Source organism: Stutzerimonas chloritidismutans, from assembly GCF_051486945.1.
Classification (GTDB): Bacteria; Pseudomonadota; Gammaproteobacteria; order Pseudomonadales; family Pseudomonadaceae; genus Stutzerimonas; species Stutzerimonas chloritidismutans_B.
On sequence record NZ_JAHVDX010000008.1, the window covers coordinates 1 to 56,552 of the forward strand.

At 61.3% G+C, this 56,552-nt stretch carries 54 protein-coding genes and 1 other RNA gene (1 of these 55 running past the window's edge); 32 read left to right on the forward strand and 23 right to left on the reverse strand.

Going from position 1 to position 56,552, the window contains the following annotated elements:
* Positions 1 to 180: hypothetical protein (locus KXR72_RS20390; RefSeq protein WP_437422933.1), on the reverse strand; the 180-nt coding region annotated here is incomplete at its 3' end.
* A 972-nt stretch (positions 181 to 1,152) separates the two neighbouring features.
* Positions 1,153 to 1,590: a pilin gene (locus KXR72_RS20395; protein WP_437422934.1), complete on the reverse strand. Its 438-nt coding sequence runs from the start codon at positions 1,588 to 1,590 to the stop codon at positions 1,153 to 1,155.
* Positions 1,591 to 1,816: 226 nt separating this feature from the next.
* On the opposite strand from KXR72_RS20395, the gene pilB reads away from it, so the two are divergent.
* From pilB to yacG, 5 genes are all read left to right on the forward strand, one after another.
* Positions 1,817 to 3,520 (forward strand): type IV-A pilus assembly ATPase PilB, encoded by a 1,704-nt coding sequence (gene pilB, locus KXR72_RS20400; RefSeq protein WP_437422935.1) that lies wholly within the window; start codon positions 1,817 to 1,819, stop codon positions 3,518 to 3,520.
* Position 3,521: 1 nt separating this feature from the next.
* Positions 3,522 to 4,739, forward strand: a complete 1,218-nt coding sequence (locus tag KXR72_RS20405; RefSeq protein WP_437422936.1) for a type II secretion system F family protein — start codon at positions 3,522 to 3,524, stop codon at positions 4,737 to 4,739.
* A complete protein-coding gene (locus KXR72_RS20410; protein WP_437422937.1) occupies positions 4,740 to 5,609 on the forward strand; it encodes a prepilin peptidase in 870 nt (289 codons plus the stop codon).
* A gap of 123 nt (positions 5,610 to 5,732) precedes the next feature.
* On the forward strand, positions 5,733 to 6,341 hold the full coding sequence (gene coaE, locus KXR72_RS20415; RefSeq protein WP_437422938.1) for a dephospho-CoA kinase: 609 nt from the start codon (positions 5,733 to 5,735) through the stop codon (positions 6,339 to 6,341).
* Positions 6,338 to 6,532, forward strand: a complete 195-nt coding sequence (gene yacG, locus KXR72_RS20420; protein ID WP_437422939.1) for a DNA gyrase inhibitor YacG — start codon at positions 6,338 to 6,340, stop codon at positions 6,530 to 6,532. The genes coaE and yacG overlap by 4 nt, the downstream gene beginning before the upstream one ends.
* Positions 6,533 to 6,557: 25 nt before the next feature.
* Here the strand turns inward: yacG and KXR72_RS20425 are convergent, their stop codons facing one another.
* Complete coding sequence (locus tag KXR72_RS20425; protein ID WP_437422940.1) at positions 6,558 to 7,250, reverse strand: energy-coupling factor ABC transporter permease; 693 nt, start codon at positions 7,248 to 7,250, stop codon at positions 6,558 to 6,560.
* Positions 7,251 to 7,347: 97 nt separating this feature from the next.
* Positions 7,348 to 8,385 (reverse strand): NADP(H)-dependent aldo-keto reductase, encoded by a 1,038-nt coding sequence (locus tag KXR72_RS20430; protein ID WP_437422941.1) that lies wholly within the window; start codon positions 8,383 to 8,385, stop codon positions 7,348 to 7,350.
* A 339-nt stretch (positions 8,386 to 8,724) separates the two neighbouring features.
* Between KXR72_RS20430 and rplM the strand changes: the two genes are divergently transcribed.
* From rplM to KXR72_RS20465, 7 genes are all read left to right on the forward strand, one after another.
* Entirely contained in the window at positions 8,725 to 9,153 is a 429-nt protein-coding gene (gene rplM, locus KXR72_RS20435) for a 50S ribosomal protein L13 (RefSeq protein ID WP_168425219.1), read from the forward strand.
* A gap of 14 nt (positions 9,154 to 9,167) precedes the next feature.
* Entirely contained in the window at positions 9,168 to 9,560 is a 393-nt protein-coding gene (gene rpsI / locus KXR72_RS20440; protein ID WP_437422942.1) for a 30S ribosomal protein S9, read from the forward strand.
* A gap of 251 nt (positions 9,561 to 9,811) precedes the next feature.
* Positions 9,812 to 10,405: a ubiquinol-cytochrome c reductase iron-sulfur subunit gene (gene petA / locus KXR72_RS20445; protein WP_437422943.1), complete on the forward strand. Its 594-nt coding sequence runs from the start codon at positions 9,812 to 9,814 to the stop codon at positions 10,403 to 10,405.
* Positions 10,405 to 11,616, forward strand: a complete 1,212-nt coding sequence (locus KXR72_RS20450) for a cytochrome b (RefSeq protein ID WP_437422944.1) — start codon at positions 10,405 to 10,407, stop codon at positions 11,614 to 11,616. The genes petA and KXR72_RS20450 overlap by 1 nt, the downstream gene beginning before the upstream one ends.
* Complete coding sequence (locus tag KXR72_RS20455) at positions 11,616 to 12,425, forward strand: cytochrome c1 (RefSeq protein WP_437422945.1); 810 nt, start codon at positions 11,616 to 11,618, stop codon at positions 12,423 to 12,425. Before KXR72_RS20450 ends, KXR72_RS20455 begins: the two co-directional genes overlap by 1 nt.
* A gap of 88 nt (positions 12,426 to 12,513) precedes the next feature.
* Positions 12,514 to 13,131: a glutathione S-transferase N-terminal domain-containing protein gene (locus tag KXR72_RS20460; protein WP_437422946.1), complete on the forward strand. Its 618-nt coding sequence runs from the start codon at positions 12,514 to 12,516 to the stop codon at positions 13,129 to 13,131.
* A gap of 16 nt (positions 13,132 to 13,147) precedes the next feature.
* A complete protein-coding gene (locus KXR72_RS20465) occupies positions 13,148 to 13,549 on the forward strand; it encodes a ClpXP protease specificity-enhancing factor (protein ID WP_437422947.1) in 402 nt (133 codons plus the stop codon).
* A 46-nt stretch (positions 13,550 to 13,595) separates the two neighbouring features.
* Here the strand turns inward: KXR72_RS20465 and KXR72_RS20470 are convergent, their stop codons facing one another.
* The 4 genes from KXR72_RS20470 to KXR72_RS20485 form a co-directional block, all read right to left on the reverse strand.
* Positions 13,596 to 14,174, reverse strand: coding sequence for a BON domain-containing protein (locus tag KXR72_RS20470; protein ID WP_437422948.1), 579 nt, complete (start codon positions 14,172 to 14,174; stop codon positions 13,596 to 13,598).
* Positions 14,171 to 14,764 (reverse strand): phosphoheptose isomerase, encoded by a 594-nt coding sequence (locus KXR72_RS20475; RefSeq protein ID WP_437422999.1) that lies wholly within the window; start codon positions 14,762 to 14,764, stop codon positions 14,171 to 14,173. Before KXR72_RS20475 ends, KXR72_RS20470 begins: the two co-directional genes overlap by 4 nt.
* Before the next feature lie 72 nt (positions 14,765 to 14,836).
* Positions 14,837 to 15,256 (reverse strand): YraN family protein, encoded by a 420-nt coding sequence (locus KXR72_RS20480; protein ID WP_437422949.1) that lies wholly within the window; start codon positions 15,254 to 15,256, stop codon positions 14,837 to 14,839.
* Positions 15,202 to 16,977, reverse strand: a complete 1,776-nt coding sequence (locus KXR72_RS20485; RefSeq protein WP_437422950.1) for a penicillin-binding protein activator — start codon at positions 16,975 to 16,977, stop codon at positions 15,202 to 15,204. The genes KXR72_RS20480 and KXR72_RS20485 overlap by 55 nt, the downstream gene beginning before the upstream one ends.
* Positions 16,978 to 17,097: 120 nt before the next feature.
* Between KXR72_RS20485 and rsmI the strand changes: the two genes are divergently transcribed.
* From rsmI to lpxC, 18 genes are all read left to right on the forward strand, one after another.
* Entirely contained in the window at positions 17,098 to 17,964 is an 867-nt protein-coding gene (gene rsmI, locus KXR72_RS20490) for a 16S rRNA (cytidine(1402)-2'-O)-methyltransferase (RefSeq protein WP_437422951.1), read from the forward strand.
* A 104-nt stretch (positions 17,965 to 18,068) separates the two neighbouring features.
* Positions 18,069 to 18,427, forward strand: an RNA gene (gene rnpB, locus KXR72_RS20495) — RNase P RNA component class A.
* A gap of 288 nt (positions 18,428 to 18,715) precedes the next feature.
* The gene (mraZ, locus tag KXR72_RS20500; protein WP_437422952.1) at positions 18,716 to 19,171 is read left to right on the forward strand and encodes a division/cell wall cluster transcriptional repressor MraZ; all 456 of its coding nucleotides are present in this window, start codon (positions 18,716 to 18,718) and stop codon (positions 19,169 to 19,171) included.
* Positions 19,168 to 20,115: a 16S rRNA (cytosine(1402)-N(4))-methyltransferase RsmH gene (gene rsmH, locus KXR72_RS20505; RefSeq protein WP_437422953.1), complete on the forward strand. Its 948-nt coding sequence runs from the start codon at positions 19,168 to 19,170 to the stop codon at positions 20,113 to 20,115. Before mraZ ends, rsmH begins: the two co-directional genes overlap by 4 nt.
* Positions 20,112 to 20,399: a cell division protein FtsL gene (gene ftsL, locus KXR72_RS20510; RefSeq protein ID WP_437422954.1), complete on the forward strand. Its 288-nt coding sequence runs from the start codon at positions 20,112 to 20,114 to the stop codon at positions 20,397 to 20,399. The genes rsmH and ftsL overlap by 4 nt, the downstream gene beginning before the upstream one ends.
* Positions 20,396 to 22,123, forward strand: coding sequence for a peptidoglycan D,D-transpeptidase FtsI family protein (locus KXR72_RS20515; protein WP_437422955.1), 1,728 nt, complete (start codon positions 20,396 to 20,398; stop codon positions 22,121 to 22,123). Before ftsL ends, KXR72_RS20515 begins: the two co-directional genes overlap by 4 nt.
* Positions 22,123 to 23,586 carry a UDP-N-acetylmuramoyl-L-alanyl-D-glutamate--2,6-diaminopimelate ligase gene (locus tag KXR72_RS20520; RefSeq protein ID WP_437422956.1) on the forward strand — a complete coding sequence of 488 codons (1,464 nt, stop codon included), beginning with the start codon at positions 22,123 to 22,125 and terminating at the stop codon, positions 23,584 to 23,586. The genes KXR72_RS20515 and KXR72_RS20520 overlap by 1 nt, the downstream gene beginning before the upstream one ends.
* Complete coding sequence (locus tag KXR72_RS20525; RefSeq protein WP_437422957.1) at positions 23,579 to 24,955, forward strand: UDP-N-acetylmuramoyl-tripeptide--D-alanyl-D-alanine ligase; 1,377 nt, start codon at positions 23,579 to 23,581, stop codon at positions 24,953 to 24,955. The genes KXR72_RS20520 and KXR72_RS20525 overlap by 8 nt, the downstream gene beginning before the upstream one ends.
* Positions 24,955 to 26,037 carry a phospho-N-acetylmuramoyl-pentapeptide-transferase gene (gene mraY, locus KXR72_RS20530; protein WP_437422958.1) on the forward strand — a complete coding sequence of 361 codons (1,083 nt, stop codon included), beginning with the start codon at positions 24,955 to 24,957 and terminating at the stop codon, positions 26,035 to 26,037. Before KXR72_RS20525 ends, mraY begins: the two co-directional genes overlap by 1 nt.
* A 6-nt stretch (positions 26,038 to 26,043) precedes the next feature.
* Positions 26,044 to 27,387: a UDP-N-acetylmuramoyl-L-alanine--D-glutamate ligase gene (gene murD / locus KXR72_RS20535; RefSeq protein ID WP_437422959.1), complete on the forward strand. Its 1,344-nt coding sequence runs from the start codon at positions 26,044 to 26,046 to the stop codon at positions 27,385 to 27,387.
* On the forward strand, positions 27,387 to 28,619 hold the full coding sequence (ftsW, locus tag KXR72_RS20540; protein ID WP_437422960.1) for a putative lipid II flippase FtsW: 1,233 nt from the start codon (positions 27,387 to 27,389) through the stop codon (positions 28,617 to 28,619). The genes murD and ftsW overlap by 1 nt, the downstream gene beginning before the upstream one ends.
* Positions 28,609 to 29,679 (forward strand): undecaprenyldiphospho-muramoylpentapeptide beta-N-acetylglucosaminyltransferase, encoded by a 1,071-nt coding sequence (murG, locus tag KXR72_RS20545; RefSeq protein ID WP_437422961.1) that lies wholly within the window; start codon positions 28,609 to 28,611, stop codon positions 29,677 to 29,679. The genes ftsW and murG overlap by 11 nt, the downstream gene beginning before the upstream one ends.
* A complete protein-coding gene (gene murC / locus KXR72_RS20550) occupies positions 29,672 to 31,132 on the forward strand; it encodes a UDP-N-acetylmuramate--L-alanine ligase (protein WP_437422962.1) in 1,461 nt (486 codons plus the stop codon). Before murG ends, murC begins: the two co-directional genes overlap by 8 nt.
* The gene (locus KXR72_RS20555; protein ID WP_437422963.1) at positions 31,129 to 32,070 is read left to right on the forward strand and encodes a D-alanine--D-alanine ligase; all 942 of its coding nucleotides are present in this window, start codon (positions 31,129 to 31,131) and stop codon (positions 32,068 to 32,070) included. The genes murC and KXR72_RS20555 overlap by 4 nt, the downstream gene beginning before the upstream one ends.
* Positions 32,071 to 32,073: 3 nt before the next feature.
* Complete coding sequence (locus KXR72_RS20560) at positions 32,074 to 32,931, forward strand: cell division protein FtsQ/DivIB (RefSeq protein ID WP_437422964.1); 858 nt, start codon at positions 32,074 to 32,076, stop codon at positions 32,929 to 32,931.
* Positions 32,932 to 32,943: 12 nt separating this feature from the next.
* Positions 32,944 to 34,191, forward strand: coding sequence for a cell division protein FtsA (ftsA, locus tag KXR72_RS20565; protein WP_437422965.1), 1,248 nt, complete (start codon positions 32,944 to 32,946; stop codon positions 34,189 to 34,191).
* Between the two features lie 45 nt (positions 34,192 to 34,236).
* Complete coding sequence (ftsZ, locus tag KXR72_RS20570) at positions 34,237 to 35,424, forward strand: cell division protein FtsZ (protein ID WP_437422966.1); 1,188 nt, start codon at positions 34,237 to 34,239, stop codon at positions 35,422 to 35,424.
* 111 nt (positions 35,425 to 35,535) lie between these two features.
* On the forward strand, positions 35,536 to 36,447 hold the full coding sequence (lpxC, locus tag KXR72_RS20575; protein WP_437422967.1) for a UDP-3-O-acyl-N-acetylglucosamine deacetylase: 912 nt from the start codon (positions 35,536 to 35,538) through the stop codon (positions 36,445 to 36,447).
* Between the two features lie 78 nt (positions 36,448 to 36,525).
* Here lpxC and KXR72_RS20580 read toward each other — a convergent pair whose 3' ends face one another.
* Positions 36,526 to 37,059, reverse strand: coding sequence for a ferritin-like domain-containing protein (locus KXR72_RS20580; protein WP_437422968.1), 534 nt, complete (start codon positions 37,057 to 37,059; stop codon positions 36,526 to 36,528).
* A 236-nt stretch (positions 37,060 to 37,295) separates the two neighbouring features.
* Positions 37,296 to 37,694, reverse strand: a complete 399-nt coding sequence (locus KXR72_RS20585; protein WP_437422969.1) for a Rho termination factor N-terminal domain-containing protein — start codon at positions 37,692 to 37,694, stop codon at positions 37,296 to 37,298.
* Between the two features lie 348 nt (positions 37,695 to 38,042).
* On the opposite strand from KXR72_RS20585, the gene rfbD reads away from it, so the two are divergent.
* Positions 38,043 to 38,966 (forward strand): dTDP-4-dehydrorhamnose reductase, encoded by a 924-nt coding sequence (gene rfbD, locus KXR72_RS20590; protein WP_437422970.1) that lies wholly within the window; start codon positions 38,043 to 38,045, stop codon positions 38,964 to 38,966.
* A gap of 119 nt (positions 38,967 to 39,085) precedes the next feature.
* On the forward strand, positions 39,086 to 39,985 hold the full coding sequence (locus KXR72_RS20595) for an AEC family transporter (protein ID WP_437422971.1): 900 nt from the start codon (positions 39,086 to 39,088) through the stop codon (positions 39,983 to 39,985).
* A 7-nt stretch (positions 39,986 to 39,992) separates the two neighbouring features.
* On the opposite strand, the gene KXR72_RS20600 is transcribed toward KXR72_RS20595, so the two are convergent.
* From KXR72_RS20600 to KXR72_RS20660, 13 genes are all read right to left on the reverse strand, one after another.
* A complete protein-coding gene (locus KXR72_RS20600) occupies positions 39,993 to 40,745 on the reverse strand; it encodes a VC0807 family protein (RefSeq protein WP_437422972.1) in 753 nt (250 codons plus the stop codon).
* 71 nt (positions 40,746 to 40,816) lie between these two features.
* A complete protein-coding gene (locus tag KXR72_RS20605) occupies positions 40,817 to 41,770 on the reverse strand; it encodes a lysylphosphatidylglycerol synthase transmembrane domain-containing protein (RefSeq protein WP_437422973.1) in 954 nt (317 codons plus the stop codon).
* Positions 41,771 to 42,391: 621 nt separating this feature from the next.
* Entirely contained in the window at positions 42,392 to 45,196 is a 2,805-nt protein-coding gene (locus KXR72_RS20610; protein WP_437422974.1) for a response regulator, read from the reverse strand.
* Between the two features lie 110 nt (positions 45,197 to 45,306).
* Complete coding sequence (gene purD / locus KXR72_RS20615) at positions 45,307 to 46,596, reverse strand: phosphoribosylamine--glycine ligase (RefSeq protein ID WP_437422975.1); 1,290 nt, start codon at positions 46,594 to 46,596, stop codon at positions 45,307 to 45,309.
* Positions 46,597 to 46,825: 229 nt separating this feature from the next.
* Positions 46,826 to 48,430, reverse strand: a complete 1,605-nt coding sequence (gene purH, locus KXR72_RS20620) for a bifunctional phosphoribosylaminoimidazolecarboxamide formyltransferase/IMP cyclohydrolase (protein ID WP_437422976.1) — start codon at positions 48,428 to 48,430, stop codon at positions 46,826 to 46,828.
* A gap of 88 nt (positions 48,431 to 48,518) precedes the next feature.
* Positions 48,519 to 48,839, reverse strand: coding sequence for a DNA-binding transcriptional regulator Fis (gene fis, locus KXR72_RS20625; RefSeq protein ID WP_181082025.1), 321 nt, complete (start codon positions 48,837 to 48,839; stop codon positions 48,519 to 48,521).
* Positions 48,836 to 49,849, reverse strand: coding sequence for a tRNA dihydrouridine synthase DusB (gene dusB / locus KXR72_RS20630; protein ID WP_437422977.1), 1,014 nt, complete (start codon positions 49,847 to 49,849; stop codon positions 48,836 to 48,838). The genes fis and dusB overlap by 4 nt, the downstream gene beginning before the upstream one ends.
* Before the next feature lie 191 nt (positions 49,850 to 50,040).
* Positions 50,041 to 51,309 (reverse strand): DUF3426 domain-containing protein, encoded by a 1,269-nt coding sequence (locus tag KXR72_RS20635; protein WP_437422978.1) that lies wholly within the window; start codon positions 51,307 to 51,309, stop codon positions 50,041 to 50,043.
* Between the two features lie 88 nt (positions 51,310 to 51,397).
* The gene (gene prmA / locus KXR72_RS20640; RefSeq protein WP_437422979.1) at positions 51,398 to 52,279 is read right to left on the reverse strand and encodes a 50S ribosomal protein L11 methyltransferase; all 882 of its coding nucleotides are present in this window, start codon (positions 52,277 to 52,279) and stop codon (positions 51,398 to 51,400) included.
* A gap of 125 nt (positions 52,280 to 52,404) precedes the next feature.
* Positions 52,405 to 53,754: an acetyl-CoA carboxylase biotin carboxylase subunit gene (accC, locus tag KXR72_RS20645; protein WP_437422980.1), complete on the reverse strand. Its 1,350-nt coding sequence runs from the start codon at positions 53,752 to 53,754 to the stop codon at positions 52,405 to 52,407.
* A gap of 17 nt (positions 53,755 to 53,771) precedes the next feature.
* Entirely contained in the window at positions 53,772 to 54,230 is a 459-nt protein-coding gene (gene accB, locus KXR72_RS20650) for an acetyl-CoA carboxylase biotin carboxyl carrier protein (protein ID WP_437422981.1), read from the reverse strand.
* 79 nt (positions 54,231 to 54,309) lie between these two features.
* Positions 54,310 to 54,753, reverse strand: coding sequence for a type II 3-dehydroquinate dehydratase (gene aroQ / locus KXR72_RS20655; RefSeq protein WP_437422982.1), 444 nt, complete (start codon positions 54,751 to 54,753; stop codon positions 54,310 to 54,312).
* Positions 54,754 to 54,904: 151 nt separating this feature from the next.
* Positions 54,905 to 56,552: the 3' portion of a protein-disulfide reductase DsbD gene (locus tag KXR72_RS20660; protein WP_437422983.1), read on the reverse strand. 116 nt of this gene lie beyond the right edge of the window; the window shows 1,648 of its 1,764 coding nt (coding positions 117-1,764); its start codon lies beyond the right edge, outside the window; the stop codon is at positions 54,905 to 54,907.

The window sequence follows — 56,552 nt, forward strand, 5'->3', positions numbered from 1 at the left end:
CCGTTTCGCGGTCACCGACGGAAGCGCCTCCGGCGATTCCATCCGACGAAAAGCGATCCGCCGTACCGGCCCGGTGCCAAGCGAATGTAGGTTGGAATAGCCGAAGGCGTATTCCAACGTTCCGGGGGGGCGGGTGATCGAGGTGTTTGACTGGGCGGACGCGGCCCGTTTCGCGGTCATCGACGGAAGCGCCTCTGGCGATTCCATCCTACGAAAAGCGATACGCCGTACCGATCCGGTGCCAAGCGAATGTAGGTTGGAATAGCCGAAGGCGTATTCCGACGTTCCGGAGGGTCGGGTGATCGAGGTGGTTGGCCGGGCGGGCGCGGCCCGTTTCGCGGTCACCGACGGAGGCGCCTCTGGCGATTCCATCCTACGAAAAGCGATACGCCGTACCGATCCGGTGCCAAGCGAATGTAGGTTGGAATAGCCGAAGGCGTATTCCGACGTTCCGGAGGGCCGGGTGATCGAGGTGTTTGGCCGGGCGGACGCGGCCCGTTTCGCGGTCATCGACGGAAGCGCCTCTGGCGATTCCATCCTACGGAAAACGATATGCCGTACCGGTCCGGTGACAAGCGAATGTAGGTTGGAATAGCCGAAGGCGTATTCCGACGTTCCGGAGGGTCGGGTGATCGAGGTGTTTGATCGGGCGGGCGCGGCCCGTTTCGCGGTCACGACGGAGGCGCCTCTGGCGATGCCATCCTACGGAAAACGATATGCCGTACCGGTCCGGTGACAAGCGAATGTAGGTTGGAATAGCCGAAGGCGTATTCCGACGTTCGGGAGGGTCGGGTGATCGAGGTGTTTGGCCGGACGACGTGGCCCGTTTCGCGGTCACCGACGGAGGCGCCTCTGGCGATTCCATCCTACGGGAAGCGATACGCCGTACCGGCCCGGTGCCAAGCGAATGTAGGTTGGAATAGCCGAAGGCGTATTCCGACGTTCCGGAGGGTCGGGTGATCGAGGTGTTTGGCCGGGCGGACGCGGCCCGTATCGCGGTCACCGACGGAGGCGCCTCTGGCGATGCCATATCCAAATAGCAAAACGCCCCGCACGGAGGCGAGGCGTTTGGGTTGCAATGGCGGGTCGATATTTGTGGGTGACGGATTACGCTTCGCTAATCCATCTTACGAATTGATCCGCCTTACCGGGTTAACCACCAGCCGGTGCGTTACGGCATTCTGCCGGAACTACGTTGTGGTTTGCAGCAGGAGCGCGGCAGGTCCACTGTACGGCTGCTGCCGGCGGCGTGCCAGCTACCAATGCCGGTGCGGGAGTCATTGTTAGGGCTACGTTACCTGCGCGAGCTGTGGATGTAACGGAAATCACGCCGTCGTTAGCGATAGCAGTGACTCCGCAATTTTGGGTGGCGGTGTTTGCGGTGAATCCAGAAGCAAAAGCAGTTCCGTTGGAAGCATTTTCCATAACGGTCGTTTTTGCGCCTGCCATTAACCCTACACATTCGGAGACGCGAGCGCGTACTGTGTAATCTTGGTATGCCGGCAGCGCCACCGCCGCCAAAATTCCGATAATCGCCACAACGATCATCAATTCAATCAAAGTAAAACCTTTCTGCATCTGAGCTTTCATGTGCTTCTCCTTGAGATGTTAAGGCGTTCAGCCTGCAAGGGACTAAGCAGCCAGCGTGCCAACTTCTAAACGCCCCTGTTTTCGCGGCATTGCGGCACAATGCGAACCACACACGCTGCCTCGCTTCGCACGCTTCTGACAAAAAGCGTCACCCCGGTGGCTGCGGTTTGGCACGCCTGGCTATCTGCGCTATAAGGCGGGCATTAATCCAGACGAATCCTCGCCCATGACCGATAACGTTGCCCTCTCCGGCCTGGCTAAACAAATGGTGTTGGCCGGCCTGCTCGATGACCGGACGGCTCAGCAAGCACACCAGCAGGCGGTGCGGAACAAGCTGTCGCTGGTGACCTATGTGGTGCAGAACAAGCTTGCCAGCGGGCGCGCCGTGGCGGAGCTGGCGGCTGACCAGTTCGGTGTGGCCTACATGGACCTCAATGCGCTGGACAAGGAAGCCCAGCTGAAGGAGGTAGTGTCCGAAAAGCTGGCCCGTCAGCATCGGGTGCTGCCGCTCATCAAGCGTGGCCACAAGCTGTTCGTTGCGGTATCCGACCCGACGAATCATCAGGCGGTAACGGATATCCAGTTCAGCACTGGCCTGACGACCGAGGCGATCTTGGTCGAGGACGACAAGCTCGGTAACGCCATTGAAAAGTTTTTCGAAAGCGCGACGACGGGGCTGGACGACTTAGGTGATGTGGACCTCGATGGTATCGATGTTCAAACCGTATCGGACGATGCCTCCAATGACGATACGGGTGATGCTGCGGACGACGCACCGGTTGTTCGCTTCGTTAACAAGATGCTGCTCGACGCCATTCGTGGCGGCTCGTCCGACTTGCACTTCGAGCCGTATGAAAAGGCGTATCGCGTCCGGCTCCGTACTGACGGGATCCTCCACGAGGTCGCGCGCCCGCCTATTCAGCTCGCGCCTCGTATTTCAGCACGCCTGAAAGTAATGGCTGGCCTCGACATCTCCGAGCGGCGTAAGCCGCAGGATGGTCGAATCAAAATGAAGCTGTCCAAGACCAAAGCCATCGATTTTCGTGTGAACACGCTGCCCACGTTGTGGGGCGAAAAGATCGTGATGCGTATCCTTGACCCGACCAGTGCGCAAATGGGCATCGATGCGCTGGGCTACGAGGAATCGCAAAAAGAGCTGTATATGAATGCGCTGCGCCAACCGCAGGGCATGATTCTGGTAACGGGCCCGACTGGTTCGGGCAAGACCGTATCGCTCTATACCGGCCTCAACATCCTCAATACCGTCGACGTCAACATCTCTACGGCCGAGGACCCGGTCGAGATCAACCTGGAAGGCATCAACCAGGTCAACGTCAATCCCAAGCAGGGCATGGATTTCTCTCAAGCACTGCGCGCCTTCTTGCGTCAGGACCCGGACATCATCATGGTCGGTGAGATCCGTGACCTTGAAACGGCCGAGATTGCGATCAAGGCCGCGCAGACCGGGCACATGGTGATGTCGACCCTGCACACCAACAGCGCGGCGGAAACCCTGACGCGCCTGCGCAACATGGGCGTGCCGGCGTTCAACATCGCCACCTCGGTCAACCTGATCATCGCCCAGCGCCTGGCGCGCAAACTTTGCAGTACCTGCAAGAAGGAAGTCGACGTGCCGCGCGAGGCGTTGCTGCGCGAGGGCTTTCCTGAAGACAAGATCGGCACCTTCAAGATCTATGGGCCGGTTGGCTGCGAAAACTGCAAAGGCGGGTACAAAGGGCGTGTCGGTATTTATGAAGTGGTTAAAAACACGCCCTCTCTGCAGCGCATTATCATGGAGGACGGCAACTCAATCGATATCTCCACCCAGATGCGCAGAGACGGCTTCAATGACTTGCGGACTTCAGCCCTGCTGAAGGCCATGCAGGGCGTGACCAGCCTGGAAGAAGTCAACCGGGTGACCAAGGACTAACATGGCTCAGAAAGCAATCAAGACCAGCGTATTCACCTGGGAAGGCACGGATCGCAAGGGCGCCCGGATCAAGGGTGAGCTGAGCGGTGCAAGCCCCGCGCTGGTCAAGGCACAGTTGCGCAAGCAGGGCGTCAACCCGCTGAAGGTGCGCAAGAAGTCCGTCTCGCTGTTCAGTGCCGGCAAGAAGATCAAGCCGATGGACATCGCCCTGTTCACCCGGCAGATGGCGACCATGATGAAGGCGGGCGTGCCGCTGTTGCAGTCTTTCGACATCATCGGCGAGGGTTTCGATAACCCCAACATGCGCAAGCTGGTAGATGACCTCAAGCAAGAGGTGGCGGCCGGTAACAGCTTTGCCGCTGCGCTGCGCAAAAAGCCGCAATACTTTGATGACCTCTATTGCAACCTGGTTGATTCGGGTGAGCAGTCCGGTGCGCTGGAAACGCTGTTGGACCGGGTAGCGACTTACAAAGAGAAGACCGAAGCGCTGAAGGCCAAAATCAAGAAGGCGATGAACTACCCGATCGCGGTGGTGCTGGTCGCGATCATCGTGTCTGCCATTCTGCTGATCAAGGTGGTGCCGCAGTTTCAAGAGGTATTTGCTAACTTTGGCGCTGAGCTGCCAGCTTTCACGGTAATGGTGATAAATTTGTCAGAGCTGTTGCAAGAGTGGTGGTACGTCGTTCTGTTCGCAATGATTGCGGCAGGGGTTGCATTCAAACAGGCGCATACGCGTTCCGAGAAGTTCCGCAATTGGTTCGATCGGCTTGTTCTCAAAATCCCAGTTGTTGGTGACATTCTCTACAAGTCGGCTGTTGCTCGCTTTGCTCGTACGCTGTCCACTACGTTTGCCGCGGGCGTGCCATTGGTTGATGCGCTGGACTCAGTCGCCGGCGCGACCGGTAACGTGGTCTTCCGTAATGCAACGGCCAAGGTGAAGTCGGACGTCTCCAGCGGCATGCAGCTTAATTTCTCTATGCGTACCACTAACACCTTTCCGAGCATGGCGATCCAGATGACGGCCATTGGTGAAGAGTCTGGTTCGCTGGACGAAATGTTGGCGAAGGTCGCGACCTTTTATGAGGATGAGGTCGACAACATGGTCGACGGCCTGACCGCGTTGATGGAGCCGATGATCATGGCGGTACTGGGTGTGCTGGTGGGTGGCTTGATCATCGCCATGTACCTGCCGATCTTCCAGTTGGGCTCCGTGGTCTAGATGAGCGTCTTTTCATTTCTGGCCAGCCACGCGCTGGCCTTTGTTTTCTGTGCACTGGTGTTGGGGTTGCTGGTCGGCAGCTTCCTTAATGTGGTGATCTATCGGTTGCCGCTGATGATGCAGCGTGAATGGCGCACGCAGGCTCGTGAGTATCTTGAGCTGCCCGCTGAAGTGGCGAGTGAGCGTTTCAATCTGATGTGGCCGCAGTCGCGCTGCCCACATTGCAATCATCGAATTCGCGCTTGGGAGAATATCCCGGTTGTCAGTTGGCTGGCGTTGCGAGGCAAGTGCAGTTGCTGCAAGGCGCGGATCAGCCACCGCTATCCTCTGGTTGAGCTGGCGTGTGGCGTGCTGTCCGGCTATGTGGCTTGGCATTTCGGCTTCACCTTGCAGGCGGGCGCGGTGCTGTTGCTGACGTGGGCGCTGCTCGCCTCCAGCATGATCGACGTCGACCATCAATTGCTGCCGGATTCGATTGTCCTGCCACTGCTCTGGCTGGGCTTGATCTGCAATACCCAGGGATTGTTTGCAACCCTGCCCGATGCGCTGTGGGGTGCCGTATTCGGTTATCTCAGCCTGTGGTCGGTGTACTGGCTGTTCAAGCTTGTCACGGGCAAGGAGGGCATGGGCTATGGGGACTTCAAGTTGCTGGCGATGCTGGGCGCATGGGGTGGCTGGCAGGTGCTGCCGCTGACCATTCTCCTGTCTTCAGTTGTCGGTGCGGTGCTAGGCAGCATCGCATTACGCATGCAGAACGCGGACAACGGCACGCCGATTCCGTTCGGGCCTTATCTGGCCATTGCTGGATGGATCGCCCTGCTGTGGGGTGAGCAGATCACTGCCAGTTACCTACGATTCGCACATTTCTGATTGGGTTGTAGGGGCGGCCGGATTCGGTCGCCTTCCTGGCTTTGGTTAGTTGGGTTTTCCGCGCTTGCATCTCAATTGGCTAGCGGTTACTACTGCGCGTCGTTTTCAAGCGATAGGTGCAGCATGAAACCCTGGATTCTCGGCCTTACCGGCGGCATCGGCAGTGGCAAGAGTGCCGTGGTCGAGCACTTCGGGCGGCTGGGCGTACATTGGGTCGATGCCGATCACGCGGCCCGCTGGGTTGTCGAGCCCGGGCGCCCGGCGCTGGCGGCTATTGCCAAGCATTTCGGCGATCAGGTGTTGGCCGGTGACGGTAGCCTGGACCGCGCCGTGCTAAGGCAGTTGGTATTTGCCGACCCGGGGCAGCGGCAGTGGCTCGAGCAGTTGTTGCACCCGCTGATCCGCCAGGAAGTGGCTGACAAGCTCGCGCAGGCGCAATCGCCGTACGCCATCATGGTGTCCCCGTTGCTCATCGAGTCCGGGCAGTATCGCCAGGCGGCGCGTGTGTTGGTCGTGGACGCTCCCGAAGCGCTGCAGGTCGTGCGTGCGGCGCGGCGCGATGGTGCCGCGGAAGAGCAGATCCGATCGATTCTCGCGGCCCAAGTCGGACGTGATGAGCGCTTGCGCCATGCCGATGATGTGTTGGTCAACGACCGGGACATGGCCTGGCTTGCCGCCGAGGTCGAGCGCCTGCACCGTTTCTATCTGAGCCTGCGAGGAGGTAAGGCATGAGTGTCACCGTTGTAGAGTGCCCCACCTGTGGTGCGCCGGTCGAATGGGGGCCGCAGAGTCAGAGCCGGCCGTTCTGTTCCGAACGTTGCAAGCTGATCGATTTGGGTGCGTGGGCCGCCGAGGAGCATGCCATCCCGGGAAATGAGCTGGAGGATGACCTGTTCTCCGACGACGTGCCTCGCCAGCATTGAGCTGAATGTGCGGCTCGGGCGGGCCTCACATGGGCTTGTCGCCGTCGTCTTCCCGTGGGGCTTGCAGGTAGCGCGTTCGGTTGAAGGTTTCCATCCAGTCCGGATAGAACACGACCAGCGCGCTGATCACCGTGCCGTTGATGAACGCCTCCGGAAACATCACCAGCCAGATATAGCCGGCAAAGTCCGCCAGCCAGGGTGGCATCGGGTAGCGGCCGTCGAAAAGCAGTACGCCGAGGCCGGCCAGTATGCAGAACAGCGCGGCTAGCCCCGCTGCGAAGAAGCCGGAAAAGAAGATATAGACGAACAGGTTGCGCGGCTGCGTGCGCTCGACCAGTTGCGCGCAGCACTCGGTCACGGCCACAGGAATCAGTACCAGCAGCACGCCGTTGAGGCCGAGCGACAACAGGTGCTGGTGGCCGGTCACGGTCAGGCCCAGCTGCGCTGTGAATGCCGCAAGTATGGCCAGCGGCCAGTCCAGCAGCAGCGTGACGGCCGTCAGTCCGATGAAGTGGAAAGACAGGCCGGAGTCGAAGTCCCGCCGTACCAGCCAGAGCAGGAAGATCGCCAGCACGGCGCCGAACAGCAGGTGTTGGCGGCGTGTATCGCTGAACAGCTCGACCCAGGGCGCTCGAACCCCGGCCCAGGCGAGCGCGGCCAGGTAGAGCAGCCAGCCCAGGATCAGGCTGGAAGGGGCGAGCAGGTCAGCAGCAATCATCGGTACTCCTCGACTCGCTGGTCATCTATCGACACCGGGGCGCGTTGTATGTGCGCCGGGTGCGATTCTATCGCGGCAAGCCGTCGAGCCTGAGCGGTCAGGGTGCCGGGTTGGGCTGCGCGACATGGATTGCCTCGATCGCTTCGAGCACCTCGGCCGAAAGCGTCACGTCGATGCTGCCGAGATTGCTTTCCAGTTGCGCCAGTGACGTGGCGCCGATGATGTTGCTGGTGACGAAGGGCTGGCTCGTCACGAAGGCCAGCGCCATCTGCGCCGGGTCCAGGCCGTGCTCGCGGGCCAGGGCGACGTAGCGGGAGCAGGCGTCTTGCGTTTGCGGGTTGGTATAGCGTGCGAACCGGCTGAAGCGGGTGATGCGCGCCCCTTCGGGGCGGGCGCCGTTCTCGTACTTGCCGCTCAGCATGCCGAAGGCCAGGGGCGAATAGGCCAGCAGGCCACACTGCTCGCGAATGGCGATCTCGGCGAGCCCCACCTCGAAGCTGCGGTTCAGCAGGTTGTAGGGGTTCTGGATGGAAACCGCTCGCGGCCAGCCGCGCTCTTCGGCCAGCTGGAGAAACTTCATCGTGCCCCAGGGCGTCTCGTTGGACAGCCCGATATGGCGAATCTTGCCCGCTCGCACCTGCTCGTCGAGGACTTCGAGGGTTTCTTCGAGCGGCGTGAAGCCGGCCTGCTGATGGCGGTAGCCGAGCTGGCCGAAGAAGTTGGTGCTGCGCTCGGGCCAATGCAGCTGGTAAAGGTCGATGCGGTCGGTCTGCAGGCGCTGCAGACTGGCGTCCAGTGCGGCGACGATGTGCTGGCGGTTCATCTTCAGCTGGCCGTCGCGGATGTGCGTGATGCCGTTGCCGGGTCCTGCGACCTTGCTGGCGAGTATCCAGTCGTTCCGGTTGCCGCGCGCCTTGAAGTATTCCCCGATGTAGCGCTCGGTCGTGGCATAGGTTTCCGCGCGAGGCGGGACCGGGTACATCTCGGCCGTGTCGACGAAGTTGATTCCGGCAGCCCTGGCGCGGTCGAGTTGCGCAAAGGCCTCCTGCTGGTCGTTCTGTTCGCCCCAGGTCATGGTGCCCAGGCAGAGTGCGCTGACGTTCAGATCCGTGCGGCCCAGTTGGCGCAGTTGCATAAGGTGTCCTTGTCGGTTTGATGCGTGATGGGGGTGCCTGTCCGGCAGTCCAGCGTATGACCATACACCGTCCCGGAGTTCCGGCGTGCTGGTTGTCGAAGCTGCTTGCTATTTCGGCTGCAATCAGGATAATTCCGCAGCCTGTCGCCGGGGATGCCTAGCCTGTCGACACGAGACCAAGGTGGGGGATGCCTAGCCCGCCGAACCATTGCCGTAGCGGACGCGCTGACCCGAGCCCCCGATAGCGTCTGTTTCCGGCTGTCCTGGCCTTGCCAGGGCGAGCACCATTCAGTAAGATTCGCCGTCTTATTTTCAGGGCGGCCCCTGAGGCTATAACGAATGAAGACTTTTACTGCTAAACCGGAAACCGTCAAGCGCGACTGGTTTGTCGTCGACGCTGCCGGCCAGACCCTGGGTCGTCTGGCAACCGAAATCGCTAGCCGCCTGCGTGGCAAGCACAAGGCGGAATACACTCCTCACGTCGATACCGGTGACTACATCGTCGTTATCAATGCCGAGCAAGTGCGTGTTACCGGTGCCAAGACCACCGACAAGATGTACTACTCCCACTCCGGTTTCCCGGGTGGCATCAAGTCGATCAACTTCGAGAAGCTGATCGCCAAGGCGCCAGAGCGTGTGATCGAGACCGCGGTCAAGGGAATGCTCCCGAAGAACCCACTGGGTCGCGACATGTACCGTAAGCTGAAGGTCTACAAGGGTGCCAGCCACCCGCACACCGCTCAGCAGCCCCAAGAACTGAAGATTTAACGGAATAGTTCACTATGTCGGCGACTCAAAACTACGGCACTGGCCGTCGCAAGACTGCAACCGCGCGCGTCTTCCTGCGCCCGGGTACTGGCAAGATCTCCATCAACAATCGCGAGCTGGATAACTTCTTCGGCCGCGAAACCGCTCGGATGGTCGTTCGTCAGCCGCTCGAGCTGACCGAGACCGTCGAGAAGTTCGATGTGTACGTCACTGTCCTTGGTGGTGGTGTCAGCGGTCAGGCCGGTGCGATCCGTCACGGTATCACCCGTGCGCTGATGGACTATGACGAAGGTCTGCGTCCTGCGCTGCGCAAGGCTGGCTTCGTCACCCGCGATGCCCGCGAAGTCGAGCGTAAGAAGGTCGGTCTGCGCAAAGCGCGCAAGCGTCCGCAGTACTCGAAGCGTTAATTTCGCTTCTACGAAAAGCGCCCAGTTTCTTCGGAACTGGGCGTTTTTTTATGGCTTGGTTTTTTACTGCTGCGACAGCGTGTCACGTGCTGCGAGTCCCGATTTACGGGCCTTCCCGGTTTGTTGTGTCTGGTTATTACCTTGTCAGGCGAGGGGGTTTTCTTTACCATTTGGCGAATTTTTTCGCGGCCTGTTTTACGTAGTAGACGCCTGCCTCGGTGGGCCATAAGAAACTGATGGGAGACGACTGAATGAGCAATGACGGCGTGAATGCTGGCCGGCGTCGCTTCCTGGTAGCCGCTACTTCGGTAGTAGGTGCTGCAGGAGCGGTGGGGGCAGCGGTCCCGTTCGTGGGATCGTGGTTCCCGAGTGCCAAGGCCAAGGCAGCCGGCGCACCGGTTAAGGTGAATATCGGCAAGATCGAGCCCGGCCAGCAGATGGTTGCTGAGTGGCGTGGTCAGCCGGTGTTTATTGTGCGTCGTACGGAGGAGACGCTTGCTAACCTCAGCAAGCTGACCGATACCGTCGCCGACCCCGAGTCGAAGGAGTCGGTGCAGCCGACCTATGTCGACCCGTCAGTGCGCTCGATCAAGCCTGAAGTGCTTGTCGTTGTCGGACTGTGCACTCACCTCGGTTGTTCCCCATCGTTCCGGCCTGAAGTCGCTGCGGCGGATTTGGGCGCCGAGTGGCTCGGTGGGTATTTCTGCCCGTGCCATGGCTCGAAATATGACATGGCTGGCCGCGTCTACAAGGGGCAGCCCGCCCCCTTGAACCTGCCGGTTCCCCCTCATACGTACGAGACGGACACCACGATCGTCATCGGCGTCGATCAGGAGAACGCATGATGAGCAAGTTCATGGAATGGGTCGATGCGCGCTTTCCTGCGACCAAGATGTGGGAAGACCATCTAAGCAAGTACTACGCGCCGAAGAACTTCAACGTCTTGTATTTCTTCGGTTCACTCGCACTGTTGGTGCTGGTCAACCAAATACTCACTGGTATCTGGCTGACGATGAGCTTCGAGCCCTCGGCTGAGGGTGCGTTCGCGTCCGTCGAATACATCATGCGCGACGTCGAGTACGGATGGATCATCCGTTACCTGCACTCGACCGGTGCGTCGGCGTTCTTCATCGTCGTGTACTTGCACATGTTCCGCGGAATCCTCTACGGCTCGTACCAAAAGCCGCGTGAGCTAGTGTGGATCTTCGGCATGATGATCTACCTTGCGCTCATGGCTGAGGCTTTCATGGGGTACCTGCTGCCTTGGGGGCAGATGTCTTACTGGGGCGCCCAGGTGATCATTTCGCTGTTTGGCGCCATTCCGGTGATCGGGGATGACCTGACGCAGTGGATCCGCGGCGATTACCTGATCTCCGGCATCACCCTGAACCGCTTCTTCGCGCTACACGTCATCGCATTGCCGATCGTTATCCTTGGCCTGGTCGTGCTGCACATCCTGGCGCTTCACGAAGTCGGTTCGAACAACCCCATGGGTGTCGATATCAAGAAGACCAAGGACGAAGCAGGGCGTCCACTCGACGGTATTCCTTTCCACCCGTACTACACGGTGAAGGATATCGTCGGTGTCGTGGTGTTCCTGTTCGTATTCTGCGCCGTCGTGTTCTTCTTCCCTGAGATGGGCGGCTATTTCCTCGAGAAGCCGAACTTCGAAGTGGCGAATGCGTTCAAGACGCCTGAGCACATCGCGCCGGTGTGGTACTTCACTCCGTACTACGCGATTCTGCGAGCGGTGCCTGACAAGTTGCTCGGTGTAATCGCCATGGGCGCAGCCATTGCGGTGCTGTTCGTGCTCCCGTGGCTGGATCGCAGCCCGGTCAAATCGATGCGCTACAAGGGCTGGCTGAGCAAGATCGCCCTGGTGCTGTTCTGCATTTCGTTCGTCATCCTCGGCGTGCTTGGCGTGCTGTCTCCTACTCCGGAGCGGACACTGGTATCTCGGATCTGTACTGCCATCTATTTCGGTTACTTCATCCTGATGCCGTTCTACACCAAGCTTGAGAAGACCAAAGTAGTTCCGCAAAGGGTGGCTGGCTGATGAAAAAGCAAATTGCTGCATTGATTCTCGCACTGGTGCCGGCCTTCGGATTCGCCGCTGGTGGTGGTGCTCATCTGGACGAGATCGATATCGATCTGACCGACAAGGCGGCGCTGCAGGATGGCCTGAAGACATTCGCCAACTATTGCATGGGTTGCCATGGCGCCCAGTACCAGCGTTACGAGCGCGTAGCTAATGACCTGGGCATTCCTGAAGAAATCATGATGGACAACATTGTGTTTTCGGATGCCAAGATCGGCGACCACATGAAGATTGGCATGAAGCCAGAAGACGCGAAGGCTTGGTTTGGCGCTGCGCCGCCGGACCTCACCTTGGTTGCACGTGTACGCGGAAACGACTGGTTGTACACCTACCTGCGCAGCTTCTACGAAGACCCGTCTCGCCCCTATGGTGTGAACAACACGGTATTCCCGAACGTGGGCATGCCGCACGTGCTGGCGCCGCTGCAGGGGCGTCAGGTCATGCCGAGCAAGCTGCCGGAAGGCGAGTCGGTTGCCTGCAAGCAGGTCCAGGTGGTTGAGGATGGCCGCAAGCAGTTCGATCCTTTGACTGGCACTCCCGTCACCCATGAGGACTGCAGTCACCTGACGGTCGAGGCCGGCACGGGTGCGTTGTCCGAAGCGGAATACGACGAGCTGGTTCATAACCTCGTGACCTTCCTGGCTTACTCGGCCAATCCGGTCAAGCTGGAGAGTCAGCGGATCGGAACCTACGTGTTGCTGTTCCTCGCGTTCTTCTTCGTCTTCGCCTATCTGCTCAAGCGTGAGTATTGGAAAGACGTCCACTGATACGCCTGCTGCAACGTTGTACATTGCGCGCGCCCCTTGGGCGCGCGCGTTTTTTCAGGACTATAAAAAATTAAGCGAGGAAGGTCCCGTGGCGGTCGCCAACCGGTTGCTCTGCTATTCCGATCCTGCTGATCATTATTCGCATCGCGTGCGGTATGTGCTTGCCGAGAAAGGAGTGTCGGTTGAGGTAGTCGATGTCCTTCTAGGGCAGTGCCCACCGCGACTGGCCGAAGTGAACCCCTACGCAACGGTACCTACCCTCGTCGAGCGTGACCTGGCCCTCTACGAGCCTGGCGTGATTACCGAATACCTCGAGGAGCGGTATCCACACCCGCCGTTAATGCCGGTTTATCCTGTAGCGCGCGCCAATACCCGCTTGCTGGTGCACCGAGTGCAGCGAGACTGGTGTGCGCTGGTGGACAGGATTCAAGACAGGCGTTCAGCTGGTCAGGCCAAGGAGCTGGCCCGTAAGGAGCTGCGCGAAAGCCTGACTGGCGTCTCGCCAATTTTTGCGGAAAAGCCGTATTTTCTAAGCGACGAGATCAGCGTCGTCGACTGTTGTCTGTTGCCTATCCTCTGGCGTTTGCCCACACTGGAGATCGAGTTGCCACGGGCCGCAAAGCCCCTGATCGATTACATGGAGCTCAACTTCGCTCGCGAGGCCTTCCAGGCCAGCTTATCCGCCGTTGAACGCGGCATGCGTTAAAAAGAGAGGCTTTTTCATGACTTCCAGTCGCCCTTATCTGGTCCGTGCGTTGTATGAATGGATCGTGGATAACGACTGCACGCCACATATCCTGGTACACGCGGAGCATCCCGGTGTGAAGGTTCCGCCTGGGTATGCCAGCGACGGGCAAATCGTCTTGAACGTTTCGCCAGGCGCGGTTCGTCGCTTGGATATGAGCAACGAGGCGGTCAGCTTCGAAGGCCGCTTCGGTGGTGTGGCACATGAGCTATATGTGCCGTCTCCGGCGATCATGGCAATCTACGCGCGCGAAAATGGCCAGGGCATGGTTTTTGAAACGGAGCCTACGCCGCCGGATGACGATACGCCGCCAGATGACTCCTCGAAATCGAAGTCAGCGCCAGCGGCGAGCCGTCCGAGCCTGAAGGTCGTGAAGTAAGGCGATAAAGGTGCAAGGCTACGCAGCGCGTAGCCTTCGGTGGTGGTTAGTCGATGTATTCGAACAGCTTGACGATGCGCTGCACGCCGGACACGCCCTGGACGAGGCTTGTTGCGCGGTTGCCTTCCTGACGAGTAACCAGGCCTAGCAAGTAAACGATGCCGTTCTCGGTAATTACCTTGATACGAGAACCCGGCACGCTTTCATCGGCAAGCATTTGCGTCTTGATCTTCGTCGTCAGCCAAGAGTCGTTGCTGCGTGCCAGTGCCGATGAGGGCTTCAGGACCTGGAGTTCGTTATGGACGCGCTTGACGCGCTGAACGGAGCTCGCGGCCTGCTCGGCTGTCTGTTTGAGCTCTTCGCGTGGCGTTTGTCCTGCAAGCAGCACCACCCCGTTATAGCTCGCAACGACGATATGCGAGGCGTTATCCAGGTCTGGGTGAGCCTTGGCGATATTAACCGCCGCTTTGGTCTCGATCAGGGAATCGTCGATCTTGCTGCCAATGGTCCGCGTGCCACGGTCGTCGTTGATCGGCTCATCGCGGGCGGCTGTCAACACCGAGCTGCAGCCTGTAGCGACCAGGCATAGCGTCAGGGTAAGTGCATGCAGTCGAGTCGCTTTCATTCTTCACTCCCAAACAGTTGATTGTCGATCAAGTCGCACAGACAGTGGATGGTGAGCAGATGAACTTCCTGAATCCGGGCGGTGACCTTCGACGAGACTCGGATTTCAACATCCTCCGGTAGCAGCAGCGACGCCATACCACCACCATCGCGACCGGTCAGTGCGACGACGATCATCTCTCGGTCATGAGCGGCCTGGATTGCCTGGATAACATTGGCGGAGTTGCCGCTGGTGGAAATCGCAAGCAGTACATCGCCCGGCTGGCCGAGTGCGCGAATCTGTTTGGAGAACACCTCGTTGTAGCTGTAGTCGTTGGCGATGGAGGTCAGCGTTGAGGTGTCGGTAGTCAGCGCTATTGCCGGCAGGCTGGGGCGCTCACGCTCGAAGCGGTTCAAAAGCTCCGAAGAAAAGTGCTGCGCGTCGCCCGCGGAGCCACCATTGCCGCATGTCAGGATCTTGCCTTCGCTAAGCAACGTATTGACCATCACCTGACCAGCTTGCTCGATGCTGGGTGCCAGCACCTCGGCGGCCTGCTGCTTGGTTTCAATGCTCGCCTGGAAAAGTTGGCGTATACGGGTTTGCATGTCCATCGATGTCACACCTTCGGTATCGGGCATGGCGCGGGCCTTGCCGTAAAAGGGACCGCATGCCGCGTTCAGCGCTCAGCCATCGAACGCGTTGCGGATCCAGTTGGGTGATGCTGCGCTGCTGCCGGCTTCGATGGCAATCACATCGAAGCGGCAGGGATGCCGGGCCCACCGCGATTCCTTTTGCAGGAAAAGTTGGGCTGCCTTGACCAGCTTCTGCTGCTTGCGGTAGTCGACGCTTTCCAGCGCGCCGCCCCAGGCAGTGTGGCGTCTGTAGCGAACCTCGACGAATACTACTGTATCGCCATCGAGCATGACCAGATCAAGCTCGCCGCTGCGGCACGACCAGTTGCGTTGCACGAGGCGCAGGCCGTGTCGTTCCAGGTAGCGTTTGGCGGCGTCCTCGGCCTGCTGCCCTTGTTGCTGCTTGTCCGTCGTGGTCAATAGCGGTCGTCCTGAAGGCGCTGAACTTCGCCGCCACGGAACTCGGCCCATGGAAGGTGGCGCTCGATGCGTTGTTCCTGGGTGAGCGACAGTTTGCCGGAAAGCCCGTCCAGCTCGGTATCGGGTAGTGCCAGCAGCTGGTTCAGGCGAGGCGCGAGCAGGTAGGCGTCTGCGCCCATTGCGTAAAGGCGCCCAAGGCTGCCCTGCGCTTGCGGCCATTTGCGCTCGATGTCCTGGCGCAGCGGGAGTTGCGGATCAAGCAGCCAGGGCGTTTCGGCGAAGCGTATGCCTTCGAGGTCGAGATACTGGCTGCGGTTGTTCGTCGCCGCGTGGAGGTGGGAGGTCGCGTATACCGGCAGGTCGCCCGCGTACTGGAAGATCAGCGTGGGTTTCACCTGCTGAGCCTGCTGCGGCGTAGCGGCAAGGAAAAGAAAGTCGACATCCTGCCGCCGCGTCGGCGTGGCTTCGCCGGTGTTCTGGGTGCGACTGGCGCTGCGTACCTGAAGCAGGTCGGCAATCTGGTTGGCCAGTTCGACCGGCTCGGCGAGCGGCTCGGCGGCAACCAGGGTGCCGCCCAGTTCCAGCCACTGCACACGGAAGGCATCGAGCACACGGTTGCCCCAGTCGCCGCGCGGCGTGAGCGCCACGGCTCGGCGATGCCCATCCTGCCAGGCGCGGCGTGCTACTTCACGGGCTTCGTCTTCGGCAGCGAGGCCGAACTGGAACAACTGAGGCGGGGCTTTCTGATCGGCGTCGCTGTAGTTGAGGGCCAGCGTAGTAATGGGCAGCGTGTCTCGTGAAGCCAGTTGGCGAACCATTTCTTTTTCGAGCGGGCCGACGACCAGCTCTACGCCTGCCGCGCTGGCCTGCCGGTAGAACTCGTCTAGAGAACCAATGCGCGTGCTGTCGAACAGCTCGATGCGAAGGTCATCCCCGGCGTCGAGGTGGGCGGCTAGAAAGCCGTCGCGTAATGCACGGGCGACGTTTGCAAGCGAGCCGTCCATCGGGAGCAGCAGTGCGACATGGGACAGTGGTTTGTCAGCCAGCTCACGTAGCTTTACGAGTGGCTCGGGCAGTTCTCGTGCGGCTGGATGTTCGGGATGTTGCGCGATCCAGGCGTCTATGGCGCGTTGCTGCTGGCCGAGCGTGCCGGCTTGCTTGACTGCCATAGCCAATGACAGCCATCCAGCGAGGTCTCGGTCGGCGCTCGGCTGCAGCGTTTCTGCAGGCAGGCTCGAGACCAGCGACCAAGTTGCTTCATGGTTCTGTTTGGCCTGTTCACCGCTCAATAAGGGAGCAATGAAAGTGCGCTCCCGGGCGGCGTCGAGCGGCCGTTCATTCGCTTCTAATGCAACTGCGCGTGCCAGCTGGGTGCGAATCTGCTGCTCTACCGGTAATTCAGCCAGTCGCTCGAAGGCAGGGTGCTGGAAGGCTTCGAGCGCTTGGGTCGGCTCTTTTGCATCCAATGCAAGTTCTGACCTTAAAGTGAGGGCGAAGACTTGTTGCGCCGGTTTGAGTTGGTCGAGCTGAACCTGCTCGAGAATTTGCCTGGCCTGGGTCAGGTTACCTTGCTGCATGCTCTTGTCGGCTGCTGATAGACGAAGCAGCGCTGCGTCGGCGGTATCGCTCGCGTCAGCCTGTTTCAGCAATTCCTGGGTAGATGCCTGTGGTGTGCGTGGCAGCTCACCCAATGTCGATGAGGGGGAGCTGGCACATGCTGAAAGCAGGGCAGCGAGGCAAAGGAACAGAAGCGGGCGAAGGCGAGCCGTCATGTAGAGAATCCTGAAGCGCTGGCAGTGTGTGGCGGAATTGTACCCAAGCCCTGTCGGGGCGGCGATGTCGCGTCCCTCAAACGGGCTACAATGCGCATTTTGTAAGATCGAGGTAGCCCTGTGACTGCGACAGATGCTGTGAATTCCACCTGCGGCACGCTCTACGTGGTCGCCACGCCGATTGGCAACCTGGAGGACATCAGCGCGCGGGCGCTGCGTGTATTAAGCGAGGTGGCGCTCATCGCGGCAGAGGATACGCGGCATTCGTCCAGGCTCATCCAGCACTTCGGTATCAGCACGCCGCTGGCTGCTTGTCATGAGCACAACGAGCGTGACGAGGGGGGGCGCTTTATTCAGCGTCTGTTGGCGGGCGACAGCGTTGCACTGATATCGGACGCCGGTACGCCACTCATATCGGACCCTGGCTATCACTTGGTCAAGCAGGCCCGAGCTGCGGGTGTTCCTGTCGTGCCGGTGCCGGGCCCTTGCGCGTTGGTCGCTGCGCTTTGTGCGGCGGGGTTGCCTTCGGATCGCTTCATCTTCGAGGGGTTCTTGCCCTCCAAGCAGGCGGGGCGGCGTTCGCGGCTCGAACTGTTGCGTGAGGAGCCGCGTACCCTGATCTTTTATGAGGCGCCGCACCGGATTCTGGATAGCCTGAAAGACATGGAAACTGTATTTGGTGGTGATAGAGCCGCCGTGCTCGGGCGCGAACTGACAAAAACCTTCGAGACCCTCAAGGGTGCGCCGCTCGAAGCACTGCGCGCCTGGGTCGAGGCCGATACCAATCAGCAGCGTGGTGAGTGTGTCGTCGTCGTGGCGGGCTGGCAGGCACCTCAGGGGGAGGAGGCGGTGGATGAAAATGCTCGGCGCATCCTGCGGCTGTTATTGGCGGAGTTGCCTGTCAAGCGCGCAGCCGCCGTCGCAGCGGAGATCACCGGTGCCCGTAAGAACCTGCTGTATCAGCTCGCATTGCAAGAGCGACCCTAGCGGCAATCGCGCCAAGCCGCCTGATGCAAACCGGTTGGTGCTTGGGTCGCGCGGGCGTATCTGCGCTTGCAGCTAGGGCTTTCGCCAAGTAACCTGCCCGTCGGAGAGTCGATCGGACAGTCGCTGTCTCTTTTTGTTCCGCAAGAAGGGAGGGAGGAAAGTCCGGGCTCCATAGGGCAAGGCGCCAGGTAACGCCTGGGGGGCGTGAGCCCACGGAAAGTGCCACAGAAAATAACCGCCTAAGCACTTCGGTGCCGGTAAGGGTGAAAAGGTGCGGTAAGAGCGCACCGCACGGCTGGTAACAGTCCGTGGCTAGGTAAACCCCGCCTGGAGCAAGACCAAATAGGGATCCATTGGCGTGGCCCGCGCTGGATCCGGGTAGGTTGCTAGAGGCAGTCAGTGATGGCTGCCGTAGAGGAATGGCTGTCCTCGACAGAACCCGGCTTACAGATCGACTCTCCGACCTTCTTCTTCCCCGGCTTTTTAGTCCGAAAAATTCTTGCACTTCACAAACCACTTTAAGTTTGTGACGCATCTTCCTGCGTCCGCGCAGCTTCCTCTTGGGATTCGCTTCCCACTTCGTCATTAATCGCCGTTTCGCTAGCTAAATTCCCGCCACATAAGGGTTTTTCCCGTCGGGCTCACCTTGACGGTGGGGCTGAGGCGTTTCTATAGTGCGCACGAGTGGTGGAAAGTGGAATGAAGTGGGTAATTATGGGCATGGATAGCTAATTTCAGGGGAAGCGCAGCCGTGTTTCGCGGAGCTAACGCAATCAGTCTCGATGCCAAAGGCAGGCTAGCGATGCCCAGCCGGTATCGTGACGAGCTCGTTTCGCGTTGCCAGGGCCAGCTCATCATCACGATCGATGCAGTCGATCGCTGCCTCTGTATCTATCCGTTGCCGGAGTGGGAGCAGATCGAAGCCAAGCTGCGCGAGCTGCCGTCGTTGCGCGAAGAAACCCGCCGGCTGCAGCGCCTGTTGATCGGCAATGCCGTGGATCTGGAGATGGACGGGGCGGGCCGGGTGCTCGTGCCGCCTCGCCTGCGTGAATACGCAGCGCTGGACAAGCGAGCCATGTTGGTGGGGCAGCTGAACAAATTCAGCTTGTGGAACGAGGACGACTGGAACGCACAAGCCGATGCGGACCTGGCGGCCATCAAACAACCCGGCGCATTGCCGGAAGAACTGCGTGATTTAATCCTGTGAGCCAGAACAGCGCCTATAAACATGTCACCGTGCTGCTCGACGAAGCCATTGCGGCGCTCGTCGTGCGGGCCGACGGGCGCTACGTGGACGGTACCTTCGGGCGCGGTGGGCATAGCCGGCTGCTGCTGCGGCAGCTCGGGCCTGATGGCCAGGTGCTAGGTTTCGACAAGGACCCGTTGGCCATTTCGACGGGGCAAGCACTGGCGGCCGAAGACGGCCGCTTTGTCGTTGTGCAGAGAAGTTTCGCTGAGCTGGGCGATGAACTCGCACAGCGCGGGTGGGCTGGGACGCTGAGTGGGGTGTTGCTGGATCTGGGCGTGTCCTCTCCGCAATTGGACGATCCCGAGCGCGGTTTCAGTTTCCTCAATGATGGTCCGCTGGACATGCGCATGGATCCGGCGCATGGCATCAGTGCCGCCGAGTGGATCGCCACGGCAGCCGAAGAGGATCTAGCCCGCGTATTCAAGGACTACGGCGAAGAGCGTTTCGCCAAGCGTATGGCTCGCGCGGTCATCCTGCGGCGCACTGAACGACCCTTCGAGCGCACTGCCGATTTGGCCCAGGTTCTGACCGACGCCAATCCGGCGTGGGAGAAGGGTAAGAACCCGGCGACTCGGGCGTTCCAGGGCTTACGTATTTTCATCAACAACGAGCTGGGCGATCTCGAGGCCGGGCTGAGCGCTGCGCTGGAATCGCTTGAGGTCGGCGGTCGCCTGGTGGTGATCAGCTTCCATTCGCTGGAAGATCGCATCGTCAAACAGTTCATGCGGCGTCATGCCAAAGGCGAGGCCGATACGCTGCCGCGCGACCTTCCCATCATTCCCGAAAAGTTCGTGCCTCGCCTCAAGTTGCTGGGCAAGCCGCAATATGCGTCGACCGAAGAGGTCAAGGCCAACCCGCGCGCTCGCAGCGCGGTCATGCGCATCGCGGAGAAGCTCAGATGAGCCGGTTGCGTTCGATGCCCAAGGGCAGCCTGCTGATGTTGGTGCTCTTCATCGCCGTCCTGTTGTCGGCGATCGCCGTCGCCTACAGCGCACACTGGAATCGTCAGCTGCTCAACGAGCTTTACGGTGAACTTAGTGTCCGTGACAAAGCGCAGGCCGAGTGGGGACGTCTGATTCTCGAGCAGAGCACCTGGACGGCGCACAGCCGTATCGAGACGCTGGCAACTGAACGCCTGGACATGCATATCCCCGAGGCGGCCGACGTCAGGCTGGTGAGCCAATGAAGCTCGACGGCGCGCTCTATCCCTGGCGTTTTCGCATCGTCCTCGGCCTGCTGGTAGCGATGGTGGGAGCGCTCGCCTGGCGAATCGTGGATCTGCAGGTATTCGACCAGCCTTTCCTCCAGGGCCAGGGTGATGCGCGCAGCGTACGCCACATCCCAATACCAGCGCATCGTGGATTGATCACGGATCGCCACGGGGAACCCCTGGCAGTGAGCACGCCGGTCACGACGCTGTGGGGCAATCCGCGCGAACTTCAGGCTTCGCAAGCGCGCTGGGACGAGCTGGCAAAGATTCTGGGGCAAGACCCCGCCGCATTCCGCAAGCGCTTAACTGAGCAGGCCGAGCGCGAGTTCACCTACCTGGTGCGTGGCCTGACGCCCGAACAGGGCCAGCGTGTACTCGACTTGAACATCCCGGGTGTCTATGCCCAGGAAGAATTTCGGCGGTTTTACCCAGCCGGCGAGGTGGCCGCGCACGTGGTGGGCTTCACTGATATCGACGATCACGGTCGCGAGGGGATGGAACTGGCCTATGACGAGTGGTTGGCTGGCGTACCGGGCAAGCGCCAGGTCCTCAAGGACCGTCGCGGGCGTCTGATCAAAGATGTCCAAGTAGTGAAGAACGCCAAGGCCGGCAAGGCACTCGCGCTGTCTATCGACCTGCGCATGCAGTACCTGGCGCACAGCGAGCTGCGCAAGGTCATGCAGGAACATGGTGCGAAGGCGGCCAGCCTCGTCATGGTCGACGTTAAAACTGGCGAAATCCTCGCCATGGCCAACCAGCCGACGTACAACCCCAACAACCGTCGCAATCTTCAGCCGGCCGCGATGCGTAACCGAGCGCTGATCGATGTGTTCGAACCGGGTTCGACGGTCAAGCCGTTCAGCATTGCCGCTGCCTTGGGCACGGGCAAGTACCACCCCGAGTCGGTGGTGAATACGCTGCCGGGCTGGATGCGCATCGGTCGCTACACCATCCGCGACGTGTCGCGAGGCGGCATGCTGAACCTGACCGGCATCCTGATGAAGTCGAGCAACGTCGGCATCAGCAAGATTGCTTTGGACATCGGCCCCGAGCCCGTTCACGCCATCATGCAGCAGGCTGGTTTCGGCCAGTCCACGGGCCTTGGCTTTCCTGGCGAACGTGTCGGCAATCTGCCGAACCACCGCAAGTGGCGGGACGCCGAGACGGCATCGCTCGCTTATGGCTACGGCCTGTCGGTAACGGCCGTTCAGCTTGCCCATGCCTACGCCATGCTGGGTAATGAAGGTAAGAACGTGCCGCTGTCTCTGTTGCGCCTCGACCAGCCGCAGGACGGCGTGCAGGTGATCGACAAGGAAATCTCCAAGACCGTGCTGCGCATGCTGCAGGCGGTCGTCGAAGAAGATGGCGGTGGCGGCGCGCGTGCGAAGGTGCCGAGTTACCACGTTGGCGGAAAGAGCGGGACGGCGAAGAAGATTTCTGGCACGGGTGGCTATACGAAGGATGCTTATCGTGCGTTCTTCGCCGGGGTCGCGCCCGTTACCGACCCGCGGATTGCCGTCGTGGTCGTGGTCGACGAGCCCAGCGAGGGCGGCTATTACGGGGGCCTGGTGTCTGCCCCTGTGTTTGGCAAGGTGGCGGCTCGCGCGCTGCGCTTGATGAATATCGCGCCTGACAACCTGGCGCCGCCCGTGGAAGTGCAAACCGCCGAGGCCCTCAAGAGCAAGGGAGGGCGTAGCTGATGCCGATGCCATTGAATCAACTGTTACCGCAGGCCGAGGGCGCCGAGCTGATTCGTGAGTTGACGCTCGATAGCCGCAAGGTTCGGCCGGGCGATCTTTTCCTCGCCGTGCCAGGCCTGCAGCACGACGGTCGCGCGCATATCGGGGATGCTATCGAGCGGGGCGCAGCAGCCGTCGCTTACGAAGCTGAAGGTGCCGGTGAACTGAGTGCCGTTGGCGCTACGCTGGTGCCGGTACACCATCTGGCGGAGCAGCTTTCCGCGATCGCCGGGCGCTTCTATGGCGAGCCGAGTCGCAGCCTGCACTTGGCTGGCGTGACCGGGACGAACGGCAAAACGACGGTGTCTTTCCTGATTGCCCAGGCGCTCGACCGTCTCGGCGAACGGTGCGGCATCATCGGCACGCTGGGGACCGGCTTTCATGGCGAGTTGTCGCTTGGCCGGCATACCACGCCGGACGCCATTGGCGTGCAAGCCACCTTGGCCAACTTGCGTAAACAAGGCGCACGTGCGGCGGCGATGGAAGTGTCGTCGCACGGCTTGTCGCAAGGTCGGGTGGCGGCTCTGGCTTTCGACGTCGCGGTGTTCACGAACCTGTCGCGCGACCATCTCGACTATCACGGCTCCATGGAGGCGTACGGTCAGGCCAAGGCGCGGCTGTTCGAGATGCCAGGGCTTCGTTGCCGCGTGCTCAATCTGGACGATGCCTTCGGTCGCGCCTTGGCGGCGAGAGAAGCTGAATCGCGCCTGATCACCTACAGCCTTGAGGATCCTTCCGCCTACCTTTACTGCGCGGATGCCCGGCTCGATGACGATGGTCTGCATGCCCGTCTTGTGACGCCGCAAGGCGAGCGCTCGCTGCGCAGCACCCTGCTTGGCCGCTTCAACGTCAGCAATGTGCTGGCTGCGATCGGCGCGCTACTGGGTATGGATTACCCCCTCGATGAAATCCTTGCGGTGATGCCCCAGCTCGCCGGTCCAGAAGGCCGGATGCAACGCATGGGCGGTGGCGACCTGCCATTGGTCGTCGTGGACTATGCCCACACGCCCGACGCGTTGGAAAAGGTCCTAGATGCATTGCGCCCACATGCGCGTGGCCGCCTGTTGTGCCTGTTCGGCTGTGGCGGTGACCGCGACCGCGGCAAGCGTGCGTTGATGGCAAGTGTGGCCGAGCGGTTGGCCGACCATGTGATTGTGACGGATGACAACCCTCGCGGCGAGGAGCCGCTGCGGATATTCGACGACATCCGTGCGGGCTTTGCCGAGCCCGGAAAAACCCGCTTTATCGCCGGGCGGGCACACGCGATTGCCGAATGCATCGGTGCCAGCACTCGCGATGACGTCGTCCTGCTGGCCGGCAAGGGGCATGAGGATTATCAGGAAATCAAGGGAGAGCGCCTGCCGTTCTCGGATCTCGAGCAGGCCAACGTTGCGTTGGCCGCCTGGAGGGACGCCAATGCTTGAACCTATCCATCTGAACGCTATTGCCAGCACGCTCTCCGGCAGCCTTATTGGAACAGACGTTTCGTTCGATGCGGTGGCGACTGATAGCCGTTCGATTGGCCCAGGCCAACTCTTCATCGCGTTGGTCGGGCCGCGGTTCGACGGCCATGCGTATCTGGCCGATGTCGCCGCCAGGGGAGCAGTCGCTGCCGTGGTCGAGCGCCATGTTGCTGAGGTAGACCTGCCGCAACTGGTGGTCCCGGACAGCCGAATCGCGCTCGGTCAGTTGGGCGCGTTGAACCGCAGCGCTTTCCAGGGGCCGGTCGCAGCCATTACCGGCTCCAGCGGCAAGACCAGCGTCAAGGAGTTGCTTGCCAGCATTCTGCGGGCCGCCTATGGCGACGAGGCCGTGCTAGCCACCCGCGGCAACTTGAATAATGACTTGGGTGCTCCACTCACGCTGCTGGAACTGGGTCCCGGGCACCGTGCTGCCGTTATCGAGCTGGGCGCCTCACGCGTCGGTGAAATCGCTTACACCGTGAACCTGACCCGGCCGGACGTCAGCCTGATTACCAACGCCGGTACCGCGCACGTCGGTGAATTTGGCGGGCCGGAGAAAATCGTCGAAGCCAAGGGCGAAATCCTTGATGGACTGTCGGATACCGGCGTTGCCGTACTCAATCGCGACGACAAGGCGTATCCCACTTGGCAGGCCCGGGCTGGCAACAGGCGCATCGTCAGCTTTGCGATGCAGAGTCCAATCGCCGACTTCCATCCCGCCTCGATTGCCTACGACCAACGCGGCTGCCCCAATTTCGTGCTCAACGGCCTGGGCGGGTCCGCACGGGTGCAGCTCAACCTGCTCGGGCGGCACAACGTGGCCAATGCCCTGGCCGCGGCGGCTGCAGCGCATGCGCTGGGTGTGTCTTCGGATCACATTGTCGCCGGGCTGGAACGTCTCCAGCCGGTCAAGGGGCGTGGCGTCGCGCAGATGCTCGGTAATGGCGTGCGCCTGATCGATGACACCTATAACGCTAATCCGGCGTCCATCTGCGCTGCAATCGACGTCTTGAACGGATTCGCCGGTCGCAAGGTGCTGGTGCTCGGCGACATGGGCGAGCTGGGCGAATGGGCCGAGCAGGGGCACGCCGAGGTCGGTCAATACGCCGTCGGCAAGGTCGATGCGTTACTGGCGGTCGGGCCGTTGATGCAGCATGCCGTCGACGCGTTCGGCTCGGGTGCCCGTCATTTCCAGGATCAGCAGAGCCTGATCGATGTGTTGAGGCTCGAGCAGGGCAACGGCACGACCCTTTTGATCAAGGGATCACGGAGCGCCGCGATGGACAAGGTCGTCGCCGCGCTGTCGCTCCCCGCCATGGAGAAACATTGATGCTGCTGCTGCTCGCCGAGTACTTGCAACAGTTCCATAAGGGCTTCTCGGTCTTTCAGTACTTGACCCTGCGCGGCATTCTGGGCGTGCTCAGTGCGCTGGTGCTTTCGCTGTGGATGGGGCCTTGGCTCATTCGCACGCTGCAGTTGCGGCAAATCGGCCAAGCCGTGCGGAACGACGGGCCGCAATCGCACCTCTCCAAGTCGGGGACCCCCACTATGGGGGGCGCGCTTATTCTCAGCGCCATCGCCATCAGCACACTGCTTTGGGCCGATCTGACCAACCGCTATGTGTGGGTGGTATTGATCGTAACGCTGCTGTTTGGTGCGATCGGCTGGGTGGACGACTACCGCAAGGTGATCGAGAAGAATTCGCGTGGCCTGCCGAGCCGCTGGAAGTATTTTTGGCAGTCGGTGTTTGGCCTGGGCGCGGCAATCTTCCTCTACGCGACTGCCCAATCGCCGGTCGAAACCACCCTGATCCTTCCTCTGATCAAAGACATCGAAGTCCCGTTGGGGATCGGCTTCGTCGTGCTGACCTACTTTGTGATCGTTGGCTCGAGCAACGCGGTGAACCTTACCGATGGTCTCGATGGCCTGGCGATCATGCCAACGGTAATGGTTGGCGGCGGGCTGGGCATCTTCTGTTACCTGTCCGGCAACGTAAATTTTGCAGAGTACCTGTTGATTCCAAGCGTGCCGGGCTCCGGAGAGTTGATCGTATTCTGCGGCGCACTGATCGGCGCTGGCCTCGGCTTTCTTTGGTTCAACACCTACCCCGCTCAGGTCTTCATGGGTGACGTCGGTGCGCTGGCGCTCGGCGCAGCTCTGGGCACCATCGCGGTCATCGTCCGCCAGGAAGTGGTGCTGTTCATCATGGGCGGCGTGTTCGTCATGGAAACGCTGTCGGTGATCGTGCAGGTCGCATCGTTCAAGTTGACCGGCAAGCGCGTGTTTCGCATGGCGCCGATCCATCACCATTTCGAACTCAAAGGCTGGCCCGAGCCGCGCGTGATTGTGCGCTTCTGGATCATCACCGTGATTCTGGTGCTGGTCGGCCTTGCCACGTTGAAGTTGAGGTAACCGAGAGTGCTCATCGCCTCCGATCAATTCCGCATCGTTGTCGGCCTCGGCAAGAGCGGCATGTCCGTGGTTCGCCACCTGGCGCGCCGCGGGTTGCCGTTCGCCGTGGTCGATACGCGGGAAAATCCGCCTGAGCTGGCTACCCTGACCTCGCAGTACCCGAACGTTGAGGTGCGCTGCGGCGCGCTGGATTCCGATTTTCTCTGCCGGGCCAGTGAGTTGATCGTCAGCCCAGGCCTGCCGGTCAGCACGCCGGCGCTACAGGCCGCGGCCGCGCAAGGCGTGAAGCTGGTCGGGGACATTGAGCTGTTCGCGCGGGAGGCGAAGGCGCCAATCGTGGCGATCACCGGTTCCAACGCCAAGAGCACCGTGACCACGCTGGTTGGCGAGATGGCTATTGCTGCCGGGCGCAAGGTGGCGGTGGGAGGCAATCTCGGCATGCCGGCGCTCGACCTGCTCGACGATGAGGTCGAGCTCTATGTGCTAGAGCTCTCCAGCTTCCAGTTGGAAACTACCGACCAGCTGAATGCCGAGGTCGCGACCTGCCTCAATATCAGCGAAGACCACATGGATCGCTACGACGGTTTGCCTGCCTACCACCAGGCCAAGCACAGGATCTTCCGTGGCGCGCGCCAGGTCGTGATCAATCGCGACGATCGGCTCAGCCGGCCACTGGTTGCCGAAGACTTGCCCGCTTGGTCATTCGGCCTGGGCAAGCCGGATTTCAAGGGCTTCGGGCTTTTCGAGGAAAATGGCGAAAAGTTTTTGGCGTTCCAGTTCGACCCATTGATGCCGGCCAGCCAGTTGCGTATGCGGGGCGCGCATAACCAGTCCAACGCCTTGGCCGCGCTGGCCATCGGGCATGCCGTTGGGTTGCCGTTCGCTCCGATGCTTGATGTGTTGCGCCAGTTCACCGGCCTGCCGCATCGCTGCCAGTGGGTTAGTGAGCGCAAGGGCGTGAGTTTCTACGATGACTCGAAGGCGACCAACGTCGGTGCTGCGTTGGCTGCCATCGATGGATTGGGCAGCGATATTGAAGGTCGTCTGGTTCTGATCGCCGGTGGTGACGGTAAGGGCGCCGACTTCAGTGCGCTGCACAGCCCCGTCGCTCGCTATTGCCGAGACGTCGTATTGCTCGGGCGTGACGCCGAGCTCCTCGCGGCTGCTCTGGATGGGGCGGCGCCGATTCATCGCGCCGAAACCATGCAGCAGGCAGTGCAGATGGCTGCGAAGCTGGCCCAGTATGGAGATTCGGTATTGCTTTCGCCGGCGTGCGCCAGCCTCGACATGTTCGCCAACTTCGAAGATCGCGGACGCCAGTTCGCCGCTGCGGTGGGGGCGCTCAGCTGATGCTCGCTTTCCTGCGTGGTGCACCGTCGCCCCTGCTCAGTCGTCGTGGCATCGACCTCGATTTCCCGATGCTGGCTGGTTGTCTGGCCCTGCTGGGGCTCGGGCTGGTGATGATCACCTCCGCATCATCGGAAGTGGCTGCGGTGAACGCAGGCAGCTCGATGTACTACACCATTCGCCACCTTATATATGTCCTGTTGGGGCTGGTGGCGGCCGCGGGCGTTCTGCTGGTGCCGGTGTCGGCGTGGCAGCGGCTGGACTGGATGCTTCTGCTGGCCGCGTTCGCCTTGTTGATCCTTGTACTGGTGCCGGGCATCGGCCGCGAGGTCAACGGGTCCATGCGCTGGATCGGCTTCGGCGTCTTTAACGTACAACCGTCGGAACTGGCTAAGCTGTTCGTCGTGGTGTACCTCGCCGGCTATCTGGTGCGCCGCCAACACGAAGTGCGGGAAAGTTTCTGGGGCTTCCTCAAGCCGTTTCTCGTACTGCTGCCGATGGCGCTGTTGTTGCTGCTTGAGCCCGACTTCGGCGCCACGGTGGTAATGATGGGTTCGGCGGTTGCGATGCTCTTTCTGGGCGGCGTCGGGTTGATTCGCTTCAGTCTGCTGGTCGTCCTTGCCGTCGGCGCGGTGTTCGTGCTGGTGCAAACGCAGGAATACCGCCTACAACGGCTGATCACCTTTACCGACCCTTGGGCCGATCAATACGGTGCGGGTTACCAGCTGACCCAGGCGCTGATCGCCTTCGGCCGCGGCGAGTGGTTGGGTCTGGGCCTCGGCAACAGCGTACAGAAACAGTTCTACCTGCCTGAGGCGCATACCGACTTCGTGTTCTCGGTCCTGGCCGAAGAACTGGGCATGGCCGGCGCCCTGCTGACTATCCTGCTGTTCGCCTTCGTTGGCGTTCGGGCCTTATATATCGGCCTGGCAGCGGAGCGGGCGCGCCAATTCTTCGCAGCTTATGTCGCATGGGGCCTGGCGTTCCTCTGGCTTGGCCAGTTCTTGATCAATGTCGGGGTTAACGTCGGCTTGCTGCCGACCAAGGGACTGACGCTGCCGTTCCTCAGCTACGGCGGCAGTTCGCTGGTCGTCACGTGCGCCAGTATGGCGCTGCTGCTGCGGATCGAATGGGAGAGCCGCACCGTGCTGGGCAGCGAAGACGTCGAGTTCAGCGAAGACGACTTCGACGAGGCGCCGAAGGCCAAGGGCAAGGAGGTCGCTCATGGCCGGTAATGTCCTGATCATGGCAGGCGGCACCGGTGGCCACGTGTTCCCGGCTCTTGCCTGCGCCTACGAGTTTCAAAGCCGCGGATATCATGTGCACTGGCTCGGTACGCCTCGGGGCATTGAAAATGAGGTCGTGCCGGCTGCTGGATTGCCACTGCACTTGATCCAGGTAAGCGGACTGCGCGGCAAAGGTCTCAGCTCATTGCTGAAGGCACCTTTTCAACTACTGCGTTCGCTGTGGCAGGCACGCCGCGTGATGCGTGAGCTCAATCCGGTTTGCGTGCTAGGACTGGGTGGCTACGTGACCGGCCCTGGCGGGCTGGCTGCGAAGCTCGCCGGTGTGCCGCTGGTCATCCATGAGCAGAACGCCGTGGCCGGGACCGCGAACCGCAGCTTGGTCCCCTTCGCGCAGCGTATCTGCGAAGCCTTCCCAGACACCTTCACGGCAGGCAGCAAGCGCCGTACCACGGGCAATCCGGTTCGGCGCGAGCTGTTTCTCGAGACCCCGCGCCAAACGCTGGTCGGCCGCCGGCCGCGGTTGCTCGTCCTGGGCGGCAGCCTGGGCGCCGAGCCTCTGAACAAACTACTCCCCGAAGCCTTGGGTCGGGTGAGCTCCGATGTACGCCCCGAGGTTTTCCACCAAGCCGGCAAGCAGCACGCTGACCTGACTCGTGAACGCTACGCAGAAGCAGGCGTCGAGGCCGAGGTGGCGCCCTTCATCAAGGACATGGCGCAAGCCTACGCCTGGGCCGACCTGGTCGTTTGTCGTGCAGGCGCGCTGACCGTGTGCGAACTGGCCGCCGCTGGGCTGCCCTCGTTCCTGGTGCCGCTGCCGCACGCAATCGACGACCACCAGACCCGCAACGCCGAATACCTGGCGAAGGAGGGCGCTGCCGTTCTTCTGCCACAAGCTACGACTGACGCCACTGCCATGGCGGCTCAGCTGACCGAGGTAATGATGCAGCCGGAAAAACTCAAGGCCATGGGCGCCACGGCGCGTCGGCTGGCCCGCCCCGACGCCACCCGTAGCGTCGTCGATATTTGCCTGGAGGTGGCTCATGGCTAAATCGCCAGCGGCGGTCAAGGCTGAAGTGCGGCGCATGCGCCGGATTCGCCGCATTCATTTCGTCGGGGTCGGCGGCGTTGGCATGTGCGGTATTGCCGAAGTGCTGCTGAACCTCGGCTATGACGTCTCCGGTTCGGATTTGAAGAGCTCGGCGAGCACGGAGCGCCTGCAGAATTTCGGCGCCCATATTTTCATCGGTCACGAGGCCGGTAACGTGGCCGGCGCTGATGTCCTGGTCGTTTCCAGCGCGATCAACCAGGCCAACCCAGAGGTCGCGTTTGCGCTGGAGCAGCGCATCCCAGTCGTGCCGCGTGCCGAAATGCTGGCCGAACTGATGCGCTACCGTCACGGAATCGCTGTCGCCGGTACCCACGGCAAGACCACGACGACCAGCCTGCTGGCGTCGGTCTTCGCCGCCGGCGGCCTGGACCCGACCTTCGTCATCGGTGGCCGCTTGACCGCAGCCGGCACCAATGCGCAGCTGGGTACCAGCCGCTACCTGATCGCCGAGGCCGACGAGAGCGACGCCAGTTTCCTCCATCTGCAGCCGATGGTCGCCGTGGTGACCAATATTGACGCCGACCACATGAGCACCTATGGCGGCGACTTCGGCAAGCTGAAAAAGACCTTCGTCGAGTTTCTTCACAATTTGCCGTTCTATGGCCTGGCGGTGCTTTGCGTCGACGACCCGGTCGTGCGGGAGATCATCCCGCAGGTCGGCCGGCCGATCACCACCTACGGCGTCAGCGATGACGCCGACGTGCGCGCCATCAATGTGCGTCAGGAAGGGATGCGGACGTATTTCACCGTGCTGCGCGACGGCTTCGATCCGCTCGACGTCTCGGTGAACATGCCGGGTAACCACAACGTGCTCAACGCTTTGGCGACCATCGCCATCGCCACCGATGAAGGCATTGATGACGAAGCGATCGTCCAGGGTCTTTCCGGGTTCGCCGGTGTCGGGCGCCGATTCCAGGTTTACGGTGAGCTGCCGGTGGATGGCGGTAGCGTGATGCTCGTAGACGATTACGGCCATCATCCTCGCGAAGTCGCCGCGGTGATCCAGGCCGTACGTGGCGGCTGGCCGGAGCGGCGCCTGGTGATGGTCTACCAGCCCCACCGCTTCAGCCGCACCCGCGACCTATACGACGATTTCGTTCAGGTCCTTGCCGACGCCAACGTGCTGCTGTTGATGGAGGTATACCCGGCCGGCGAAGAGCCCATTCCGGGCGCCGATAGCCGTCACCTGTGCCACAGCATCCGCCAGCGCGGGCAGTTGGACCCCATCTACATCGAGCGTGGGGGCGACCTCGCGCCATTGGTCAAGCCGTTGCTGCGCGCGGGCGACATCCTCCTGTGTCAGGGCGCTGGCGACATCGGCGGCCTGGCCCCGCAGCTGATCAAGAGTCCTGTGTTTGCGGCGCAGCTGAGCGCCGCGAGGAAAAGCCAATGACAACCCTGCAATCGACGCGTAAACCCGGGGCCTTTGGCCGGGTTGCAGTTCTCTACGGCGGCAAGAGTGCCGAGCGCGAGGTGTCGCTCAAGTCCGGCGCGGCGGTGTTGACGGCGTTGCAGGCCGCCGGTGTGGACGCCTTTGGCATCGACGTCGGTGACGACTTGCTGCAGCGGTTGAACAGCGAGCACATCGATCGGGCCTTTATCGTGCTGCATGGGCGTGGCGGCGAAGACGGAAGCATGCAGGGGCTGCTCGAGTGCGCCGGGATCCCGTATACCGGCAGCGGCATTCTCGCGTCAGCGCTGGCCATGGACAAGCTGCGGACAAAGCAGGTCTGGCAAAGCCTGGGGCTGCCGACGCCGCGTCACGCTGTACTGGCTAGCGAGGCAGATTGTCACGCGGCGGCTCAGGCGCTGGGTTTCCCATTGATCGTCAAGCCCGCCCATGAAGGTTCGAGCATCGGCATGGCGAAGGTTGGCGGCATCGCCGATCTGATCGCCGCCTGGCGGGCCGCCAGCGCCTACGACTCACAGGTGCTGGTCGAGCAATGGATCCAGGGGCCGGAGTACACCATCGCCACGTTGCGCGGAAGCGTGCTGCCTCCTATAGGCCTCGGTACACCGCACACTTTCTACGACTACGACGCCAAGTACGTGGCCAATGATACCCAGTACCGCATTCCCTGCGGGCTGGATGCAGCCAAGGAACAGGAGCTGAAGGACCTGTCTGCGCGTGCCTGCGAGGCGGTTGGCGTGCAGGGATGGGCCCGTGTGGACGTGATGCAGGACAGTGAAGGCGCCTTTTGGCTACTGGAAGTCAACACCGTACCCGGCATGACCGACCACAGCCTGGTACCGATGGCTGCGCGCGCTGCGGGGCTGGATTTCCAGCAGCTGGTACTGGCTATTCTCGACGCCGGCATGGTGGGGGAGTAAACGATGATCGCCACGCTGCGCCATTCACAGCCTGCTTCTGGCCGGGGTACCCGCAAGCCAGCACCTCGTGGTGCCAGCCGGCTGGTAGCTCGCGAGCCGCTGTCGGCGCGTTTGCCCCGGCCGAGCCTGAGTGCATTCAAGCGAGTCCTGTGGCCGGTGATGCTGGTCGCATTGGCGGTTGGGCTTTATGAGCTAACACAGCATTTGGCGCCCTATGCGGATCGCCCGATCAGCAAGGTCAGCGTGCGAGGCGACTTGACCTACGTCGATCAACAGGCCGTTCAGGCGCGTATGGCTCCGTTCGTCGAGGCCAGCTTCTTCGAGGTTGACCTCGATGGCCTGCGTCACGACCTTGAGCAGATGCCATGGATCGCCAGCGTCGAGGTCCGTCGGGTCTGGCCGGATCAAGTGACCGTACGCCTTGAAGAGCAGTTGCCCATCGCTCGCTGGGGCGACGAGGCGCTGCTGAACAACAACGGGCAGGCTTTTGCGCCGAATGACCCGACTAAATATGAACACCTGCCGCAATTGTATGGTCCGAAGCGGGCCCAGCAGCGGGTCATGCAGCAATACCAGATGCTCAGCCAGATGCTGCGACCGCTCGGCTTCTCCATTGCACGCCTCGAATTGCGAGCGCGAGGCAGCTGGTTTCTGACCACCAAGCAGGGCATTGAACTGCTGCTCGGCAGGGATCAGGTCATCGAAAAGATGCGTCGCTTCATCGCGATCTACCAGCAGGAGCTGGCCCAGCAGAACGACAAAATTGCGCGGATCGATCTCCGCTACGCCAACGGCCTGGCCGTGGCATGGCACGAGGCGAGCCCGACCACGGCGGACGAAGCCGTCGTTGCGAAGAATTGAGGAATGAAACACATGTCTAGCGTGCAAAGCGGCAAGATGATCGTCGGTCTGGATATCGGCACCTCCAAAGTGGTAGCGCTGGTCGGCGAGGTCACGGCGAATGGCGAACTGGAGATCGTCGGAATCGGCACTCATCCGTCGCGCGGCTTGAAGAAAGGCGTAGTGGTGAATATCGAGTCGACCGTGCAATCGATTCAGCGCGCCGTGGAAGAGGCGCAGCTGATGGCCGGATGCCGTATCCACTCGGCCTTCGTCGGCCTCGCCGGCAACCACATACGCAGCCTGAACTCTCACGGCATCGTCGCCATCCGCGACCGGGAAGTCAGCAATGCCGATCTCGAGCGCGTGCTCGACGCCGCGCAAGCTGTTGCGATTCCAGCGGACCAGCGCGTGCTGCACACGCTGCCCCAGGATTATGTAATCGATAACCAGGAGGGCGTTCGCGAACCTCTGGGTATGTCGGGTGTGCGCCTGGAAGCCAAGGTGCACGTAGTCACCTGTGCAGTGAACGCTGCGCAAAACATCGAAAAATGCGTACGCCGTTGCGGCCTTGAGGTAGACGACATCATCCTCGAGCAACTCGCATCCGCCCACGCCGTGCTGACCGATGATGAGAAGGAGTTGGGCGTCTGTCTGGTCGACATCGGGGGTGGCACGACCGATATCTGTATCTTTACCGAAGGTGCCATTCGCCACACGGCAGTGATCCCAATTGCCGGCGATCAGGTCACCAATGACATCGCCATGGCGCTGCGCACGCCGACCCAGTACGCCGAGGAAATAAAGATTCGCTATGCCTGCGCGCTGGCCAAGTTGGCCGGCCCTGGCGAAACGATCAAGGTACCGAGTGTCGGCGACCGCCCGCCGCGGGAACTCTCGAGACAGGCCCTGGCCGAAGTCGTGGAACCGCGCTATGACGAGCTGTTCACGCTGATCCAGGCCGAACTCCGGCGCAGCGGATACGAGGATCTGGTCCCGGCCGGCATCGTGCTAACGGGCGGAACCGCCAAGATGGAGGGTGCGGTGGAGCTGGCAGAGGAAATCTTCCACATGCCGGTACGCCTGGGCATCCCCCACAGTTTCGAAGGACTGACCGACGTCGTCCGCAATCCTATTTATTCAACAGGCGTGGGCCTGTTGCTCTACGGGCTGCGCAAGCAGGCCGATGGCATCCCCATGTCCGGTCACGGCCCGTTCGCCGATGAACCCAAAACATCTGTCGTGGACCGCTTGAAAAGCTGGATCCAGGGCAATTTCTGAGCAAAGCGGCAGTACCAAAACTAGAAAGCTGGAGGAGAGAGGGAAATGTTCGAACTCGTAGACCATACCCCGCAAAATGCAGTGATCAAGGTCATCGGCGTTGGCGGCGGAGGCGGCAATGCCGTCAACCACATGGTGCGTAACAACGTCGAAGGTGTGGAATTCATCTGCGCCAACACCGACGCTCAGGCACTGAAGAAAATCGAAGCGCGCACCGTATTGCAACTGGGCTCGACCATCACCAAAGGACTTGGTGCTGGTACCAACCCGGACATCGGTCGCCAGGCCGCAATGGACGACCGCGAGCGCATCGCCGAGGTCCTGCAGGGTGCTGACATGGTGTTCATCACCACTGGCATGGGCGGCGGCACCGGTACGGGCGCCGCCCCAGTCATCGCATCCGTAGCGAAGGAAATGGGCATCCTGACCGTAGCAGTGGTGACACGTCCGTTCCCGTTCGAAGGTCGTCGTCGTATGCAGGTCGCTGAAGAGGGCATTCGTCAGCTGTCCGAGTGCGTCGATTCGCTAATTACCATCCCCAACGAGAAGCTGCTGACCATTCTCGGCAAGGATGCCAGCCTGCTGGCTGCGTTCGCCAAGGCCGACGACGTCCTGACCGGCGCCGTGCGCGGCATCTCCGACATCATGCAGCGTCCCGGCCTGATGAACGTCGACTTCGCTGACGTCAAGACCGTGATGGGCGAGATGGGCATGGCAATGATGGGTACCGGTTGTTCCACCGGCCCGAACCGTGCGCGGGAAGCCACCGAGGCAGCGATCCGCAACCCGCTGCTCGAAGACGTCAACCTGCAGGGCGCTCGTGGCATCCTGGTCAACATCACCGCGGGTCTGGATCTGTCGCTGGGCGAATACGCTGCGGTGGGCGAAATCATCGAGGCGTTTGCTTCTGATGAAGCGACCGTCAAGGTTGGCGCTGTGATCGATCCAGATATGCTCGACGAACTGCACGTTACCGTCGTCGCAACCGGCCTTGGGCCGCGTAGCGAAAAGCCTGTCAAAGTCGTAGACAACACGCTGCAAACCGCAGCTGTGGCACCGCAGGCCGCTCCCGTAGCTCGGCAGGAGCAGTCAGCAGTCAACTACCGCGACCTGGATCGCCCGACGGTCATGCGCAATCAAGCCCATGCTGCAGCCACTGCAGCGAAAATGAACCCTCAAGAGGATCTGGATTACCTGGACATTCCAGCGTTCTTGCGCCGCCAGGCCGATTGATACTGTTTATCAGGTCAATCGGATCGATTGGTATTCAGCAAAGAGGGGTTCTGCTATGATCGCCGCATTTGTTGGAAACCATTCGCAACAGCGCAATAGCGAAATCAAGCCATGATCAGACAACGCACACTGAAGAACATCATTCGCGCCACTGGCGTCGGCCTGCATTCGGGGGAGAAGGTTTACCTCACTCTAAAGCCGGCACCGGTGGACACGGGTATCGTGTTCTGTCGCACCGACCTCAATCCGCCTGTGGAGATCGCTGCCCGGGCCGAAAATGTCGGCGAGACCACCATGTCGACGACGCTCGTCAGCGGAGACGTCAAGGTCGACACGGTGGAGCATCTGCTTTCGGCCATGGCCGGGCTTGGGATCGATAACGCCTATGTTGAGCTTTCCGCCTCGGAAGTGCCCATCATGGACGGTAGCGCTGGCCCCTTTGTGTTCTTGATTCAATCAGCTGGACTGCAGGAGCAGGACGCCCCTAAGAAATTCATTCGCATCATCCGCGAAGTCACGGTGGAAGACGGCGACAAGCGCGCCACGTTCCTCCCGTTTGAAGGCTTCAAGGTGAGTTTTGAGATCGACTTCGACCACCCGGTTTTCCGCGGTCGTACCCAGACCGCCAGCGTGGACTTCTCGAGCACTTCTTTCGTCAAGGAAGTGAGCCGGGCCCGGACCTTCGGGTTCATGCGCGACATCGAGTTCCTCCGCTCGCACAATCTGGCACTGGGCGGCAGCGTGGAAAACGCAATTGTGGTCGATGAAGATCATGTGCTTAACGAAGACGGCCTGCGTTACGAGGACGAATTCGTCAAACACAAGATTCTCGATGCGATTGGTGATCTCTATCTATTGGGGACTAGTCTGATCGGCGAATTCCGCGGCTTTAAATCCGGACATGCATTGAACAACCGCTTGCTGCGCACTCTGATGGACCAGAAAGACGCGTGGGAAATGGTGACATTCGATGATTCCCAGACCGCACCGATCTCCTACATGCGCCCGGCAGCCGCCGGCTGAGCAACACTCTCCTTCCTTTTATGAGGCCACCTTCGGGTGGCCTTTTTTTTGCGCGCCAGTGTTGTGCCCTGGGATGGCTCAGTTCATGCCGTCAAGGAGGCCGGCCATATCGTCTGCGTGCTCTTCTTCCTGGGCGAGTATGTCCTCAAAAATGCGGCGAGTAGTAGGGTCCTTGTCACCGATGTATTGAACGATTTCTCGGTAGCTATCGATGGCAATACGCTCGGCCACGAGGTTCTCGAACACCATGTCGCGAAGGCCGTTGCCCTCAGCATATTGCGCGTGGGCACGTTCGGTCAGGCTGTCGGGGTTGAAGTCGGGTTCGCCGCCCAGTTGCACGATGCGCTCTGCTAGCCGGTCGGCATGTTCTTGCTCTTCGTTGGCATGTTCGAGAAACTCGTCCGCCGCGACGCTCGATTTCAGGCCGGTCGCCATGTAGTAGTGGCGCTTGTAGCGGAGGTAGCACACCAGCTCTGTCGCCAGTGCTTCGTTGAGCAGGTTGATGATGACTTCGCGGTCGGCAGTGTAGCTTTCGGTTACTGCGCCATTTTCAACGTGCTGTCGCGCACGTTCGCGTAGGGTTTGTTTGTCACTCAGTTGCACATAACTCATCACGGTCTCCTGAACATGTTCGTCCTGCGGATTGATGATCCGTACGGTGGCCATTGCGCCTTGGGCGTCTCGCTGGGCCGTTAGTTGTGATAGGCGAGGGCGCGGAAAGTTTAGTCCGCGCCCTCCCTGGGCTCCTCAATGGGTACGGGTTCGCCAGGCTCTTCCCGCTCCGGCGTTGGAATTGGGCCGGGTGTGCCGTCGTCACGCGGATCCGGGTCTTTCATCGCTACAAGCCCTCACGAAAGTGCGTTCAATAGCTCGGCCTTGCGCATGCTCGACCGGCCCTTCACGTCCCGTTCACGCGCTTTCTGCATCAGTTCATCGCGCGTCATGTCCGATAGCGACGAGCTCCTGCTTCCCTTGCTGCGGGCGGAACCTTTGTTGGGTGACGCTCCGTTACGAGCCTCTGCGGCGCGATGCGACGAGTCCTTTCGATCCGCTCGCTTGGCTGTTTCGCTCTTGTCATGTCCAGAACCGCCCTTACGCTCGCCGCCGCCGGACTGCTTGTTCACCGTCGCCCACGCACGCGCTTCGGCTTCTTGTTCAGAAACGCCGCGCTTCTCGTAACCTTCCTCGATGTGCTCTGCCTTACGTTGCTGCTTTTCCGAATACTTGGATTTATCGCCTCTAGGCATGACCGTTCCTCGTGAATGGGTTATCAGCAAACACGACCGATACGACACGGTGTCCGCTCGCTCGTTACCTTTTTGGCCTCGGGGCGGGGCGTGAGTTTCACCTGTGCTAGCATGCCGCTCCGCCCCTCTGGCAAGTGGCATCAGAAGCCGTGAGGAATGGCGACTTGCCAGCTTTCAAGGCGGCCTAAAATTTAATTGCTGGCGAGCCCGTCATCCGGGGAACAAAAGGCAATTATCCTGGCCTGAACCAAGCACGCCACGCGCTAGCTGGCCGGTTGTAGCGCAACGGCGCACCACCTGATTCTTCATTCCCGCTTTTTTGAAGTGGGCCTACGACGAGGCGATACCATGCGAATCCTTGTTTGCGGTGCCAATGGCCAGGTTGGCCATGAGTTGGTAGACCGTGCTCGGACTTATGGCCTCGAGGCGCTCGGCATGACGCGCGAGCAGCTCGATATCACCCAGACCGAAGCGGTGTGCAGTGTCGTGCGCAACCTCGGCCCGGACCTGGTGATCAACGCAGCGGCCTATACCCACGTGGACAACGCCGAAGCCAATTCAGCGCAGGCATATGCCGTCAATCGTGACGGTGCCGCGAGCCTCGCCGAGGCGTGCCGGCGCGTGTCGATCCCCCTGTTGCATATTTCCACTGACTACGTGTTCTCAGGCGAGGCTCGCGAACCCTATAAGGAAACCGACGCTGTCGCTCCAACCGGTGTTTATGGCGAAAGCAAGCTCGCCGGGGAGCGTGCCATCGAGGCCGCTCTGGAGCGCCATGTGATCTTGCGTACCAGTTGGGTATACGGGGTGCATGGCCATAACTTCGTCAAGACCATGCTGCGTCTTGGCCGGCAGCGCGATGCGCTTTCGGTTGTGGCGGACCAGCACGGTTGCCCAACGGCCGCCGGTAGCATTGCCGAAGTGCTATTGACCCTGGCGCAGCGTTATCTGCAGGGCAATGATCTGGCCTGGGGCACCTATCACTACAGTGGTCGGTCGCCTTGCACCTGGTATGACTTCGCTGTAGAGATTTTCCGCCAGGCCGCGGCTAAAGGGCTGCTGGCGAAGCAGCCCAAGGTATCGTCGATATCGACTGCCCAGTATCCAACGCCAGCGCGGCGGCCGGCGTGGTCGGTGCTCGATTGCTCTAAATTCGAGTCCACCTTTGGGGTCGATACCCGTGACTGGAAAGCCGAACTGTCCGGCGTGCTTGACGTTTTGCAGCGCAGCGAAGCCCGGCAGGCGAGCGCGGCCCAGCATACTCAGGCCTGACCGCCGTCTAGAACGGTGGTGGCAGACGTATTCGCTGATGTACCGCTGAGGCGCAGAGGTTATTCTGGCGGCTTTTTGTAGCGCGGCATTGGGTCGCGTCGCTCGCTGGAGTTTCCGCAGTGGTCGTGTTTCAGGCAATCCTTCCCATTTTCGGCTTGATCATGCTGGGCTTCTTCCTCGGTCGGCGCGCATGGCTCGCCGGGGAGGCGGCCAGTGGCCTGGCCAGCATTACCTTCAAGCTATTCATGCCTGCGGTATTGTTCGCAGGCATTGCCCGGGCGGACTTGGGCGATGGCATGTCGCCCATGCTGCTGCTGGGCTACTTCGGGCCGGTACTGGCCGTGTTTTTTGGCGTTGCCCTGGTCGCGCACCGGTTGCAAGGGCGAGCGTCGCCGCTTGGGCTGACGGCGGCTTATTCGAACAACGTGCTGGTCGGCATTCCTTTGGTGACGACCTTGCTTGGTGCGCACAGCCTCGTCTATGTGTTCTCGATCCTCGTCTTCCACAGCTTGATCTTGTTTTCACTGCAGAGCTTCTACAACGCCTTCGGTTCCGGACAGAAGGTAGGCGCCGGGGTGTTGTTCAGAAATTTGGCCAACCCGCTGATCATCGGCCTGCTGCTTGGCGCTCTGCTGAATCTGTCAGGGCTGGATCTCCCTCAGCCATTGTGGCGTATTGCCGACTGGCTGGCCCAGGCGGCCCTGCCTTGTGCCCTGATCGTGCTGGGGACCAGCCTGTCGCGTTTCCGCCTACGCCCCAGTGGTGCCGCCGTCATGCTGACTGTGATCAAGCTGGGGATCTTTCCTTTTATGGTCTGGATGTTCAGCGGTCTGCTACCTGGCATCGGCAGCGAGGCACGTAGCGTGTTGGTCCTGCTGGCCGCGTGCCCAACCGGAGTGAACGTGTTGGCGTTCGCGATCAATCCGGCCGATACACGTCCGGTCAGCTCCACAGTGTTTCTCTCGACCGTCCTCGCGGCCATTACGCTGCCGCTCTGGATGTTGCTGGTGTCGACCTGACGCTGCCTCAGCGACGGTCGTCGCGTTGGCCGGGCCCGTTCGCGAGGATGTCCTCCAGGCGAAGCCCGGTGAGGCCATGGATGGTGCGCCAGACATAATAGAAGATCGCCATCATCATGAGCATGCTCGGAATGGCGATCATCGGGTAGCTGAGCAATGTCATTCGCCCGAGCTCGGCGTTGAAGGCTTCGCTGCCCGCCGGGCTCTGCACGATCCACTTCGCCAAGACATAGTTCATGAATGATGAGAAGAAGAAGGTCCCGCTGAGCAGATAGGTCGCGCGCAACAAGCGACTTTCGAAATGCTCGACCTGCCCCCGATGGACCAGCTGGTCGTGGACCTTGTCGACATTGAGTACGTTTGGGTTGTAGAGCAGGGTTCGGATCAAGGGAAAGCGGGTGCGGGTCGAGGCCAGTACGGCGAGGCCGATGATGCCCGGAATGGCGGCTTCCTTGATCGCTAACCATTCGGGATCGAGCTGCAGCAGGCCGATGCCCCCCGTGAGCAAGACACTGACCAGGCCGAGCAAGGCAATCCAGTTGAACTTGCGGTGGCGGACCAATTCGAACAGGCCCCAGCCCAGCGGGAAGGCCAATGCCAGCAGCAGGGCACCGTCTGCCCCCAGGCGGTCCTCGCCGCTCAGCTTCATTAGGACCAGCGACGGGATGACGATGCTGATGAGTAGATCGACCAGCGGGCGTGGCCGCTGCTTGGCATCGTGGGGCGCAGGTGGCGATTGCTTGTCGCGACGTTCACTCATGTCGTTCGATTTCGTGCGGTTGGAGCGCGCATGATCGCCCGAGCATGACGCCTTGGCCAGACGGCGTTGTGTCAGGGCTTTGCGTCGGGCTCCCGTTTCCGCCTTCCTAGCCATTGGCTCGATTCGAACGCGGCGACTACGAGAATGGCCAGAGCGAACGGGAGCAGCAGGTACAGCGCACGGAATACGATTAGCGCGGCCAGCACGTCGGCTGTCGGCAGCTCAGGCATTGCGGCGAGGAACGTCACTTCCAGCACCCCTAGGCCACCCGGCGCATGGGACAGCAAGGCGAGCGAGAAGGACGCGAGAAAGACGCCAAGCACGACCAGATATCCCGGATTGTGGGTGGCCGGCAGCGCGAAATAAATGATCGCGGCGGCGCACAGCAGCTCCAGCGGAGCGGCGATCAGCTGACGGGCCACGATCGGCAGCCGCGGGTACTCGACGCGCCATTTGCCCAGGTGCAGTGGCGGCAGGTGTCGCCAGGCGCCGAACACATACAGTGCGACCACGCAGAGCAGGCCGCTGCCGATCGCGATCGACCACCAGGGATCGGCCTCGACCACACGGTTGAGCAGATCCGGTCGAAGCACGAGCACGGTGCCGCCAGCCAACAGCGTGCCAAGCAGGAAGGTGAGCGAGCAGAACACGATCAGTACGCCGATTTCGTTCGGCGTGAGCCCCTTGCTTCTGTAGGCGCGGTAACGTACGACCGCGCCGGAAAAGACCGAGGCACCAACGTTATGCGCCAATGCATAGGTGGTGAACGAGCACAGCGTAATGAACCACCATGAGATCCGCCGCCCCAGGTGAGCGACGGCAATTCGGTCGTACCACGCCAGGGCGAAGTAGGCCCCAAGCGTCGCCAGGCCCGCGAAGATCCAGTTTCGATAACGAATGGCTGCCAGACTGTCGGTCAGTTCGTTCAACGAAATGTTGCGGATCTCGTGGTAGAGCAGGTAACCGGAAAACAACACTGCAGAGATGCCGATGACTGTCCAGGCGGCATCGCTCCTTTTCATCATTCGGGTGGGCTCCTTGGTGACGGCGCGTCTGGCCTTGATGAGCCGGCCTATGTGGTTGCGCCTCACTGACTGATGGGCCGTTCTGATTATCGGCAGCGCAGCGCGCGATTTGTTCACTCATCCCGAAGCGTTCCGGCTGCACCTGGCTGGCTGGGTGTGGTCCACCCTAGGTCAATGACGCTGGAGGTGATGATGTCTGACATTCTGCAAGACAAGCACGTCGAGAGTTGACTGGCACTGCTTGGCGAGGGCTACCGGTTCATTCCTGAGCGATGCCGGCGGTTGAATACGGATATCTTCCAGGTACGGCTGTTGATGCAGAACACCGGCACCAATCGAGACGCGCGATTGTGGACGAGCCGGAGCAGTTCATGCCGGAGCGGTTCATCGACTGGAATGGCGGGGCGTCCAACTTCATCACACAGGCGGCGGAGATGTGCACAGCGGTCATCGATGCCCTGGCGAGCCGCTGGCGATTGGCTTGCTCAAGAGTGCGGTTGCCATGCTGACGCGGGGGCGTACCGGCGCAGGACTTGCAGATGAATGTTGGAGGATGCCCGCGCAGCCGGAAAGTCGTTTCGTCATTGCCGACGTCCAACGGTCACTCAGCACCGGTGAACCTCACGCCTGCCGTGCGCTTCGCGCCGCGACCCAGTGCTCGATGAGTTCGCGTAGCTGCGACATTTCCACCGGCTTGGCCATGTGCCCGTCCATGCCGGCCTCACGCGCTCGTTCGCGATGTTCGCTGAGAATGTGCGCTGTGAGCGCCACCACTGGCGTGCGCGGCCGGCCGGTGTCAGCTTCCCAGGCGCGCAGCAGTGCGGTGGCCTGAAAGCCATCCATAATCGGCATCTCGCAATCCATGAGTACGAGGTCATAGGGCTGGATTTTGATCGCTGAAAGCGCTTCCTCACCGTTGCTGGCCGTGTCCGGCTTGAGGTTGAGCTTGTTCAGCATGCCGCGGATCACCTTGGTCGAGATAGTGTTGTCTTCGGCGACCAGAATCTTGAAATCTTCCGGGACCATTAGCGGCGTGCTGGACAGAGTGGTGGTGGGCCAGGCAACGTTGGCAGTGCTACGCCGCGCCAACTCGTCCGCGAGGGTAGTTTTGAGGGTATAGCCGGCCACCGGTTTGGCGAGAATGCGCTTGATGCCGGCATTGCGCGCGATGATCTTGCTCGGCGCGCTGCTCATGCCCGTGAGCATGATCAGCAGGATGTCGTGGTTGAGGCTGAAGTCTTCCTTGATCTTGCTCGCCAGTTGCATGCCGGTCATGCCTGGCATGTCCTGGTCGAGCAGCACGACGTCGAAATATTCGTTGAGGTGAGCCTTGGTCCGCAGCAGTGCCAGCGCTTCCTTGCCCGACGCCACTGCGCTGACATCCAGCCCCCAGCTGCTGCACTGCTGGCTCAGCACCTTGCGGCAGGTGTCGTTGTCATCCACCACCAGCAGACGCGCGCCCTGTAGCGGGCTTTCCAAATCACTGGCGGGTTGTATCAGGCTTTCGGGGGCCAGAGGGAGGCTGATCCACAGCGTGTTGCCGGTCAGGCCGCCGGTCTGGATACCGAACTCGCCGTCCATCAGATGCACCAGCTGACGCGCGACGATGAGGCCGAGTCTGCCCCCGTGGAAGGTGGCGGCCAGAAAGTCGCGACTGTCGACCTCAGCGTTGAGCAGGGCGTCCCGTTCGGTGCTCTCCAAGGGTCGACCGCTGTCCTGCACGGTGATGCGCAACCGCGGCTTCTGAGGGTCGGAGTCGTCAATCGCAGCGATCAGCAGGACTTCGCCTTCCTCGGTCTGTTTGAACGCGTTCTCCAGCAGATTGAGCAGCGCCTGGCGAAGGCGCGTCGGGTCGCCGGAAACCACGTGAGGAATGTGTGGCTGCACGAAGCTGATCAGCTCCACTTTCTGCTGCTCGGCCTTGGCGCGGAAGATGCCGAGGCAATCCTCGATTAGCGCGTTCAGGTCGAACTGCACATCGTCCAGCTCGATCTGGCCTGATTCCAGCTTCGAGATGTCGAGGATCTCGTTGATCAGGTTCAGCAGTTCGTTGCCGGAACTGTGAATCGTCTGTACGTAATCGCGTTGTTTCGCTGACAGCGAGGTGTCGAGCAGCAACTCGCTCATCCCCAGTACGCCATTCATGGGGGTGCGGATTTCGTGGCTGATCTTGGCCAGGAAGTCGGCCTTGGTCCGCAGCTCGGCGCTGGATACTGCGGCCGCGGTGTGCTGGGAGCGGGTGTCGGCCTGAATCTGCCGTTGCCGTTCGAGCAGCGCGAAACTGAGGATCAGTCCGGAGCAGGTCGCCACGCTAAACACCACGCCGGTCAGCCAGTCGGGGTCGACCTGGCTGAAGCCAAGCAGGATGGGAAACACCGAGATGAAACCAGCATCGAACAGCAGCATGCCGGCGACCAGCAACCTAGCCGGGTCGTAGCCCTGGCGCCAATAGTGAATCGCGACGGCGGTTACGCTGAGTGCTGCAACCAGTACGAGCGTGTAGATCAGCCAGCTGTACCAGAACTGACCGGTGGTCAGAATCACGACGGCCAGCACGACCACTGTGGCGATTTGCAGGCCGAGTAGCCAATTGACCCAAGGTTTGCGTCGCGGCTGAAAGAAACCCAGGGTAAAGACCAGGATCGAGATGCAGGCGAGCATGGAGGACATGTCCGCGACCATCGGCTGGCTGTAGATGAGTTTGGGCGACCAAACCGCCAGCAGCCCGAGATTGGCGATTGCACACGTGAGCAGGGCGCCGTGCAGCAGGGCGAGCCAGATATGGCTGTAGGTGAAGGTGTAGGCGAAGCGCAGCAGGTTGTAGACCATCAACAGCGCAAGTGCGCCAAAGAGGGCGCCGAAGAGGTAGGCCGGACGGGCATGCTCCACCAGCTCGCGTTCGTCGACGGTGAAGAACCACGCCATCATCGGATGGGAGGAGTGGAGCCGCACGTAGGCTTCGCGCGGCACGTTGTCATTCGGCAGGTTGAACAGGTAAGCGCGTGCCGGCAACGGGCGCGACTCGAGCGGGCGCAGCTCACCGGTTTCCACGGTTTGTTCGAGTTCGCCGTCGCGTAGCAGATAGAAATCCAGATACTGAACGCGTGGTGCAAAGAACCACAGCCAGTGCGGTGCCGAATAAGCCGGCAGGCTGACCTGAATCCACACCGCGTGGTTGCTAGCCGGCGCGCTGTAGGAGTGCTTTTCGATGCGTTGGAACAGCGCGCGCTGCGCCACTACCTCATCGAGCGTAAGCTGGCCAGACTGATCGATCAGCATTCGCCAATTCGGCTGGGTGGGCTGATCGGGTTCCGTCAGTTCAGGAGTTTCGCCGGGTGCGGGGGAAGCCGCGAGTGCCGACGCGGATGACAGCGTCAGCAGAAACAGACCGAAGGCGAACGCAATGGCGACACCGAGTCGACGCACGATTGAAATCCCTTCATCTGTGTGACGGCGAATTATAGCCATGCGCGCAAGCCGCTGGAATGCGCGCCGCGGTGTATCTGACCGGGCGCACATATGCGGGATTTTGCCTGTCAGCTAAGCCCTTGTTCGCGGGCAATCGCGCGATAGCCAATGTCGTGTCGGTAGAAGTGCCCGCTCCACTCGATGCGCGCAGCCAAGGCATAGGCGTTCTGCTGTGCGTCTGACACCGTTTCGCCAAGGGCCGTGGCGCAGAGGACGCGCCCGCCTGCGGTAGTCACTTGGTCATCCTGAAGCGCAGTGCCGGCGTGAAAAACTTTTCCGCCGAGCTGGGCTGCTGCCTCCAAGCCGTGAATGACAGCGCCCTTGGCGTAGTCGCCGGGATAACCACCGGCAGCGAGCACGACACCGAGGCTGGGCCGGGGGTCCCACTGAGCTTCGACCTTGTCCAGCGCTTTGGCCAGTGCGGCTTCGATCAGCAGCACCAGGCTCGACTGGAGGCGCAGCATGATCGGCTGCGTCTCTGGATCGCCAAAGCGGCAGTTGAACTCGATGACCTTGGGCGCGCCGCTGCGGTCGATCATCAGGCCGGCATAGAGGAAGCCGGTGTAAAGGTTCCCTTCGGCTTCCATGCCGCGGACGGTCGGCCAGATCACCTCGTCCATTACCCGCTGGTGCACGTCAGGGGTGACGACCGGTGCGGGCGAATAGGCCCCCATGCCGCCAGTATTGGGCCCGGTGTCGCCGTCGCCGACGCGCTTGTGATCCTGGCTCGTGGCCATCGGCAGTACGTTCCGACCGTCGACCATGACGATGAAGCTGGCTTCCTCGCCATCGAGAAATTCTTCGATCACCACCCGCGCACCGGCATCGCCAAACGCATTACCTGACAACATGTCGCGCACTGCTTCCTCAGCTTCCTCGAGGGTCATGGCGACGATCACGCCCTTGCCGGCGGCGAGGCCGTCCGCCTTGATGACGATGGGGGCGCCTTTTTCACGCAGGTACGCCAGGGCGGCCTCGACGCCGGTGAAGTTCTGGTAATCGGCGGTCGGGATGCGGTGACGGGCAAGGAAGTCTTTGGTGAACGCCTTAGAGCCTTCGAGCTGAGCCGCAGCAGCGGTCGGGCCGAAACAGTCGAGGCCGCGCTGGCGGAATAGGTCGACGACACCCTTAACCAACGGGGCTTCCGGCCCCACGATGGTGAGTTGCACGTTGCGCTCGGCGAAATCGGCCAGTTGCTCGATGGCCAGGACGTCGATCGCCACGTTTTCGCACTTCGGCTCGGTAGCGGTGCCGGCATTACCCGGGGCAACGAATACCTTCTGTACGCGCGGATCCTGCGCGACCTTCCAGGCCAGCGCGTGCTCGCGGCCGCCGCTGCCGATGATCAGTACGTTCATTGTGTTCTCCTTGGAGAGCCAGGCTGTAGGCCCAGTTGGGGACCAGCGTCAGCTGCTCACCCTGTGTAAGCGATTGTCGGGCCAGGCCCTGGGAAGCGAATCTATTGGGCCGCGATGAACTGCCGAGTGCCAGGCGGACTCGAAGTGCGCATTTGCCTTTATGGCAATTGGCATCGGCGAGTCCGCGGCCAGCATCTCACAGCGGCGATTCACCGCGGCCCTGCCACCGTCAGTGCCTGAAGTGACGCATGCCGGTAAAGACCATCGCGATCCCCGCCTCGTCGGCCGCTGCGATCACCTCGGCATCACGCATCGAGCCGCCCGGCTGGATTACCGCACTGATGCCGGCCTTGGCGGCGTTGTCGATACCGTCACGGAAAGGGAAGAACGCGTCGCTGGCCATCACCGCACCGGCAACCTGTAGGCCAGCATGCTCGGCCTTGATCGCGGCGATGCGTGCGGAGTTGACGCGGCTCATCTGCCCTGCGCCAACGCCCACTGTCTGACGGTTCTTCGCATAGACGATGGCGTTTGACTTGACGAACTTGGCGACCTTCCAAGCGAAGATCAAGTCATGGATTTCCTGCTCGGTCGGTGCGCGCTGGGTGACCACCTTCAGGTCCGCCTGGCTGATCATGCCGATGTCGCGGCTTTGCACCAGCAGGCCGCCGTTGACGCGTTTGAAATCCCAACCCGGGGCGCGCTCGGCCGGCCACTGGCCGCATTCGAGCAAGCGCACGTTCGCCTTGGCTGCCACTGCTGCGCGGGCCTCGGCCGAGATGCTCGGGGCGATGATGACTTCGACGAACTGCCGCTCGACGATGGCGCGGGCTGTCTCGCCGTCCAGTTCGCGGTTAAAGGCAATGATGCCGCCGAACGCCGACTCGCTGTCTGTGGCGTAGGCCAGTTCGTAGGCTTGGCGAATGCCGCCTTGCTCGTCCGGCACCACGGCGACGCCGCAGGGGTTGGCATGCTTGACGATCACGCACGCTGGTTTGACGAAGCTCTTGACGCATTCCAGCGCCGCATCGGTGTCGGCGACATTGTTGAAAGACAGTTCCTTGCCTTGCAGCTGGCGTGCGGTGGCGACGCAGGCTTCGTCCGGGGTTTCGACGTAAAAGGCCGCGATCTGGTGCGGGTTCTCCCCGTAACGCATGTCCTGCGCTTTGATGAACTGGGTTGTGAAGGTGCGCGGCAACGGGCTGCGGCCTTCTGTAGACAGGGTTTCGGCGCGCTGGTCCACGGTGCCCAGGTAATTGGCGATCATGCCGTCATAGGCGGCAGTGTGCTCGAACGCCTTGAGCGCCAGGTCGAAGCGCTGGGCATAGGTCAGGCCGCCGTTGCGCAGATCGTCAATGACTCCGGCGTAGTCGATGGCGTTGACCACGATGGCGACGTCTTTGTGATTCTTGGCAGCGCTCCGCACCATAGTCGGCCCGCCGATATCGATGTTCTCGATGGCATCCGGCAGCGTACAGCCAGCCTTGGCAACGGTCGCGGCGAAGGGGTAGAGGTTCACTGCAACCAGATCGATAGGCTCGATGCCGTGCTCGGCCATCACCGCTCCGTCGAGGTCACGACGGCCAAGGATGCCGCCGTGGATCTTGGGGTGCAGAGTTTTGACGCGCCCGTCCATCATCTCAGGGAAGCCGGTGTAGTCAGCGACTTCGACCGCCTCGATGGCATTCTCGCGCAGCAGCTTGAAGGTCCCGCCAGTAGAGAGAATCTCGACGCCCAATGTGGACAGTTCACGGGCGAAATCGACAACGCCAGTCTTGTCGGACACGCTGATCAGCGCACGGCGGACGGGAAGGCGGGTGCTTTGGTCGGTCATAGAGGTTTCCTAGGAGCTACGGGCTGCTGGCGGAGGGCTCGGCAGGCGGGCCGTGCTGCAGCCGCGCCGGCCGAAGCCCGCTGCCGCATCAGAGAAGGTCGTATTGCTTGAGTTTCTTGCGAAGGGTGCCGCGGTTCAGGCCCAGGAGCTCGGAAGCCTTGGTCTGGTTGCCCTTGACGTAATTCATCACCGTTTCAAGCAGGGGGGCCTCGACCTCGGAAAGCACCAGGTTATAGACGTCCGTGACGTCGGCGCCTTCGAGGTGGGCGAAGTAATTGTGCAGCGCCTTCTCAACACTGCCGCGCAGGGTCTGGCCGGCTTCGCTGGGCGTGTTCAGGTGCTGCTTTAGGTTTACGTTGTCGCTCACGGAAGTTGTTCCAATAGCCAGTGTTTCATTCAGTAGCGTCATGCGGCCACCCCTGTTCCATCCCCTGAGCCAGGGCTTGTACGGCGTTCGGTGAAAAAGGCCCGAACGCTGGCGCATTGCGCATCCCTGTCTTCCAAACAATTGAATCGGCTCCGGTATTCCCGTGCCCCCGGTTGTGTCGCGAGGTACCAGCTAACGTGCTTGCGCGCGATGCGTACGCCCATCACATCGCCATAGAAGGCATGCAAAGCCTTCAGATGATCGAGCAACACCTGCTCGACCTCATCCAGACCGGGCGGCGACAGCTGCTCACCCGTGCTGAGAAAATGCTCGATTTCACGGAAAATCCAGGGGCGGCCCTGCGCTGCGCGCCCGATGAGCAACGCATCGGCTCCTGTAAATCGCAGAACCTCGCGGGCCTTATGCGGCGAATCGATATCGCCGTTGGCAAACACCGGGATCGAAAGGGCCTGCTTGATGCTGGCGATCGTCTCGTATTCGGCTTCGCCGGTATAAAGGTCAGCACGGGTGCGACCATGCACAGCCAACGCGGCGATGCCGGACTGCTCGGCAATTCTGGCGATACGAAGGCCGTTGCGGTGTTCTCGGTCCCAACCGGTGCGGATCTTCAGGGTGACCGGCACGTCGACCGCGGCCACAACCGCTTCGAGAATCTGCGCAACCAGTTGTTCGTCTTTCATCAGCGCCGAACCGGCAGCCTTGTTGCAGACCTTCTTAGCCGGACAGCCCATGTTGATATCAATGATCTGCGCGCCCAACTCAACATTGCGTGCGGCTGCATCGGCCAGCATCTGCGGATCGCCACCGGCTATCTGCACCGAGCGAGGCTCCGGATCTCCTTCGTGAAGAAGGCGCAGGCGCGATTTGCGGCTGTTCCACAGGCGCGTGTCACTGGTGACCATCTCTGACACGACCATCCCGGCACCCAACCGACGACACAGCTGGCGAAACGGCCGATCGGTCACGCCGGCCATCGGCGCGAGAATCAGGCGATTCGGAAGAGTGTAGGGGCCGATGCGTACCGCGGACATGAAGATTCCCTGCTTGGAGCCTGCTTGTTAGGTCGATCGGGGACAGCAAAAAAGGGTGTGCATGATACCCGCTCCGCATGACCGGTTAAAGGCTGTCCTGAACAAATTCTGAACAGCCTGAAGCTTATATCGGGCGGTTGGGTTGGCACGGCCATTCGACGGGCGGTGCGGGTCGGCGAGGATTGGGCGGGCTATTCGGGCGAGAGGAAAGCCAGGCTGTAGTTCACAGCCTTGGCACCTGGGTCAAGTATGTCCAGCGCGATGTGAATGGGTATCTGCGACGGCATCTCCTGTTGTCCGGCAAGCTCTCCGGACAGGTATTCGCCCGGCTTGAAGGTGCGGCGCGCAAGGGTCTGGCCGTTGATGTCATCGAAGCGGATTTCCAGCAACGGGAAAGGCTGTGCGAAGGATGCGCGGTTATAAATGATTGCGTCGACGACCAGCGCGCCGGTGAATTCAGGGTGGCTGCGTACGACCAGGTTGCTGCTACGGATCTGGCTGATATCGACTTTGGGCGGCAGCGTGCATCCTAGAGACGGGCACGCCCGGGCGAGCCAAGGTCGATATTCGTCCTGACGGGAAAGTTCATCGAAGTTGAAGTGGACATACTGGCCGGCAAGCGTGAGCAGCGCGAGCAGGCTCAGCAGGCCCCAGCCCAGCCAGCGGCCCCAGGGGCGGCGTTGAGCCTGCTGCCAATCCAGCTGCAGCGGCTCGTCGTCAAGCTCGAACAGTCCATGGTCGCCCCGCTGGCGTTCGGAGTCGGGCTGATCAGCCTCAGGGGCATGCACCATGATGGGTGGACTCGGCTCATCCTGCGGTTCGCTGCTGTCGATCGCCGGCTCGATACGTGCCGGCTCAGGCGTCGGATCAAGATGATCGGTCAGCGGGGCGTCACTGGTAGCGAACGAGGACGTTGCTGCTGGGCGGTCGTCGTTGACGGCTGTGAAGTGCAGACCCGTTGGGGAGGCTACAACGTTTTCCTGTGGTACCCGTGGTGGTGGCGCCGGGCGGGTCGTTTCAGCGGTCAACAAGCGCTCGGCCCAGCTCTCGTCATGCGGTACCGCCGGCGCGTGGCGTGGCGCCGAGGTGCTGGTTGAGTTGCTCTGTAGTGCCTGAAATTCGCGAGATAGCTCGCGCTCTTGGCGTTCAAGCTTGGCCAGCTCCTCGTCCAGATCGAGGCTGTCCAGATCAAGGTCGTCGTGAATCCAGAGCGTACTCTCGTCTGCCTTTGGCGGCTTGACGGGTGCCGGTTGCAATAGGTGCTGAGGTGATTCAGGAAGCGAGGGTGAGGCGCTCGGCAGCGGTAGCTTGGTCGGATCGGTAGCATGCAGGTAACGCGCCGCATTGAAAACGGCCATGCAAGCCCCGCAGCGAACCACGCCGTGCGCGGCCGACAGCTGGGCGCTGGTCACGCGAAAACTGGTCTGGCAATGGGGGCACTGAGTGACAAAGCTGGTCATGCGCTGGTCCAACGGGAAACTTGGCTAGTCTAGCGCATGCCTGCCGATCAACGGCAGCTGCGTTTTATGCCGCAGCCGCTCCTGGCGCTCAAGTGTGACGAGTGCCGCTGATCCTGACCCAGCCGTCCTTTTCTGCGGTGGGGTCGAGCCGGAAGTGCTCGGCATACGCCGCGCGGACCTCTTCGGCCTGCTCGGCTAGGATGCCGGACAGTGCCAGCAGCCCGCCCGGTTTTACCCGCTGGCTGATCTGTGGCGCCAGCGTTACGAGAGGGCCGGCGAGGATATTCGCGACCACGGTGTCGAATTGCTCGTCCGGCAGCTGCTCTGGCAGATATAGCGCGAGGCGTGTGTCAGCGATGGCGTTGCGCTTGGCATTTTCGCGGGAGGCTTCGATCGCCTGTACGTCGATATCCGTACCGACTGCGCGTTCTGCACCAAGCAAGAGCGCGGCAATCGCGAGGATGCCGGAGCCGCAGCCGAAGTCCAATACTTGCTGACCAGCGAGCGCCTGAGCATCCAGCCATTCCAGGCACAAGGCGGTGGTGGGGTGGGTTCCGGTACCGAACGCAAGGCCAGGGTCCAGCAGCAGGTTTACGTCATTGGGCTGTGGTGCGGCGTGCCAGCTCGGAACGATCCAGAGTCTGCGGCCAAAGCGCATTGGGTGAAAGTTGTCCATCCAGCTGCGCTCCCAGTCCTGGTCTTCGATGCGCTCCAGTTGGTGCTCGGGTAGCTCGTCGCCAAGCAGAAGACGCAGGTGCGCGATCAGGTCGGTTTCGTCGACGTCGCCTTCGAACAGCGCCAACAAATGGGTATTGGACCAGAGCGGGGTGGTGTTGAGGTCCGGCTCGAAGATGGGCTGATCCTCGGCATCCATGAAGGTGACGGAAACGGCGCCGACGCCCATCAGGGCATCCTCGAGCGAGGCCGCCTGTTCGGGTGAGATGGCGAGGCGAAGTTGTAACCAGGACATGCGAAAACGACCTCCAGATGCCGCATCAAGCGGTGCGCTCTAGCGCTTGGAAAAAAGAAAGGGAGCGGCCGGGGCCGCTCCCTTCAGGTGCGCATCATATCGCTTGCAGCTTGCAGCTTGCAGCGTCAGTGCTTGTCCATTCCCAGCTTCTTTTCCAGGTAATGGATGTTCACACCACCCTTGCAAAAGCCGGCGTCGCGTACCAGATCCCGGTGGAGAGGGATGTTGGTCTTGATGCCGTCGACGACGATCTCATCCAGAGCATTGCGCATGCGTGCCATGGCCTCTTCGCGGGTCGCGCCATAGGTGATCAGCTTGCCGATAAGCGAGTCATAGTTCGGCGGAACCGAATAGCCGCTGTACAGATGCGAATCTACCCGCACGCCATTGCCGCCTGGGGCATGGAAGTGCTTGACCTTGCCCGGACTCGGCAGGAACTTCTCGGGGTCCTCCGCATTGATTCGACATTCCAGAGAATGCCCGCGGATCACCACATCCTTCTGCTTGATGGACAGCTTATTGCCCGCTGCGATGCTCAGCATTTCCTTGACGATGTCGATGCCGGTGACCATCTCGGTGACCGGGTGCTCGACCTGGACGCGGGTATTCATCTCGATGAAGTAAAAACGTCCGTCTTCGTAAAGGAATTCGAACGTGCCGGCGCCGCGGTAGCCGATCTCGATGCAGGCGTCGACGCACCGTTGCAATACTTCGGCGCGCGCCTTCTCATCGATGTAGGGCGCTGGGGCTTCTTCAAGCACCTTTTGGTGCCGGCGCTGCAGCGAGCAGTCGCGGTCGCCAAGGTGGACGGCATTGCCTTGGCCGTCCGACAGGACCTGGACTTCGACATGGCGCGGGTTGCCAAGAAATTTTTCCAGATAGACCATCGGATTGCCAAACGCCGCACCGGCTTCAGTGCGGGTCAGCTTGGCGGACTTGATCAGGTCCTCTTCCTTGTGAACCACCCGCATGCCGCGGCCGCCACCGCCGCCAGCCGCCTTGATGATTACCGGATAGCCGACTTCGCGGGCGATGGCCAGCGCAGTCTGCTCGTCTTCAGGCAGCGGGCCATCGGAGCCAGGCACGGTCGGAACGCCAGCTTTTTTCATGGCGTCTTTCGCCGATACCTTGTCGCCCATCAGGCGGATGGTGTCAGCCTTCGGGCCAACGAAGGCGAACCCGGAATTTTCGACCTGCTCGGCAAAATCCGCATTCTCAGCGAGGAAACCATAGCCTGGGTGGATAGCCGTGGCTCCTGTGACTTCGGCGGCGGCGATGATCGATGGGATATGCAGGTAGGAGTTGGTGGCAAGGGCCGGGCCGATGCAGACGGACTCGTCAGCCAGCGCCAGGTGCATCAACTCCCGGTCGGCAGTGGAGTGCACCGCGACCGTCTTGATCCCCATTTCCTTGCAGGCTCGCAAGATCCGCAGGGCAATTTCACCGCGGTTTGCGATCAGTACTTTTTCCAACATCGTTGGCTCTCCGCGATTCAAACGATGGTGAACAGCGGCTGGTCGTACTCGACCGGCTGACCATTCTCCACCAGGATGGATTCGATCGTGCCACTGGTTTCAGCCTCGATGTGATTCATCATTTTCATGGCTTCGACGATGCAGAGGATGTCGCCCTTTTTGACCGTCTTGCCTACATCCACAAAAGGTGCTGACTCGGGCGATGACGCGCGGTAGAACGTGCCTACCATCGGCGAGCGGACGACCGTACCGTTGAGTTTCGGCTGGGCGGGTGCCGCGTCTGCGGACGGAGCTGCGGCGACCGGGGCGGGTGCCGGCGCAGCGGCCGGTGCCTGCGCGTAGTAAGGCTGCTGAACCGGACCTTGCTTGCTGTGGCGGCTGATGCGGACGGACTCTTCGCCCTCGTGGATTTCCAGTTCGTCGATGCCGGACTCTTCCAGCAGTTCGATCAGTTTCTTGACTTTGCGAATATCCATGAAGCGGTAACTCCCAAGTAGGTTCAAAGGGGCATTGATGCTTGCTGTCTTGTCGCTGGCACTTTGCGGTGCCGGCCCGTCAGGCAGCAGTGACTTGTTCCATGGCGGCTTCCAGTGCCAGCCGGTATCCGCTGGCGCCGAGGCCGCAGATCACGCCTACCGCTACGTCCGAGAAATAGGAGTGATGGCGGAAAGGTTCACGTTTATGCACGTTCGACAGGTGCACTTCGATGAATGGGATGCTCACGGCCAGCAACGCGTCACGTAATGCGACGCTGGTGTGCGTGAAAGCGGCCGGGTTGATGAGAATGAAATCCACGCCCTCGCTGCGCGCAGCGTGGATTCGCTCGATCAGTTCGTATTCCGCGTTCGATTGCAGGGAGAGCAGATGGTGGCCGGCGTCGCGCGCGCGTTGCTCCAGGTCCTGGTTGATTTGAGCCAGCGTGACGGCACCGTAAACGCCAGGCTCTCGGGTGCCGAGCAGATTAAGGTTCGGGCCGTTGAGGACCAGAAACGTCGCCATGGGTATTCCTTGTTGTTCTAGCCGGACAGGGGCAATACGGAGTGCCGCCGCGGGTGAAGGAAAAACTATGCACGAAGGTTGGACTGACTGTCCAGTCATGTCGCGATCGGCGTAAATGCCGACATTATGACTGGAGTTTGCGGCAGAGTGTCTAGAGCAGCGCGTCCGCTCGATCAAGCCGCTCGGAGAAGCCGTCAGCGTCTATCTCGCCGACCACGCGCACCGGCTGCACTTCTTCGCCGCGGCGGTCGAAAAACAGGATCGCCGGAGGGCCGAACAGCTTGTAACGGTCGAGTAGCGCCCGCTGCTCAGGATTGCTCTCGGTGATGTCGAAACGGATCAGATGGTAGCCAGCCAGGCGCGGCGCCACTTGCTCATCGGCGAAGACCTCACGCTCGATGACCTTGCAACTGATGCACCAGTCGGCGTACCAGTCGAGCATGGCCGGTCTCCCCGCGTCTCGCGCGGCGGCAAGCTGGGCATCGAGTTGCGCTGGGGTGGAGACGGTCTGCCAGGCTTCCGCGCTATTGGGCAGGGCGCCGGTTCGGCCGACGGCCGGGCGGAGAGGGTCCGAGCCGCCCTGTAGCGCACCCACCCAGGCAGCCAGTGCATAAACCAACAGCGCGAGGCCAAGCAGTTGGGCCAGTTTCTGTCGTGGCGTCTTGCTGGTCAGCTCTAGCGTGCCGAGAAAGAGCGCAGTGCCCGCCGCTAGCAGACCCCAGAGTGCCAAGGAAAGAGGGCCGGGCAGCACTCGTTCGAGCATCCATGCCGCAACCGCGAGCAGCATCACACCGAACGTGTTGCGCACGATCACCATCCAGGGCCCGCTTCGAGGCAGGAGGGCGCCCCCGCCTGTAGCGAAGAGAATCAGCGGCACCCCCATGCCAAGGCCGAGCGCGAACAGTTGTAGGCCTCCGCCAAGGGCATCCCCGCTGGTGCTGATATAGAGCAGCGCGCCGGCTAGCGGTGCGGATACACAGGGTGAGACGAGCAAGCTGGATACGGTGCCAAGCAAGGCCGCGCCCAAGAACGAACCACCCTTGGCGCGCCCTGCGATCCGGTCGAGGCTGGCAGTCATTCGCTGTGGGAGGCGCAGCTCGAATACGCCAAACATGGCCAGTGCGAAAGCGACAAAGAACAGGGCGAAAGGCACCAATATCCAAGGTGACTGCAGGCGAGCCTGCAGGTTGAGCTCGGCCCCGAAAAGCCCCATCAGGGCCCCCAGCAGCGCGAACCCCCCAGCCATTGGAAGGACATAAGCCAATGCCAGCAGGAAGCTTCGGGTGCCGCCTGGTTGGCCACGCAGGACCACGCCGGAGAGAATCGGCAGCATTGGGAGCACGCATGGGGTGAAGGTCAGCCCAATGCCGGCCAGGAAGAACAGTGCGACCGCACGCCAGGACAGGGTGTCGTCGGTTTGCCTCTCGGTGTCGCTCGTGCTCGTGGCGGTTGGCGCGTCTTGGCCAATCTGGAGGGATTCAGTCTCTGGCGGGTAGCACAAGCCTTTGTCCGCACAGCCCTGATAGGTCACATTCAGGGTGAAAGGTCGGTCGTTCGGATTACGGACCGGTAGTTGGATATCGAGGATGCCGTAGTACACCTCGACCTCTCCGAAATAGTCGTCGGTCTTGGCTTCGCCGGCGGGTAAAGCAGGTTCACCAATTTCGACACCGCTTGTTGGGCTGTTGAACTGGAAGCGGTGGCGGTAGAGGTAGTAGCCCTCGGCGGCCGTGAAGCGAAGCGTGATCCGTTCGGGAGACGTATCGACTAGGCTCAGGCGGAACGCTTCGCGCACCGGT

Bases quoted from the DNA above. Each gene is read 5' to 3' on its own strand.
- KXR72_RS20395 (WP_437422934.1), bottom strand. From the start codon at position 1,590: ATGAAAGCTCAGATGCAGAAAGGTTTTACTTTGATTGAATTGATGATC.
- pilB (WP_437422935.1), top strand. From the start codon at position 1,817: ATGACCGATAACGTTGCCCTCTCCGGCCTGGCTAAACAAATGGTGTTG.
- KXR72_RS20405 (WP_437422936.1), top strand. From the start codon at position 3,522: ATGGCTCAGAAAGCAATCAAGACCAGCGTATTCACCTGGGAAGGCACG.
- KXR72_RS20410 (WP_437422937.1), top strand. From the start codon at position 4,740: ATGAGCGTCTTTTCATTTCTGGCCAGCCACGCGCTGGCCTTTGTTTTC.
- coaE (WP_437422938.1), top strand. From the start codon at position 5,733: ATGAAACCCTGGATTCTCGGCCTTACCGGCGGCATCGGCAGTGGCAAG.
- yacG (WP_437422939.1), top strand. From the start codon at position 6,338: ATGAGTGTCACCGTTGTAGAGTGCCCCACCTGTGGTGCGCCGGTCGAA.
- KXR72_RS20425 (WP_437422940.1), bottom strand. From the start codon at position 7,250: ATGATTGCTGCTGACCTGCTCGCCCCTTCCAGCCTGATCCTGGGCTGG.
- KXR72_RS20430 (WP_437422941.1), bottom strand. From the start codon at position 8,385: ATGCAACTGCGCCAACTGGGCCGCACGGATCTGAACGTCAGCGCACTC.
- rplM (WP_168425219.1), top strand. From the start codon at position 8,725: ATGAAGACTTTTACTGCTAAACCGGAAACCGTCAAGCGCGACTGGTTT.
- rpsI (WP_437422942.1), top strand. From the start codon at position 9,168: ATGTCGGCGACTCAAAACTACGGCACTGGCCGTCGCAAGACTGCAACC.
- petA (WP_437422943.1), top strand. From the start codon at position 9,812: ATGAGCAATGACGGCGTGAATGCTGGCCGGCGTCGCTTCCTGGTAGCC.
- KXR72_RS20450 (WP_437422944.1), top strand. From the start codon at position 10,405: ATGAGCAAGTTCATGGAATGGGTCGATGCGCGCTTTCCTGCGACCAAG.
- KXR72_RS20455 (WP_437422945.1), top strand. From the start codon at position 11,616: ATGAAAAAGCAAATTGCTGCATTGATTCTCGCACTGGTGCCGGCCTTC.
- KXR72_RS20465 (WP_437422947.1), top strand. From the start codon at position 13,148: ATGACTTCCAGTCGCCCTTATCTGGTCCGTGCGTTGTATGAATGGATC.
- KXR72_RS20470 (WP_437422948.1), bottom strand. From the start codon at position 14,174: ATGAAAGCGACTCGACTGCATGCACTTACCCTGACGCTATGCCTGGTC.
- KXR72_RS20475 (WP_437422999.1), bottom strand. From the start codon at position 14,764: ATGGACATGCAAACCCGTATACGCCAACTTTTCCAGGCGAGCATTGAA.
- KXR72_RS20480 (WP_437422949.1), bottom strand. From the start codon at position 15,256: ATGGGCCGAGTTCCGTGGCGGCGAAGTTCAGCGCCTTCAGGACGACCG.
- KXR72_RS20485 (WP_437422950.1), bottom strand. From the start codon at position 16,977: ATGACGGCTCGCCTTCGCCCGCTTCTGTTCCTTTGCCTCGCTGCCCTG.
- ftsL (WP_437422954.1), top strand. From the start codon at position 20,112: ATGAGCCGGTTGCGTTCGATGCCCAAGGGCAGCCTGCTGATGTTGGTG.
- KXR72_RS20515 (WP_437422955.1), top strand. From the start codon at position 20,396: ATGAAGCTCGACGGCGCGCTCTATCCCTGGCGTTTTCGCATCGTCCTC.
- KXR72_RS20520 (WP_437422956.1), top strand. From the start codon at position 22,123: ATGCCGATGCCATTGAATCAACTGTTACCGCAGGCCGAGGGCGCCGAG.
- KXR72_RS20525 (WP_437422957.1), top strand. From the start codon at position 23,579: ATGCTTGAACCTATCCATCTGAACGCTATTGCCAGCACGCTCTCCGGC.
- mraY (WP_437422958.1), top strand. From the start codon at position 24,955: ATGCTGCTGCTGCTCGCCGAGTACTTGCAACAGTTCCATAAGGGCTTC.
- ftsW (WP_437422960.1), top strand. From the start codon at position 27,387: ATGCTCGCTTTCCTGCGTGGTGCACCGTCGCCCCTGCTCAGTCGTCGT.
- murG (WP_437422961.1), top strand. From the start codon at position 28,609: ATGGCCGGTAATGTCCTGATCATGGCAGGCGGCACCGGTGGCCACGTG.
- murC (WP_437422962.1), top strand. From the start codon at position 29,672: ATGGCTAAATCGCCAGCGGCGGTCAAGGCTGAAGTGCGGCGCATGCGC.
- KXR72_RS20555 (WP_437422963.1), top strand. From the start codon at position 31,129: ATGACAACCCTGCAATCGACGCGTAAACCCGGGGCCTTTGGCCGGGTT.
- KXR72_RS20560 (WP_437422964.1), top strand. From the start codon at position 32,074: ATGATCGCCACGCTGCGCCATTCACAGCCTGCTTCTGGCCGGGGTACC.
- ftsA (WP_437422965.1), top strand. From the start codon at position 32,944: ATGTCTAGCGTGCAAAGCGGCAAGATGATCGTCGGTCTGGATATCGGC.
- ftsZ (WP_437422966.1), top strand. From the start codon at position 34,237: ATGTTCGAACTCGTAGACCATACCCCGCAAAATGCAGTGATCAAGGTC.
- lpxC (WP_437422967.1), top strand. From the start codon at position 35,536: ATGATCAGACAACGCACACTGAAGAACATCATTCGCGCCACTGGCGTC.
- KXR72_RS20580 (WP_437422968.1), bottom strand. From the start codon at position 37,059: ATGAGTTATGTGCAACTGAGTGACAAACAAACCCTACGCGAACGTGCG.
- KXR72_RS20585 (WP_437422969.1), bottom strand. From the start codon at position 37,694: ATGCCTAGAGGCGATAAATCCAAGTATTCGGAAAAGCAGCAACGTAAG.
- rfbD (WP_437422970.1), top strand. From the start codon at position 38,043: ATGCGAATCCTTGTTTGCGGTGCCAATGGCCAGGTTGGCCATGAGTTG.
- KXR72_RS20600 (WP_437422972.1), bottom strand. From the start codon at position 40,745: ATGAGTGAACGTCGCGACAAGCAATCGCCACCTGCGCCCCACGATGCC.
- KXR72_RS20605 (WP_437422973.1), bottom strand. From the start codon at position 41,770: ATGATGAAAAGGAGCGATGCCGCCTGGACAGTCATCGGCATCTCTGCA.
- purD (WP_437422975.1), bottom strand. From the start codon at position 46,596: ATGAACGTACTGATCATCGGCAGCGGCGGCCGCGAGCACGCGCTGGCC.
- purH (WP_437422976.1), bottom strand. From the start codon at position 48,430: ATGACCGACCAAAGCACCCGCCTTCCCGTCCGCCGTGCGCTGATCAGC.
- fis (WP_181082025.1), bottom strand. From the start codon at position 48,839: ATGACGCTACTGAATGAAACACTGGCTATTGGAACAACTTCCGTGAGC.
- dusB (WP_437422977.1), bottom strand. From the start codon at position 49,849: ATGTCCGCGGTACGCATCGGCCCCTACACTCTTCCGAATCGCCTGATT.
- KXR72_RS20635 (WP_437422978.1), bottom strand. From the start codon at position 51,309: ATGACCAGCTTTGTCACTCAGTGCCCCCATTGCCAGACCAGTTTTCGC.
- prmA (WP_437422979.1), bottom strand. From the start codon at position 52,279: ATGTCCTGGTTACAACTTCGCCTCGCCATCTCACCCGAACAGGCGGCC.
- accC (WP_437422980.1), bottom strand. From the start codon at position 53,754: ATGTTGGAAAAAGTACTGATCGCAAACCGCGGTGAAATTGCCCTGCGG.
- accB (WP_437422981.1), bottom strand. From the start codon at position 54,230: ATGGATATTCGCAAAGTCAAGAAACTGATCGAACTGCTGGAAGAGTCC.
- aroQ (WP_437422982.1), bottom strand. From the start codon at position 54,753: ATGGCGACGTTTCTGGTCCTCAACGGCCCGAACCTTAATCTGCTCGGC.